Raw genomic sequence first — 56423 nt, forward strand, 5'->3', positions numbered from 1 at the left:
AGCGGCGAAGCTCGAGATCGTGGGCGCGGGTGCCGACGCGAACGTCAAGCTCGAGTACCTCTCCACCGGCAATGCCGAGACGATCCGCGCCGACATCCTGCGGCTGGCCTCCGGGCAGCGGCTCGCCGAGCAGCGGGCCGCCGAGGCCGCGGCCGGCGGGTCGCGCGTCGCCGTCGCCGACACCGTCGCCCGCGGGATCACCGGCCTCATCGAGGGCGACGACGCGGATGCCGCCGAGCCCGAGTCGGTCGTCCGGATTCCACCCGGGCGGCTCATCGGGTCGCAGCTCGCCAGCTGGGGCACCGTCGTGATCCTGGCCGGCGCGACCGCGCTCGCGATCGCCCTGTCGCAGGGCGTGTACTGGGTGCTCTTCGCCTACTTCCCGGCGCTGCTCGGTTTCGGCGCTTATTGGGTGCGCACGATCGTGAAGTCGCTGCGCTACTCCATCGCGCCGACGCGTGACGGCGTCCGCGTGACGTTCGGTCTGCTCACGACCGTGTCGGAGATCCTGCCTCCCGGACGCATCCACGCGGTGGAGATTACGCAATCCATCCTCTGGCGCGGGTTCGGGTGGTGGACGATTCGGATCAACCGCATGACCGGCCGCAGCGCGTCCGACACGACGACCGATCAGTTCACCACGGTCCTTCCCGTCGGGACGCTCGCCGAGGTCGAGCGGGTGCTCGGCCTCATCCTCCCGTCGGTCAGCGAGGAGGAGCGCGCCGCGATCGTGCGAGACGGCGTGCTCGGCGGCTCGTCCGCGGGGGGATACGTCACGACACCGCGGCGGGCACGCATCGTGCGACCGCTGTCGTGGCGGCGGAACGGCCTCGCGATCGAGGGTGACCTGCTGATGCTGCGGCGCGGGCTGATCTGGCGCATGCTCGCGGTGCTTCCCCTCGCCCGGCTGCAGTCCGTCGCGCTGCACCAGGGGCCGGTGTCGCGCGCGCTGCGCGTCGCGACGCTGCGCGCTCATACCGTGTCGGGCCCGGTGCTCACCGCGGTCGCGGGCATCGACCGCGACGACGTGATCGCAGCGTTCGAGCGGGTCGCCCACGTGGCCGTCTCGGCTGCGGCATCCGACCGCTCGCACCGCTGGGCCGAGGTGGCGGATGCCGCTGAGCCGGTGCTTTCCGTCCCGCGCCCGGAGCCGACCCGAGAGAGCGTCCCCGCGACGCCGGTGCCGGTGCCGCCGCCGGCCGGCGCCGCGACTGAGCTTCCGCCCGGCGCCGTGCCCCCGCCGCCGTACGTGCCGCCCCGCCCCGACGGCGCGACGGAGGAGGGCCGATGACCGCGAGCTCGCGCCTGGGCGTCGGCATCATCGGCGCCGGCCGGGTCGGACCCGTCATCGGAGCGGCGCTCGCCGGCGCCGGCCACGCGCTGACCGGAGTCACGGCGGGATCCGATCGGGAACGGGTCGACGCGGTGATCCCGGGGGTGCCGGTGCTCGACGCCGACGAGGTCGTGCGTCGCAGCGAACTGGTCGTGATCGCGGTGCCGCACGACGAGCTCGGCCCGCTGGTCAGCGGTCTCGCCGAGCTCGGCGCCTGGCAGGTCGGGCAGCTCGTGCTGCACACCGACCCCGGGCACGGGCTCGATGTGCTGGCGCCGGCCGCCGCACGAGGAGCCATCCCGCTCGCCGTGCACCCGGCGATCGCGTTCACCGGGTCGACCCTCGACCTCCGCCAGCTCACGGGCGCCTACGCCGCGGTGACCGCGCCGGCAGCCGTCCTGCCGATCGGGCAGGCGCTCGCCGTCGAGCTGGGCTGCGAGCCCGTCGTCGTCGCCGACGCCGACCGGCCGGCCTACGGCGAGGCGATCGAGACCGCGACGCAGTTCGCCGCGTCGATCGTGCAGCAGTCGGCCGCGTTGCTCGAGGACGCCGGAGTGCCGACCCCGGGTCGCTTCCTTTCGACCCTTGTGCACTCGACCGTCGAGCGGGCGCTGACCGAGGCGGGCCGCGGCGCGACCCCCGACGACGAACTGCTGTGAGCGACGTCGAGCTGGCCCGCATCCCGGCCGGAGAGCTGCCCGTCGCGGGCGCGGGCTGTGGCCCGCGGGTCGAGTCCTTCGAGGTCGGCGTGTATCCCGTCACCGAGGAGCAGCTCGGCGAGGTGCTCGGGGTGACCGCCGCGCACCCGCGGCGTCCGGCGGTGCGGCTGTCGTGGCTGAGAGCCGTGCGGTTCTGCAACGCGCTGTCGGAATGGGAGGGGCTCGACCCCGCCTACGCGGTCGACGGCGACGAGGTGCGTTGGTACGACGACTCCGACGGGTACCGGTTGCCGACCGAGCGCGAGTGGGAGTACGCGTGCCGTGCGGGCTCGCGGGCCGCGCAGTACGGACCGCTCGCCGAGATCGCCTGGACCGCCGCCGACAACCTCTCGTCGCCGCAGAACGTGGGCGGGCGGCATCCGAACCTCTTCGGCCTCTTCGACATGCTCGGCAACGTCTCGGAGTGGTGCTGGGACCTCTTCGCCCCCGACGCCGGGTCGCGCGACCGGGTGTTCCGGGGCGGCGGGTTCGCCGATGCCGCGACATCCGTGCGGGCGGGAACGCGCCGCGGGGCGCGCCCCGACAGCGCTCACGACGACATCGGCCTGCGCGTCGCCCGCGGCGCCGTCGCTTAGCGGCCCGATTCGGGGTCGTCGGGTGGCCGGTGGGTGCACACTCGTCGGACCGCCGGTGCTGGCGTATTGCCGCGACGCCGCCGAGGCGACACCAGCACCGGCGGTCCGACGGCTGTATCGTCAAGCGCCCGCGGCACGCTCGGTAGACTGGCACGTCGAATCCCGAGGAGTTCTTCTGCCATGAGCGACGCGCCCGTGCCCCCCGTCGACGACGCCGACGACGTCATCGAACAGAAGGCCGTGCGCCTCGCCAAGCGCGAGCGGCTGCTGAGCGAGCGAGAGGATGCCGCGGGCGGCGCCTATCCCGTCGCCGTGGCCGTCTCCGACACCATCCCGGCGCTGCGCGAGCGCTACGCCGACCTCGAGGCCGGTGCCGAGACCGGTGTGACCGCCTCGGTCGCGGGGCGCGTCGTGTTCAGCCGCAACACCGGCAAGCTCTGCTTCGCGTCGCTGCAGTCGGGCGACGGCAGCCGCATCCAGGCCATGGTCTCGCTCGCCGAGGTCGGCGACGAGTCGCTGCAGGCGTGGAAGGAGCTCGTCGACCTGGGCGACCACGTCTCGGTCACGGGCCAGGTCATCTCCAGCCGCCGCGGTGAGCTGTCGATCATGGTGTCCGCCTGGCAGATCGCGTCGAAGGCGCTGCTGCCGCTGCCGAACCTCCACTCCGAGCTGAGCGAGGAGAGCCGCGTGCGCTCGCGCTTCCTCGACCTCATCGTGCGCGATACCGCACGCGAGACCGTCGTGGCCCGCGCCAAGGTCAACGCTTCGCTTCGCCGCACGTTCGACGAGCACGGCTTCCTCGAGGTCGAGACCCCGATGCTGCAGGTGCAGCACGGTGGTGCCGCCGCGCGCCCGTTCATCACGCACTCGAACGCCTTTGACACCGAGCTGTTCCTGCGCATCGCGCCCGAGCTGTTCCTCAAACGCGCCGTCGTGGGCGGGATCGACCGCGTGTTCGAGATCAACCGGAACTTCCGCAACGAGGGCGCCGACTCGACCCACAGCCCCGAGTTCGCGATGCTCGAGGCCTACCAGGCGTACAGCGACTACAACGGCATCGCCGATCTGACGCAGGAGCTCATCCAGAACGCGGCGATCGCCGTCGCGGGATCGACGACCGTCACGTGGGCCGACGGCACCGAGTTCGATCTCGGCGGCGACTGGGACCGCATCTCGATGTACGACTCGCTCTCGGCCGCCGCGGGGCGCGATATCACGCCCGCCACCTCGCTCGAGGAGCTTCAGACCCTCGCCGCCGAGGTGGGCGTCGTCGTGCCTGAGAAGGTCGCGACGCACGGCAAGCTCGTCGAAGAGCTCTGGGAGCACTTCGTCAAGGGCGGGCTCGAGCGCCCCACCTTCGTCATGGACTTCCCGGTCGACACGTCGCCGCTCGTCCGCGAGCACCGCTCGATCGCGGGCGTCGTGGAGAAGTGGGACCTCTACGTCCGCGGCTTCGAGCTGGCGACCGGCTACTCCGAGCTCGTCGACCCCGTCATCCAGCGCGAGCGTTTCGTCGAGCAGGCCAAGCTCGGCGCGCGCGGCGACGACGAGGCGATGCGCGTCGACGAGGAGTTCCTGCGCGCCCTCGAGCACGGCATGCCGCCCACCGGCGGCATGGGCATGGGCATCGACCGCCTGCTCATGGCGATCACGGGGCTCGGCATCCGCGAGACGATCCTCTTCCCGCTGGTCAAGTAACCGCCGATTCCTGCGAGGGCCAGGGGGGCGTCGGGGTTTCAACATCCCGTCCCACCCGCGCTTCGCACGGCTTCGTCCGGCGCCAGCCTGGTCTGCATGACCACGACTGTTCGCGCCGCGGATGCCGCGCACTTCCTCTCTCTCGTTCCTCATCTGCTCGGCTTCGCTCCGAGCCGCAGCCTCGTTGTGGTGCCCTTCGCGGGGTCACGGAGCCTCGGGGCGATGCGCGTCGACCTGCCGACCGGCGCGCTCGGTGACCTCGACAGCGCCGCCGCGACCATCGTGGGAATGGTGTGTCGCATTCCGGATGCCGATGCCCTGACGGCGATCGCGTACGCTCCGGAGTCCGCGGCTGACGGGCTGCCGGCGGTTGCCGTCCTGGCGGCGGTCAGCCGGGCGGCCGACGTCTGCGGCGTGCGGGTCGTCGATCTGCTGACCGTCGCGACGGACGGCTGGGGATCGCACCTCGACGCGTCGTGCCCGGCGGGCGGGAGGCCGCTCAGCGAGATCGAACAGGCCGCCGCGCGCCACGGCGATCCGGGCCCGGGGCCGGCGATCGATCGCGATCACACGTCGGGCGCCGAGCTGCCGCGGCGCAGCGCCGCAGAGCGCCGCGTGGTGGGCGGTGCGCTCCGCTCGCTCGAGACGGCCCTCGCGGTGCTGTGCGGCATCCCACGGGTGGGCGGCGGCCGGCGGCGAACGCGAGACGCGGGGGCAGAGGGAGGGAGCGGCGTCGACCCCGCCGCGCTCGAGGCGGCTTGCGAACTCGACGACCCGCCGCGACTGTTCGAACGGGTCCTCGACGGCGATCCCGCCGAGCTCGAGCCCTTCGTCGTGGCGCTGCTGGTGTGGTGCCTCTCGCGTCCTTCGCTGCGCGATGTGGCCCTCGTGCAGTGGGCGACCGATGCCGGCCGCGGCGACGATGCCCTCGATGCGCAGCGGCGGTGGGAGGAGGGCGAGGAGTATCCCGAGCGGCTCGGCCGGATCATGTGGGGCGACGGCGACCGGCCCGATCCCGAGCGCCTGCTCGCCGCGCTCGCGGTCGTACGCGAGGTCGCCGCGCTGGCTCCGCGTCGATTGCGGCCCGGACCGCTTGCGCTGTGCGCGTGGCTCGCCTGGGCGCTGGGACGATCCACGCACGCCGCGTCGTACGCCGAGCGCGCCCTCGAGATCGATCCCGATCACGGGCTCGCCGAGATCCTGCTGTCGTTCGCGCAGATCGGTCACCTGCCCGACTGGGCCTTTCATCAGCGGGGACCCGTACGATAGGGGGCATGGACGAATACGTGAGCGCGGTCATCTGGTCGCTGCTGCCGACCCTCGTGGTCTCGGTGCTCTTCGTCTTCGTCCTCCGCGGCATCCTGCGCATGGATCGCACCGAGCGCCGGGCGTACGCGAAGATCGAGGCGGAGGAGCGTGCGGCCCGTGGGCTCGCCGCTCCCACGCCCGACAGCTCGACCCCCTGAACCCGTGGGATGAGCGGTCGCGCCCGATACGCTGATTCCGAGGAGATCGGAGGGGCGGCGTGACGATCGAGTTCACCGCGTTCGAGTTCCCCGGTTGGTGGCTCGTCCTGGTGTTCATCGCCGACCTCATCATCCGCATCACCGCGGTGATCGTCGTCCCGCGCAACCGGAGGCCCACGGCGGCCATGGCCTGGCTGCTCGCGATCTACTTCATCCCGTTCGTCGGTGTGCTGCTGTTCCTCCTCATCGGCAACCCGCGTCTGCCGCGGAAGCGTCGCAGGATGCAGCGGGAGATCAACCAGTACATCCGCGAGACCAGCGAGGGACTCGACTTCGGCACCCTGCGTCCCGATGCCCCCGCGTGGTTCACCTCGGTCGTCACGCTCAACCGCAATCTGGGCGCGATGCCGCTCGCGGGCGACAACGGCGCGGAGATCATCTCCGACTACGAGGAGAGCATCCGCCGGATGGCGGAAGAGGTGCGCGCGGCCGAGCGATATGTGCACGTCGAGTTCTACATCCTCCAGTCCGACAAGACGACCGACGTCTTCTTCGCGGCGCTCGAGGAGGTCGCCGCCCGCGGCGTGACTGTGCGCGTCCTCCTGGACTACTGGGCCAACCGCGGCAAGCCGAACTATCGAGCCACGGTGAAGCGCCTCACGGCGATGGGCGCGGACTGGCACCACATGCTCCCGGTGCAGCCGTTGCGGGGGAAGTACCAGCGCCCCGACCTCCGCAACCACCGCAAGCTCATCGTCGTGGACGGCCGGGTGGCGTTCACCGGGTCGCAGAACATGACCGACTCGACCTACAACCTGAAGAAGAACATCAAGCGCGGCCTGCACTGGGTCGACCTGATGGTGCGGGTGCAGGGTCCCGTGGTGGCGAGCATCGACGCGGTTTTCCTCTCCGACTGGTACAGCGAGACCGGCTCGGCCCCCTCCGAAGACGTGGGCCTGTTCGAGCTCGAGAGCGGGCCGGGCGACCTGGACTGCCAGATCGTCCCGTCCGGACCCGGGTTCGAGTTCCAGAACAACCTCAAGCTCTTCACCGCGCTCCTGTTCGCCGCGCAGAAGCGCGTGATCATCGTCAGCCCGTACTTCGTGCCCGACGAGGGGCTGCTGCTGGCGGTGCAGACGGCCTGCCAGCGCGGACTCCAGGTCGAGCTGTTCGTCTCGGAGGAGGGCGATCAGGCGATGGTCTACCACGCCCAGCGCAGCTACTACGAGGCGCTGCTGCGGGCGGGCGTGAAGATCTGGATGTACCGGAAGCCCTACATCCTGCACACGAAGAGCCTGACGATCGACGACGACGTCGCCATCATCGGCTCGAGCAACATGGACATGCGGTCGTTCGGTCTGAACCTGGAGATCTCGATGCTCGTGCGCGGCGAGGAGTTCATCGCCCAGCTGCGCCAGGTCGAAGACCAGTACCGGTCGCTCTCGCGTGAGCTCACGCTCGAGGAGTGGATGAAGCAGCCCCTCCGGTCGACGGTGCTCGACAACCTCGCGCGCCTGACCTCGGCCCTGCAGTGAACCGTTCTGAGACGATGCGCGGTGACGCGACACTCACGGGATGACGGAAGGATGAGACCATGACGACGACACGCACGACCGCGGCATCCGCACTGCTGCTCATCTCGGCGCTCGCGCTCGCCGGCTGCGCGACGACTCCCGGCGGGACCACACCCGGGAACACGGGGTCGAGCGGGTCGGATGCCGGCTCCGCGGCGCCGTCGCGCGACGCCGACATCGAGGCGGCATGGCTCGACGGCGGCCGTGCTGTCGGCCTCGTGACCTACGGCAGCTCGTCGTGCCAGCCCGACGTCGGCGAGGTGACGGCGTCGGGACAGACGGTCACCGTCGAGCTCACCGACCCCGAGGGCACCGCCTGCACGCGTGACTACGTGCCGCGAGCGTCGTATGTTGGGCTGCCGGCGGGCGTCGACCCCACGCAGGACGTCGACATCGTCGTGACCGGCGGATACACCGGTGACGCGGAGCTCGACGGGGTCGCCGGGCTCAGGGCCACCACGGGCGAGCTGATCGGCGACATGGTGCCGAGCGCCGGCTGGTTCGACGACGCGGGCCTCGTTCTGCTCACCTGGGGCTCGTCGAGCTGCCCGCCCGTGTTCGAGACCGTCGCCCTCGACGGCGACGCGGTGCGCGCCACCGAGGCGACGCCCGCCGCCGACCAGGTCTGCACGATGGACTACGCGCCCCGGCTGAGTGTGCTCACGGTCGAGGGAGCGTCGGACGACGCTCGTCCGGGCGAGATCCTGCTGGTGTCGCCCGCGGGCGACGAGCAGCGGATCTCCATCATCGGCTGACGCCGGCCCCAGCGGCCGTCAGCGCCCGCGTGCCGCTCAGGCCATCGTGTCGAGGATGCCGGTCAGGTCGTCGTACGTCGTCCGCGGGTTGAGGATCGCGAAGCGGGCGTTCGTCCGACCGGCGTGACTGCTCGGGGTGACGAACGCGTGCTGACGCTCGAGCAGATCCGAGGACCAGCGCGCATAGTCGGACCGCTCCCACCCGACGCGCTCGAAGACGACGACGCCGAGCTGCGGGCGGCGCACCAGCGTCAGCTCCGGGCGGCGTTCGATCTCGGCGGCGATGCGCTCGGCGAGCTCGATCGACCGGGTGATGGCGTCGCGGTACACGTCGGTGCCGTAGGTCGCGAGCGAGAACCACAAGGGAAGACCGCGCGGCCGGCGCGTGAGGTGCACGGCGTAGTCCGACGGGCTCCAGTCGGAGGTCTCGGTCAGCGTGTCGAGGTACTCGGCGTGCTGCGTGTGCGCCTGTCGTCCGAGCTCGGGGTCGCGGTAGAGCAGCGCGCAGGCGTCGAACGGCGCGAACAGCCACTTGTGCGGGTCGACGATGACCGAGTCGGCGTTCTCGACACCGGCGAAGTGGTGGCGCGCAACCGGGGAGAGCATCGCCGCGAGACCGTACGCCCCGTCGACGTGGAGCCAGACGCCGTGCTCGCGCGTGACCGCCGACACCGAGGCGATGTCGTCGACGATACCGAAGTTGGTCGACCCGGCGGTCGCGACGACCGCGAACACGCTCTCGCCGTGCTCCGCCAGCGCAGCCCGCACCGCGTCGCCGCGCAGCACGCCGTCATCCGCGACGGGCACCGCCACGACCTCGACATCCATGACCCGAGCGGCCGACGCGATCGACGAATGGGCCTCCGCGCTGCACACCACGCGCCAGCGGTCGGGACGGATGCCGCGCGCGCGAGCGGTCTCGCGAGCGGCGACGAGCGCCGAGAGGTTGCCAAGCGTGCCGCCCTGCACAAAGACACCACCGGCGCTCGCGGGCAGCCCGAACTCGTCGGCGAGCCAGCGAAGCACCTCGTTCTCGGCGTGCACCGCGCCGGCGCCCTCGAGCCACGACCCGCCGTAGAGCGCGCTCGCCGAGACGACGAGATCGAACGCAGCCGCGGCCTTCGACGGGGCACTCGGGATGAAGGAGAGGTAGCGGGGGTCGTCGGTCGAGATGCACGACGGCGCGAGGATGTGCTCGAAGACGCCGATGGCCTTGCGGGCTCCGATGCCGTCCGCGTCGATCGTCCGCCCGGCCAGCCGGCGCAGTTCGGACGGCGGCAGGGGCTTGTCGAGCGGTGTGTCTTCGGCGAGGAGCCGGCCGCGCGAGTACTCGAGCACGAGATCGACGATCGCGCGCGTCTCATCGGTGACGTCGTGCATGCGGGCGGGGAAGCGCTCGGTCATGGGTCCTCCTTGCGTCGAGGGTAGTTCGGGCGGGGCAGGGGCGGGGACCCCAGGCGGGGTCAAGTCAGGTCAGCGGCGGCGTGCGCGGTGGTGCGATCCGGCGAGGAGCGAGTGCCTCGACGGCCGCCCCGAGCCGCAGCAGCGCGCTGTCGTCGTACGCGCGTCCGGCGATCGTCAGGCCGACCGGCATCCCGATGTCGGGCAGGAGTCCCATCGGAACCGTCACGGTCGGGATGCCGAGGTGGCGGATGGCGAGGTTGCCGTTGGCGATCCACGTGCCGTTGCGCCACCCGATGTCGGCCGAAGCGGGATTCACGTCCATGTCAGCGGGAGCGACATCGGCGACGGCGGGGAAGACGACGGCGTCGAGGCCCGCGGCATCCATCCACTCCTCGAGGTCGACGCGCCGGGTCTCCTCGAGACCGCGGAGCCCGGCCTCGAGATGCGGGATGTCGGTGAGCGCGATGCCCGGGTGCGCGCGGACCCAGCCGGGGTACTCGGCGATGTCGTCGTCGAAGCCGTCGTAGCGGTCGGGCAGGGCTCCGTCGGGCTGCGGGAAGATCCGCGCTCCGTCGACGCCTGCGAGACCGGGGAAGGCGGGGTCGCCGTTGGCCCGGAGGAAGTCGTCCCAGGCCCACGCCGACAGGTCGACGATCTCGCGGCGCAGGTACTCGGGGCTCACGCGTCCGTTCGTCGCGACGGACCCCGCGCCGGGCCGGTCGTTCTCGTAGCGCGACACGACGGGGAAGTCGGTCTCGACGATTTCGGCTCCGGCGGCTTCGAGCTCGGCGCGAAGCGACCGCCACAGCGCGATCACGCCCGGCCGCGTCTCGATGCGCTGCCCGGTCGGCCCGCCGATGCCGGGTGAGTCGGCGGTGCCGGCATCCGGATCGGCGCCGATATACATGCGCGGGATGCCGATGCGCCGGCCGGCCAGCACGGCGCGGGCGTCGGCGGGGCCCGTGACCGCGAGGTCGCGGTAGCTCTGCGGGCGGACGGCCGAGGCGGCCGGGATCTCGACCCAGGGCTGCATCCGCCAGAAGTCGCCACGACTGTCGGGATCGTCGGCGACGACGACGTCGAGCACGGCGAGCAGATCGGCCATGGTGCGGGTGTGGGGGACGACGACATCCATCGTCGGCACCAGTGGCCAGTTGCCGCGCACCGAGATCACGCCGCGCGACGGGGTGTAGGCGCAGAGGGCGTTGTGCGAGGCCGGGCCGCGCCCGCTCGACCACGTCTCTTCGCCGAGCCCGAACGCGGCGAAGCTCGCTGCGGTGGCCGTCCCCGAGCCGTTCGACGATCCCGATGCGAACGGGGCGGTCAGATAATCGGCGTTGTACGGGCTCTCGGCCCGCCCGTAGAGACCGCGCTGCATGCCGCCGTTGGCCATCGGGGGCATGTTGGTCAGCCCGAGGCAGATGGCCCCGGCATCCCGCAGCCGCTCGATCGTGAAGGCGTCGCGTCGCGCGACGAGGTCGGCGAACGCGGGGCTTCCGGCGGCCGCGGTGAGGCCGCGCACGAGGTAGCTGTCCTTGGCGGTGTAGGGGATGCCGTCGAGCGGGCCCCGGCTCTCGCCGCGCGCGCGACGCTCATCCGACGCGCGGGCTTCGGCGAGGGCATCGGGGTTTCGGACCACGATCGCGTTCAGTGCGGTGGCGGTATCGGGGCCATCGTAAGCGTCGATGCGCGCGAGGTACGCCTCGACGAGCCCGACCGCCGTGGCCTCGCCACTCGCGAGCGCCGCCCTGAGCTCGCCGATGGAGGCCTCGCAGACCTCGATCACCGCTCTGTCCCCGTCGCGCCCACCGTCGAGTCGCCAGGAAGTGCAGATCCGACGCGGCGGGCATCCGCAGAATGTGGCGAGTCGACGGGGGAGGCGGAAGGGGACGGGAAAGGAGCGGGGGCGGGCTGCTGCTGCGTGATGCAGTGGATGCCGCCGCCGCGGGCGAAGAGCGGCCGGGCGTCGACGGTCACGACGCGTCGGCCGGGGTAGGCGTCGGCGAGGATGCCGCGGGCGCGGTCGTCGGCCACGGGGTCGCCGAAGCCGCACGCGATGACCCCGCCGTTGACGACGAGGTGATTGACGTAGCTGAAGTCGACGAAGCCCTCGGCGTCGCGCAGCTGCGCGGGGCCGGGCAGGTCGACGATCTCGAGGTGCCGGCCCGCGGCATCCGTCGCGGCCTCGAGGGCAGCGCGGATCTCGGGCATCACGGCGTGGTCGGGGTGCGCGGGGTCGGGCTGCGCGTGCAGGAGCACCCGTCCGGGCGCGGCGAAGGTCGCGACGATGTCGACGTGGCCGTTCGTGCCGAACTCGTCGTAGTCGCGCGTGAGCCCGCGCGGCAGCCAGATGGCCGTGTCGGCGCCGATCGTGCGCAGCATCTCGGCCTCGATGCGCGCCCGATCGGCGAAGGGATTGCGTCGCGGATCGAGCTGGACGGTCTCGGTCAGCAGCACCGTGCCCGATCCGTCGACGTGGATGCCGCCGCCCTCGTTGACGAGCAGCGAGCTGACGAGCTCCGCGCCGACATGAGCCGCGACGATACGGGCGTGCTCGGCGGAGAGACGCCAGTCCGCCCAGTCGGGGGCACCCCACCCGTTGAAGATCCAGTCGACCGCGCCGAGAACGCCCGGCCGCTCGTCATCGAGCACGAAGGTCGGCCCGTGGTCGCGCATCCAGAACTCGTCGACCGGCGTCTCGTGCTGCTCGATCCCGCTGCCCAGCAGATCGCGCGCCCGTGCGGTCTCGGTCGGGTCGACCAGCATCGAGACCGGCTCGAACTCGGCGACGGCCCGGGCGACGGCCGTCCAGGCGGCGTATCCGTCGGCCCGGTCGGCATCGGTGTCTCCGAGGGTGAACCCGACGCGCGGGAACGCCATCCAGGTGCGCTCGTGCGGCGCGGTCTCGGCCGGCATCCTCCAGGGCATCGCGTTCCTCCGGATCTAGTTGATCAGTTGATCAATTGCTGGGAAGCGTACAGACTGGCGGGCATGGCGTCAAAGGATTCCGCGGGGCGAGCGCGGCTGAGCGGAGAACAGCGCCGCGCGCAGATCGCCGCCGCCGCCGAGCGCGTCGCCCGTGAGCAGGGACTGAGCGCGGTGACCCTCCGTGCCGTCGCGACGGCCGTCGGCGTCGGGCCAGCGCTCGTCGCGCACCACGCCCCGAGCATGGACGACGTCGTCGCCGCCGCCTTCGAGACGATCGTCGCGGCGGAGCTGTGCGACCTCGAGCACCTGCGGGCGGGCAGTCCCGATGCCGTCGCCCTCGTCCGCGAGCTGCTGCGCACGCTCCTCGACGGCACCCGTTCCGACGTCACCCTCGTGTGGGTGCAGTCGTGGGCGCTCGGTCGCCGGAACGAAGCGCTCGCCGAGCGCGTGCGCGCGCAGATGGATGCCTGGACGGCCTTGCTCGAAGGCATCATCCGCGACGGCGTTCGCACGGGGTCGTTCCGGGTCGACGACCCCGCTGCGGTCGCGGCTCAGGTGCTCGGGATGATCGACGGGCTCAACGCCCACGCTCTCGTCTCGTGGCGCGACGCCGATGCGCGCATCCGCCTCATGTCGACCGCCGTCGAGGCGATGCTCGGACTCCGGCCCGGGGAGCTCACGGCCGCGTGACCACGTCGCTGTCACAGGCGGCGTCCAATCTCAACCCGTCTGCGACGTCTCCGGTGGTCGCCCTACGGTGGGGAGCACACAAGCGAGGGGGACACCGCCATGGCACATCGAGCACTCGTCCTGACCGGATCGGGTCGGTACGCCGATCCGTGGCACCCCTTCGCTGAGGTCGGGGCGCAGGTCGCCGACATCCTTCGCCACCGCGACTGGGATGTCGCCGTCTCGGACGACGTCGACCAGGGCATGGCGAACCTCGACGGATACGACCTCGTCGCGGTCTGCGCGGGCGACCCGTGGCGCAGCGGCACCAGCCTGACGCGGGGTGCGCCGCCGTCGTCCGTGGCCGGATTCGCCGCGGCGCTCGAGCGCGGCATCGGCGTCCTGGCCGTGCACTCGGCGGTCTCATCGCTGCGTGACTACCCGGAGTGGGCGCCGGCGCTCGGCGCGATCTGGCTGCCCGAGCTGTCGTTCCACCCGGAGGCGGGCGAGATGACGGTCCAGGTCGAGCCGGATGCCGTGCCCGCCGAGGTGCCGACCACCTTCCACACCCACGACGAGCGCTACTGCGCGCTGCAGCGGCTCGGGCAGCGCACCGTCGTGGCGTGGCACGAGGGCGACGGCGCGAAGGAGGCCGCGGCGTGGGTGCGGGAGTACGGCGGCGGGCGCATCGCGGTCGACGTGCTCGGCCACGACGCGCAAGCCTTCGAGGCCTCGGGCCATCGCACTCTCGTCGCCGCCCTCGCGGCCTGGGCGGTCGCCGGCAGCTGAATCGCGTGCCAGCGGTACCCGACGCGTCAGCGAAGCGCGGCGCGGTACCTCTCGACGACGACGGCTGCCACCGCCTCGTCGGGCGCGAGGGGGTCGGTCACGTCGTCGGCGCCGGCGCCCGCGATCACGCCCGCGAAGTGCCCGGGCGCGAGGACATAGCTCGCGGCGAAGACGCGTGTCGCTCCGGCGGAGCGCGCGGCCGCGACCGCCGCGTCGATGCGGATGCCGGCGCCCGCGGCGAAACCCACCGACACCGGCATCCCCAGGCGGGCGGCCAGCAGGTCGGCCATCGCCGCGACGTCGACCTCGGCCGCCGGATCGGACGATCCCGCCGCCGCGAGCACGACGGCCTCGGCGCCGGGCGGCGCGTCGGCTGCGCCCAGGCCGGCGGCGCGCAGCCGCTCGGCGAGCAGACCGGCCAGCAGGTCGTGCGGACCGAGCGCGGGAGTCGCGACGCACGGGCCGGGAGCCGCCGCGACCGCGCGTGCGATGTCGACCCGCGTGTGGAAGCCGGTGGAGAGCAGGAGAGGCACCACGACGGATGCCGCCCCCGCGGGCACGCCCGCCACGACGGCGTCGATCTCGGGTTCCTGCACGTCGACGAACGCCTCTTCGACCTGCACTCCGGGGAGCATCTGTCGGACTCGCGTCACGACACCGGCGATCGCGGCGCGCCCCTCGAGGGAGCTCGTGCCGTGGGAGCAGGCGATGAGGACCGGCGTCATGGTGTCGCTCCCGTCGTCGTGAGGTCGAGGCGGTAGCCGCGCTTGACGACCGTCCGGATGAGGCCGGAGCACGCGAGCGCTTCGCGCGTGCGGGCGATCGCGACGTCGAGAGCGTGATCGCCGGCGTTCGAACGCGGAAGCGACCGCTGCAGATCGGCGCGACTCACGACGCCACCCGCCGCGGTGAACAGCGCTTCGAGGATGAGGGCCGAGGTCGGCGAGAGCGGGATGACGCGGCCGTCGAGAACGGCGGCCGAGCTGCGCAGCTCCAGCAGCCCCGCCGGCGTCGGAAGCGAGGGTGCGTGCCCGCCGCCGAAGTGGGTGACCACGGCACGGACGAGCGAGCCCAACCGCCCGCGCTCGGCGATGAGAGGTTCCGCTCCGGCACCGCGGAGCGGAGCCGCCGTGATCGGCCCGACCGCCGCGAGAAGCAGCCGCCGGCCCCGCGCCCGCCGGACGATCTCGTCGATGACACCCTCCCGCCGGGCCGTCGCGATCCATTCCGCTGCGCCCGGAGCGGACGTGAACAGCACCGCGTCGACCTCACCCTGCGCGGTCGCGACGACCGAGCGCGCGACGGCGGCCGGATCCGGCGGCGGCCCCCACCGGTACACGGTGAGGCTGACGACCTCCGCGCCCGCCCCCGTGAACAGTTCGTCGAGGCCATCGGCTCCCGAGCCGTGATGCTGCACCGCGACGCGGCGACCGCGCACGCCTTCGGCGAGCAGGAACTCGCCGAGCTCACCCGAGGTCTCCGACTCGGCGACCCAGTCCGCCAGCAGACCCGCTTGCTGGATCGCGCCGCGCGCCTTGGGCCCGCGGGCGACGATCTGGGCACCCGCGAAGGCGTCGTGCAGATCGTCGAGGAGTCCCGCTTCGTCGGCAGCCTCCATCCAGCCCCGGAATCCCACGCCCGTCGTCACGACGACGACATCCGGCGGATCGGCGATGAGCGAGCGCGTCGCCGAGATGAGTGCCTCGTCGTCGATGTGGGGCACGATGCTCAGCGCCGGGGCATGGCGCACGGTCGCTCCGTGTCTCTCGAGCGCCGTCGCGAGCTCGTTCGATCGCCGATCGACGGCGATGACGATCGTGCAGCCGCCGAGGGCGGCCGAGAGCGCGGGACGGACGGACTGGTTCACCGGATGACGTGCTCCCGCTCCTCAGCCGGCGCGAGCAGCAGGCCCGCTCGGGCGACCTCGCCGATCACGATGACGGCGGGATTCGTGACACCGGCGGCTGCGGCATCCGCGAGCACCGTCGCGAGCGTCGATCGGGTCGTGCGCTGCTGCGGCGTGTGTCCCCGCTCGACGATGGCGACAGGACACTCGAGAGGAGCGCCCGCGGCCCGCGCGGCCTCGACGATGCGCGGCAGCGCGGCGACGCCCATCAGGAAGACGGTCGTGATCGCGTCATCGCCGAGCGCCGCCCGTGTCGACGACGTGATCGGCCCCTGGCCGTTGGCGACGTGGAGGCCGGCGGAGACCCCGCGGTGGGTGACGGGGATGCCGGCGGCCTGCGGCACCGACACGATGCTCGTCAGCCCCGGCACCACTTCGACCGGGATGCCGGCCGCGTGGCAGGCCGCGACCTCCTCGCCGCCCCGCCCGAACACGAACGGGTCGCCACCCTTGAGCCGAACGACGCGGTTGCCGGCACGGGCGTGAGCGACCAGCAGCGCGTTGATCTCGCCTTGCGTGACCGGGTGGTGACCGGGTTGTTTGCCGACGTCGATGACCTCGACGCCGGGTTCGAGCTCGTGCAGGACGTCGGTGGGGCCGAGGCGGTCGGCGATGACGACATCCGCTTCGGCGAGCAGGCGCCGGCCCCGCACGGTCATGAGATCGGCGGGACCCGGCCCGCCGCCCACGAGATCGACCCGGCCCCCGCCGCGGCGACGGCGGCGCAGCGGCAGCGTGCCGGCGCGGAGCGCGGCGGCGATCGCGTCGCGCAGGCGCACGGCCCGCCGCGGGTCGACACCGGCATCGGAGGCGACCCCCACGATGACATCGCCGCTGCGGGTCTCGGCCGTCAGTCGCGCGGTGCCGTGCGCGCCGTCGGACGTGTTGACGCAAAAGACCCGTTCGGATTCGCACCAGGCCGCGACCGCGGCATCCACGCGAGGGATGCCGGTGGCCGTGTGCACGAGCCAGGCGTCGGCGATGTCGTCGCGCCGCACGTCGCGCGGCAGCCAGGTGAGGCCGTGCGCGGTCACGACATCCCGCATGGCGTCGCCGAGGGCGGGGGACACGACCCGGACGTCCGCTCCTTCGTCGAGGAAACGGCCGATCCGCCGCGCGGCGACGGCGCCGCCGCCGACGAAGACGACGCGGCGGCCGGTGAGCGAGAGCCCGAGCATCGTGGTCATGCCGCACCTCCGTCGCGGATGAACACGGTGCCCTCGCCGTCGACGGCCACCGGCCAGACCGGCAGCATCCGTGGGTCCTTGCCCTGGGTGTCGAGGCACGCGCCCGTCCGCAGGTCGAAGACCTGCTTGTACATGGGGGACGCGACGGTGGGTGCGTCGCCGCGAGTGCCGACGATCCCGCGCGACATGACGTGCGCGCCGCTGTACGGGTCGAGGTTGGCCGTCGCGTGGACACGACCGTCGTGCAGGAGGAACAGGGCGATCTGCCGGTCTCCGAGCAGCGCCGCACGGCCGCGCTCGACTTCGAGGTCGTCGAGCCGGCACACCGCCGTCCATGCCGAGCTGCGGCTCCGCGCGCGGGGTGCGCTGCCGGTCTCGCTCACCGTGTCGTCCACCAGGGTCATGACCGCACCTCCAGGGTCGTGCCGGCGATGAGCACGCGGTCGTCCGTGCGTTCGTCGGCGGTCGCGGGCCGCGGCTGACCTCGCTCGACGGTGTACGCCAGCGACGGGTCCGGCGTCGTCGGCGCGTTGACGAACGACGCGAACCGCCGCAGCTTCTCGGGGTCGGCGAGGGTCGCCGCCCACTCGTCCTCGTAGGCGTCGATGTGGCGCGCCATCGCGGCATCCAGATCGGCGCAGATCCCGAGCGCGTCGTCGAAGATGACGGCGCGCAGACCGTCGATCCCGCCCTCGAGGTCTTCGAACCACGGAGCGGTGCGCTGCAGCCGGTCGGCCGTCGAGATGTAGTACATCAGGAAGCGGTCGATCGTCGTCAGGAGGGCGTCGTCGTCGAGGTTCTCGGCCAGCAGCACCGCGTGACGCGGAGTGAACCCGCCGTTTCCGCCGACGTAGACGTTCCACCCGGTCTCGGTCGCGATCACCCCCACGTCCTTCCCGCGGGCCTCGGCGCATTCGCGGGCGCATCCCGAGACCCCGAGCTTGAACTTGTGCGGAGCGCGCAGGCCCCGGTACCGCAGCTCGAGGCGCACCGCCATGCCGACGGAGTCCTGCACCCCGTACCGGCACCAGGTCGACCCCACGCACGACTTCACGGTGCGCAGCGACTTGCCGTACGCGTGACCCGACTCGAAGCCGGCCTCGACGAGTCGCCCCCAGATCGCCGGCAGCTGTTCGAGCCGGGCCCCGAAGAGGTCGATCCGCTGGCCGCCGGTGATCTTCGTGTACAGGTTGAAGTCCTGGGCGACCTGCGCGATCACGAGCAGCTTCGCCGGGGTGATCTCGCCGCCGGGGATGCGCGGGACGACGGAGTAGCTGCCGTCCTTCTGCATGTTCGCCATGACGTGATCGTTCGTGTCCTGCAGCGTCGCGTTCTCGCCGTCGAGCACGTGACGGCCGGTGAGGGTCGACAGGATGCTGGCGAGCGCGGGCTTGCAGATGTCGCATCCGCGCCCCGCGCCGAAGCGCTCGATCACGGCGCTGAACGTCGTCAGGCCCGACACCCGCACCGCGTCGAAGAGCTGCCGGCGCGACAGGTCGAAGTGCTCGCAGAGGGCGTTGCTGACGGTCGCCCCCGACTTCGCGAGCTCGGCGCCGACCAGCTTCTTGATCATGGGGACGCACGAGCCGCACGCGGCTCCGGCCTTCGTGCAGGCCTTGACGGCGGCGACATCCGTGCATCCCTCGTCGTGGACGGCCGAACGGATGCCGCCCGCCGTCACGCTGTTGCACGAGCAGACGAGGGCCGCATCGGGCAGCTCGCCGGTCGGGGCCGCGACGCCGCCGTCCGGCATCAGGTAGGCGACCGGGTCGCCGCCGAGCGCGCCGCCGACGAGCGGGCGGAGCGATCCGTAGGCCGACGCGTCTCCGACGAGGATGCCGCCGAGCAGTGTCTTCGCGTCGTCGGAGAGCACGAGCTTCTTGTAGACCCCGGCCACCGGGTCGGCGTACACGACGTCGAGCGCCCCGGGCGTCTCGGCGAACGCGTCACCGAAGCTCGCGACATCCACGCCCGACAGCTTCAGCTTCGTCGACACGTCGAAGCCGCCGAAGCTGGCCTCGAGCCCGAGCAGGCGCGTCGCGGCGACCTCGGCCATCGCGTAGCCGGGAGCAACGAGACCGACGCACTGCCCGTCGAAGCTGGCGACCTCGCCGATCGCCAGGATTCGGGCATCCGAGGTGTCGCACCCCTCGTCGATCACGACGCCGCCGCGCGGGTCGACAGCGAGGCCCGCTGCGCGCGCGAGCTCATCGCGGGGCCGGACGCCGACGGTGAAGACGACGACGTCGGTGCGCTCCCACGTGCCGTCGCGGAACTCGAGCCCGACCACCTGGCCGGTGCGATCGGCGTCGAGCCGGGTGGTCAGCACCGAGGTGCGCACCGCGATTCCCCGTGCCGTGATCAGGCGGCGCAGGGCATCTCCGGCCGGAAGGTCGAGCTGAGCCGACATCAGCCTGTCGGAGGACTGCACGACCGTGCAGTCGACGTCGAGTCCCTGCAGCGCGCCCGCCGCTTCGAGGCCGAGCAGGCCGCCGCCGATGACGGTTCCGGTGAGCGGCCGGCCGAGCTCGGCCGACCGGCGCTGCACGAACGCCTCGAGGGCTTCGACGTCGTCGAGGGTGCGGTAGACGAAGCAGCCCTCGTGGTCGTATCCGTCCACGGCGAGCCGGGCCGCGTACGAGCCCGTCGCCAGCACGAGCCGGTCGTAAGCGATGCGCTCGCCGGTGTCGACGAGCACCTCGCCGGCGTCGCGGTCGATGCCGGTGACGGTGCGCCCGCGGAGGAACCGCACGCGCTCGTCGTCGAACGGCGACCGGTCGAGCTCGAGGTCTTCGGTGGAGGCGCCGGCGAAGAACGACGTCAGCCCGACCCGGTCGTACGGGTGGCGGGGCTCGTCGCCGACGACCGTCACCCGCCAGGTGTCGTCTGCGCGGCTCAGCAGGCTCTCGACGAAACGGTGGGCGACCATCCCGGCACCCACCACGACGACGTGTCGGGTGGGGCCGGTGGAGCTCATGTCGTGACCGTACGCGGGCGAGGTTGCGGCGCCGTCAGCGGCGTGTTTCCGGCTGTTTACGGTGCGGACCATGGGTCACACCCGGGCGGTCGCGGGCTCGACGGCTACAGGCTCGGCGGTCCCGGTCGCGCGGGTTCGCTTCGGCGCGCGCACGCGGCGCGGCGAAGTCGGCCGGCCGTAGGTGAAGTAGAGCGGGATCGCGACGAAGACGAGGCCGCCGACGAGGTTGCCGAGCACGGTGGGGATCTCGTTCCAGATCAGGTAGTCCATGATCGTGAAGTCGCCGCCGAGGAGGAGTCCCGAGGGGAACAGGAACATGTTCACGATCGAGTGCTCGAATCCCATGAAGAAGAAGAGCATGATCGGCATCCACATCGCGAAGATCTTGCCGATGACATCCTTCGAGATCATCGCCAGCACGACGCCCGTCGCGACCATCCAGTTGCACAGGACGCCGCGGACGAAGAGCGTGAGCATGCCCGCCGCGCCGTGCTCGGCGTAGCCCACCGTGCGGCCCTCGCCGATGTGGCCGATCGCCTGACCCACCTCGTTCGGCGGCGTCGAGAAGCCGTACGTGACGACGATCGCCATCAGCACGGCGACGGTGAAGGCGCCGATGAAGTTGCCGAGGAACACCAGCCCCCAGTTGCGCAGGATGCCGCCGAGCGTCACCCCCGGCCGCCGGTCGAGCCAGGCGAGCGGCGCGAGCACGAAGACGCCGGTCAGCAGGTCGTAGCCGAGCAGGTACAGCATGATGAAGCCGATCGGGAAGAGCACGGCGCCGAGCAGCGGCATCCCCGTCGTCACGGTGATGGTCACGGCGAAGGCGGCGGCGATCGTGAGGACGGCGCCGCCCATGATGGAGCGGATGAGCGTGTCGCGGGTCGAGAGCATGACCTTCGACGCGCCCGCGTCGATGACGGTCTGAACGAGCTCGGTGGGCTTGACGTAGGACATCGCGTCCTCCTTCGGTCGAGAGCCGGTGGGTATGGTGCTCGACGCTAGAGGCGGGGTGTTTCCCCGGCGGTCTCGCTGATCGTCCGTTCCGTTACCTCTTTCTCTCTTCGGGCCGTCGGCGATTGTGAGATCGCGGGCGCGCTGGTGGCGATTCGGGCGGGGTGGTGCAGAGTAGCGGTGTGCCCGTCGTCTCCGCCCTGTACCGCTATCCCGTCAAGGGGTTCACTCCCGAAGCGCGCGACGAGCTCGTCGTCCAGCCCGACGGACGGATCGCCGGCGACCGGGTGCTCGCGTTCCGCTTCGCCGACGCGGTGGAGCCGGAGGACGCCGACGGCCTCGAGTCATGGCCGAAGAGCCGCGGCCTCGCGCTCATGGACTTCCCGGCGCTCGCGCGCGTGGCGCTGGACTTCGACGCCGACGCGCGGCGGCTGCGGCTGAGCGTCGATGGCGCGGTGCTCGCGGACGCGGGGCTCGACGACGCCGGGCGGCGCGAGCTCGAGGACGCGATCACCGCATTCGTGCGGGGCTCGGGCGACGCGCGACGCCTCGACCGCGACGGCGTGCTGCCGCTGCGGCTCGTCGGCGACGGCGCGACCTCGCGCTTCCAGGACCGCGCCCGCGGTTACGTCTCGCTGCACGGTGCCGCCTCGGTCGAGGACGTGGATGCTGCGGTGGCCGCGCCCGTCGACAGCCGCCGGTTCCGCTCGAACATCGTCGTTTCGGGTGTCGGTGCGTGGGACGAACTCGGCTGGAGCGGCCGCGCCCGCATCGGTGAGGTCGCGTTCGACGTGCAGCGCCCCATCGGCCGGTGCGCCGCGATCATGGCCAACCCCGACACGGGCGAGCGCGACGCGCGGCTGCTGCGCGTGCTGACGACCGAGTTCGATCAGGCCGAGCCGACCCTCGGCATCCTGCTCCTCCCCGCCGACGGCGGGGGAGTGGTGCGGGTGGGCGACGAGGTCGTCGTCGAGGGCTGAACCGGGTGGCGGCATCCGGCTGTGCTGGGCCGGGATGCAAGGGATCCGACACGACACCCCGGGACGGATGCCGCTGAGCCGGGGTGTCGGTCGCGGCGCCTTGCAGCGCGGTACGGGGTTGGTGCTCGAGGGCTGAGCCGGGATGTCGGCGGCGGGAGCTTCTACGGCGTCGGCGCGTTCTGCGCCGGGTCGACGGCCCCGCGTCCGCGGACGGCACACGTCCACAGCCCGAGGAGAACCGCAGCGGCGAGAATCAACGAGAAGCCGGACCGGACCGCGTTCGCGCTGAAGCCGAGCCCGCCTCCCGCAGCGAATGCGACGAGTACGGCCACGTACGCCCCTGCGGGGCGGAGGTGCTGTTCACCGTCGTCGGCGATGGGGCGTCCGACCGCGCGTCCCAGCAGGCCGGCGGCCATCTGGATGACCGAGGTGACGGCGATGTTGCCATAGAGCATCCCCGCCTCGCGGTGAAAGGCGTTGCCCTGAACGCCGGCGACGAAGCTGACGGCCCCGGCGATCCACATCGGTTCCGATCCGCGGGTGACGCTCAGCACGGCGAGGACCGTGACGATCACGACCTCGCCGAGAAGGACGGGCGCCGAGTACGACTTCCCCCGGCGAGCGAGCCCGAGGATGAGGATGCTGCACGCGAAGGCTCCGGCCGCGAAGACGAGAACGGAACTGGCCGCAAGGAACGCGCGGTCGACGTCTCCCTCCGCGGTGGCGTAGCCCAGCGAGATGAGATTGCCGGATTGCACGGTCGCGAACGTGCCGACCTGGCCGAACGTCCATGCGTCGAGCAGTCCGGAGACGAACGCGAGAGACGCCGACGCCCACACCGTCTCCAGGAGCGGGTAGCGACGAATCGATGAGGCGTGGGCGAGCGACATGGAACCTCCCTGGGCCTTCCACCCAAGCGAACGAAGCGATCGACGGCGTCCGACGAGTGTCGAATACCTGCTCGTCAGCTATCCCTGTGGCGCATCGTCGGCCATCGCCAGACTCCTGAATACCGTCCGAATCCGTCACGAAGGAGCAAGCCATGGATTCGTCTGAGAACGTCCCCGTCGGGCACGAGGTTCCCACCCTGGGCAACCCCGACTTGCCGCAGGAGGGCGAGGTCAACACCGCCGATCGCCCGCAGAGCAACACGATGACCGGCCCGCAGAATACGGCTATCGCCTCGCAGTTCCCCAACCAGATTCATGCGCCGGCGACCGACATCAGCACCCAGCCGTTCTTCTGGTCCTCGTTCAACATTTCGCCGCGCCGCGTGCAGCGGGGCGGCTGGGCGCGGGAGCTGACGAAGCAGGACTTCCACATCTCCGACGAGATCGCCGGCGTCAACATGTACCTCGAGCCCGGCGGCATCCGTGAGCTGCACTGGCACCAGACTGCCGAGTGGGCCGTCATGACCCGGGGCAAAGCGCGCGTCACGACCCTCAGCCGCTCCGGTCTTCCCGCCGTGGAGGACGTGGAGGAGGGCGATCTGTGGTTCTTCCCCGCCGGTACCCCGCACTCGCTCCAGGGTCTCGGACCCGACGGGGCCGAGTTCGTCCTCGCCTTCGATGACGGCGACCAGTCCGAGTCGAACACGTTGCTCCTCACCGACTGGTTCGCCCACACGCCGCCGGAGGTCCTGGCGAAGAACTTCGGCGTTGCCCAGGAGGTCTTCTCCGACATCCCTCTGCACAACCTGTGGATCTTCCCCGGTGACGAGCCGCCGGCGCTCGAGGCCGACCAGGCCGCGGCCGGCGTCGAGTGGGGCATGGAGCCGGTCATCTTCCGCCTCTCGCGATCGAAACCGCTCTACGAGAACACGGGCGGTTCCATCCAGATCGCCGACTCGACCAACTACACGTACTCGTCAACGGTCGCCGCGGCCCTCGTCACCGTCGAGCCGGGCTCCATGCGAGAGCTGCATTGGCACCCGAATGCCGATGAGTGGCAGTACTACCTTCGCGGCTCTGCCCGCATGACGGTGTTCAACACCGGACCGCATGCGAACACCACGGACTTCCGTGCCGGCGACGTGGGCGTGGTCCGCAAGAACTTCGGCCATTACATCGAGAACACCGGTGACGACGTGCTGCAGTTCCTCGAGGTGTTCCGCACCGACAAGTACGAGGAGATCTCCCTCGCCAACTGGCTGTCCCACGTGCCGCCGCAGCTCGTCTCGGCGCACCTCAACATCGACCCTGCGGTCCTCGCGACCTTCCCGCGCGGCTCGCAGGGCATCACACCGCTGCGATGAGCCGCGACATCGCCTCGGGTTCATGCCCGAGGCGATGAACGGCACGCTCCCCGAGAAAGCTGCACGCGTTGGCCCCCACACACTCACACGTCACACGCCGCACCACGCCGTTCTGGGTGGTCGCGGTCGCGTTCCTCCTGGTGATGGCGTACTCCACCGTCCCCACACCCCTGTACCCGCTCTATCAGCAGCTCGACGGGTTCCCCGTCTCCGTCGTCACCGTCGTGTTCGCGGCATATGCGGCCGGGGTGGTTGCGAGCCTGTTCCTGCTCGGGCACGTCAGCGACTGGATGGGCCGACGACGGATGCTCGTCATCGCCATCCTCATCTCGGCGTTGTCCGCGATGCTGTTCACGGTATTCACCGACGTCCCGGGGCTGCTGATCGCCCGAATCGTCAACGGCGTCAGTATCGGCGTGCTCACGGCGACCGCAACTGCGCACCTCGGCGAGTTGAGGGCTCGGGCGCGACCGGACGAGAACGCCATCGTCGCGGCATCCGTCGCCGGGGGAGCGAACCTCGGCGGTCTCGCCCTCGGCCCGCTCATCGGCGGGCTCTTCGCCGACTTCCTGCCCGACCCGCTGCACCTTCCGCACACCGTGTTCGCCGTGGTCCTCATCCTCCTGGCCATCGCCGTCGCGCTTGTTCCGGAGACCGTCACCGCGGCTCGGCGCACGTATCGTCCGCAGAAGGTCGCGGTCCCCGCGGCGTCCCGCGACCGCTTCGTGGCTGCCGCCTTCGCGGCTTTCGCAGGTTTCGCGCTCTTCGGGCTGTTCACCTCTCTGGCCCCGTCGATCCTCGTCGGCATCTTCGACGAGCACGGCCACCTCGTGGCCGGGATCACGGTCTTCCTCGTCTTCGGGTCCGCCGCCGCCGCTCAGGTGCTTCTGGCCCGTGTCGCGTATCGCACCCAGCTGCTGTTCGCCGCCATCGCCTGTGGAGTCGGTCTGCTCGTGATCGCCGGCGGGGCTCTCGCGCCGTCGCTCGCTCTGTTCCTGTTCGGCGGGATCGTCGGCGGAGCGGGCGTCGGCGCCCTGTTCCGATGTGCGCTGGCCACCGCCTCGGAGATCGCGGAACCGGGTCGCACAGGTGAGACGCTCGCCGCGATGTTCCTCGTCGCGTATTGCGGTCTGGCGCTTCCGGTGCTCGCTATCGGGGGAGCGTTGACCGTGCTGCCCCAGACCACCGTGCTTCTGGCGTTCGTCGTCCTGGTGGGCGTCGTGACGGTGACTGCGGCACTGCGGATGCGTCGCGCCGCGCGCTGAGCAACAGCGAAGGGCCGCCGGGATGCTCCCGGCGGCCCTTCGCTATCGCCATGGCTCACGCAGAGCGACGAATCACATCCGCGAGGGCGTCGGCGAGGCCGTCCGTACCGGAGTCGACGCGATGGCCGTTGAGGAAGAACGTCGGCGTCCCGTTGACGCCGCTGCGGATGCCGCCTTCTTCGTCGGCGCGGATTCGCGACAGGTAGCGTCCCTCGGCCACCGCCGCGCGGAGCTCGTCCATCGGCAGGCCGAGGCGCTCGCAGATCGTCGCATAGAGGTCGGGGCCCAGCTGTCGTTGGTGTTCGAACAGCAGGTCGTGAGCCTCCCAGAACTTGCCGTGTTCGGCCGCGAACTCGGCGACGAACGCTGCATCGACCGCCTCGGGGTGCAGTTCGGCGAGCGGGAAGTTCCGGAAGACGAAACGCACCTGCCCCTCGTATGCGGCGAGCAGCTTCGCGACGACGGGATACGCGGCACCGCAATAGGGGCACTGATAGTCGCCGTACTCGACGAGAACCACCGCCGCGTCGGCGGGACCCGAGCTGTGGTCGTGTGAGGAGACGGGAACGCGAAGTGAGGACATGGTCCTCTCCTTTCAGTTGTGGGTGAGGGTGTCGAGGGCATCGAGTACGCCGTCGACGCCGGGGTTGACGGCGACGGGCGCGAGGTAGCTCCAAGCGATGACGCCGGCGGGGTCGATGACGAAGAGCGCTCGGCGCGCTTCGCCCACGGCGTCGTCGTACGCACCGAAGAGTCGTGCGACCGCCCCCTTCGGCTCGAAATCGCTGAGCAGCGGGAAGTGCAGTGAGTGAGCTGCCGTGAACGCCTCGTGCGACCACACGTTGTCGACGGACACGGCGACCACCTGCGCGCCCCGGGCGCGGATCAGCGGCAGAGCCTCGTTGATGACGGACAGCTGGTCGCCGCAGACGGGACTCCAGTCGGCGGGGTAGAACGCGAGGACAACGGGGCTGCCGAGGAGCTCGTCTGAACTCAGCGACTGGTCGGCGGTCACCCGGAGAGTGAAGTGCGGCGCATGGTTCCCCGGTTGCAGGATGTCTGGCATGATCGGCCCTTTCTGTGTGTACTCTCACTGTGCTCGGGTGGGATGGGGCTCCCGTAGGCCGCGCGTTCGAAGGTCATCCGACATGTGTCGAACCGGTCGTGCTGCGCCGGCGCTCCCCTGTCGCGGCGGCGAGAAGAACGATTCCCGCGATCGCCGCGCCAGCGACCGTGTCGACCACGCGCTCGGCCGCGACCTCGCTGATGGATTGCCCTGCGGCTGAGGCCAGGAGCACCGCCATCGGTGTGACGACGGCGAGAGCCCAGGTCAGGTTCCGTCGAAGCAGGAGCTCGAAGAGGAAGATCAACCCGGCCGCCCAGGCGATGCGCTCCCACCCCCGGGGATCGATGGCTGCCAGGACGATCACGAGGATGATGGCGAGTCCGGTGCCGATGAGGCGCTGCATACCCCGCAGGACTGCTGAATAGACGTCCGCGTCTTTCTGAAGGATGCCGAGGCACGCCAACATGACCCACGCCGCATGATGCAGGCCGAGGGCCGCGCTGACCGGTACGGCGAGCACCGCGGCCGCGGCGATCCGAGCGACGATCAGGCGAGCCGATGCGGGGACTGCGAAGCGCCAGGGCGTTCGCTGCGCGAATATCATCCGGTCGCGGGCTCGGATTGTGGGCGCGAGCAGCGGCAGCACCACGATCAGATACCCCAGGAGCGCACCGCCGGCGAGTGAAGCCACGACCTCGAGACAGCTCATGCCGGCACCGCCGGCAGCCGCGGGGGCCACGAGCTGGCCGGCGGAGCCGGTGATGAGGACGAGGAAGAGCGCCCCGGGCGGACCGACCGCCAGCGCCTGCGCGAGGAACGACCCGCCGACGGCGATGACGGACATGGCCACGAGGCCGGGAATGAGCGCTGTACCCAGCGCCGCACCGACACACGCGGCCACCAGAAGAGCGCCGGCGATGATCGGTAGCGCGACAGCACGTTCTCTGCGCGACCGGTCGGGGAGGTGCAGGACGATGAGAGCGCCGAGGGAACCGACCGACCCCCAACGTGGTTCGCCGATGACGAGTCCGAGCAGCGGGGGAACGGCGACGGCCAGAGCAGCCTGCAGTGCGGCCGGCCACTGGCGCGGAGCCGGTCGGAGGGCGAACAGCTGACGCCAGACGCGCCTGCTCATCCGCTGCCGAGCGCGTCGAGCTCGGCAGCGGATGGGGCGAAGAACACGGTGCCGGTCAGCGCGGTGGAAAAGTCGAGCAGCCGGTCGTGCATCCCCGGAGGATGTCCGATGAACATCCGCTCGATCATCTGCTGAATGACCCAGAGGTTGCGGCTGTACCCGAGGAAGTAGGTGCCGAACTCTCCCGCTCCGGGCCTGCCGAACGGCATGTTGTCGCGGACGATGTCGTGCTCGACACCGTGCTCGTCCTCGATGGTCGCCAGGGACTTGTGTGACTGCTGGCCGCTGGCGGCGTCATCCAGCTCGATCCCATCGACCTTCGTGCGTCCGAGGATCCGCTCCTGTGTCTCGACGGGCAGCGAATCCCACTCGGCCATCGCGTGCACGTACTTCTGCGTCACGACATAGGTGCCTCCGGTGTGTACGGGGTCCTCGTCGGCGACGAGGACGGTGGCATCGATGGCCGGTCCAACCGGATTCGCCGTTCCATCGACGAAACCCAACAGGTCGCGACGATCGAAAGAGCGGAAGCCCACCGTCTCATCGACGACGTGCACCGCCGCACCGAGATCACTCAGCAGGCGCTTCTCGAAGAAGAAGCAGACGTCCGTGCGTTCCGCGCGGATGTGGAACAGCAGATCCCCCGGTGTCGCGGGTGCCGTATGCCTCGCCCCGACGACCGGCGTGAAGGGGCGGAGCTGCGCGGGGGGAGCGCTCTGCATGAGCGACGCCCACACGCGGCTGCCGACTCCCACCGTGCACGTCAACGCCGCCTCCGGAAATCGGAAGGTGATGGCTTTCATCGAATCGGAGAGATCGGCGAGAACGTCGCGCACGATGTCGACGCCGCCTGGCGCGATGGTCACGACCAGGAACACCGCATTCGCGGTGAGAGGTGCTCCTGGTGCCTGTGTCGGTCCTGTCTCGACGTTGTTCATCCGGTGTCCGCTCGCTCTCGCATTCGTCTGACGGCACCACCATCGCGTTATCCGGAGCGATGTGCTTCCGACACGTGACGAGACTGCGTGCGACGAGTGCATCGCCCGGTGATCGGGGTCGCCGATCTGCACGAAGTGTCCTTCGCGGACTGGACGGAAGTCGCACAGCGCTGGTCGCGACCCGCCATACCGTGAGTGCCACCTGACCTGGACGGAGACACCATGGACGCCATCGGCCGCGAGGCACTCACCGGGATCCACCAACTCGAGCGCGAACTCGTCGTGCGCGACTTCATCGCGCTCCTCAACGACCGCGCGCATGCCGAACTGCATCCGTTCCTCGCTGAAAATGTCGTCTATCGTCCGTCTGCGAACAAGCGCGTGTGGGGGCGACCCGCCGTGACACGGATGATCGCCGAGCTGCACGAGGAGTTCGACCAGTGGACCACGCACCTCGAGTCCCTGGCGGTCTGCGGCGACACGGTGCTGACCGAGCAGCGGCTGCGGCTGAGGCTCCCCGGCACGTCGACGGTCGAGGTGATGGGGTTCGCGAGCTTCCGCGTCGCGGGCGCCCAGATCAGCGCATGGAACCAGATTCACGCGTGAGCTGTGACGGGGCGCGCGCCGCGCGCTTTCCGTGCCACTCGCGCAGGTCCTTTCGCGAATTGAGTCCCGACTTCGCGTAGATGTGGCGAATGTGGGACACGACGGTGTGGGGCGACATGAACAGCGCGTCCGCGATCTGCTGCGTCGTCGCGCCGGCGGCGACGCGCTCGAGCACTTGCTGCTCACGCGGTGAGAGCATCTGCGGATCGCCCTGCGCGTGCGCGCGACGGCGAACTCCGCGGTGTCGGAGAGACTGCAGCACACGGTTGACATCGCGATGCGCGCCCGCGGTCTCATAGATGGCGAGCGCCTCGTCGAGCGCCGGGACCGAGCGTTCCGCGTCGGGCGCCACAACGCCCAGGAACTCGAGGACGAGAGCGAGGATGAGCGGGCGATCCGACTGCCGGAGGATCATCGCGGCCTCAGTCAGCGTGTCCGCATCACGTCCGTGGCAGCCCTCCGCGGTCCGCAGAATGGCCCGGCAGTAGGCATTCTCAGGATTGGCGTCGTATCGGATGCGGGCTCGCGTGATGACCTCACGAGCGAGTTCGTCATCCTCGGAGCGGATCGCGACCTCCATGAGCAGAAGGTCGTCGGCGAAGTCCGAGGGTGTCGTCATCGCGGGGATCGGGTCATGGAGTGATTCCCGTGCGAGGACGCTGTGCGCCACAGCGTCATCCACTTTTCCGTCGTTGAGCGCTCGCAGCACGAGCATCCACTGACCCGCTCGGACGACACCGCCGCCGGACGCGAGAGTCTCGACGAGCGGTTCGGTCTGCTTTCGGAGAGCGGTGTCACCGGTGCGAAGAGCGATTCGGAACAATACGATGCCGGCGGTCGCATTCGCGAAATCGCCGAGTCCGAGTTCATCAGCAAGAGCGAGCACCGACTCCGCTTGCAGCCTCGCGTCATCCAGCCGGCCGAGGTCATGCAGAACGCGGGCGCGGACCATCATCCAATACGCCTCGGCGACAGCGGCCCGGGATGCGATCGCCGAGCTCAGCCCCTCGTCCACCAGCTCGAGAGCTCGCGTGACGTCGCCCTTCGAGTTGTGGAGGAATGCGTCCCACAATCCTTCCGGCACCCATCGCGCCGGATCCAGCCCCGCGAGAGCGGCGCGTCTCGACGCGGATTCCATGAGGGCGACCGCGTCGTCGAACCGGTTGCTGTTGAACGCGTACACCGACTCTGTCGCGTCCACGGTGGCGAGCGCCTCGTGGTCCGCATCGGGGTCGGCGACCTCGCGTGCGAGCGCCAGGGTGCGGGTCAGCTCGACGAAGTCCGCCTTGTTCGCACAGTTCAGGGCGCGTACGGCGAGCAGGTCCGCTCGCGTCGCGCGTTCGATGCCTGCGAGCGCGAGCGCCTGATCACAGGTGGCGATGGCGCGATCGAAGGAGGATTCGGTCTGGCGACGGGCGGCACCGAGGAGGACACGTGCCCGCGACTCCGGTGAGAGATAGGGCGCGAGTGCCTGGGTCGCGTTGTCCGCCTCGGTGTCGCGCCCGTCGGCCCAGAGGTACGGAAGGAGCTCGGTACTGGCCTCCGCCAGAGCCGGAACGTTGTTCGCGAGGCGCAGTGCCGCTGCGGCGAGGTCCGCGGCCTGCGATGTGTCGGACGCAGCCAACTGCTGCGCGGCGTCGCGGATCAGTGCGAACGATTGCTGATCGCCGGGTTCGGCAGCCTCCACGAGTGCCGCGGCGACGGCGGAGGCTGGTTCGCCGGAGGCGAGGCGCAGCTGTGCGACTTCGCGCAGCATCGCCTTACGGACGGATGCCGGGATCGACGCTTCCACCGCTTCCCGGATCGTGTCGTGGACGAAGGCGAGGGTTGCCCCGTCCTCGATCAGGAAATCGGCACCGAGGAGCTCGCGCACCGCGGTCATCGAGGCCACCGCGGTGCCGCCGGTCGTGGTCAAGACGTCGGAGAGGCGGAACCGCCTGCCGAACAAGCTCGCAACCTGTGCGAAGGTCAGTGCGTCGTCGGAGAGGTGCGCCACCCGCTGTCGCGATGCCGCCCCGAATCTGGCGGGAACGGCAGAGCCGATGGCGTCGAAGACGCCACCATGGGCCGCCAGGAGCGCTTCTTCCTGCAGCCCGCGCACGAGTTCGACGATGAGCAGCGGGATGTGCGAGGTCTGCTCGAGGGCCGCCTCGAGCTTGGGTCCGAGGGTGGCGCCGGTGAGGTCTGCCGCGATCTCGAGCGCAGCACCGGCCGCGACGGGCTCGAGATCGAGGACCGTGCCGATGCGCTCGATATACTCGGCGACTCGAGCGTGCGCCGCCCGGAACTGTCCGGAACGGCTGGCAAGCACCCAGGCGACAGGCTGATCCGCCAGGGCGGTCGCCGACCGTAACAAGATCCCGACGGACGCGGCGTCCAACCACTGCAGGTCGTCGACGACGACGATGGCATCGCCCGCCGTTGCAGCCGTCGACTCCAATCTGTCGGTCAGGAGGCGCGCGGTCCAGTACTGCGGTTCTCCCGCGCCCAGGGCCGGCCGCAGCTCCTCCTCCGTCACCAGGCGCGGTGCACCGCGCAGCATCGCTTCGGTCAATGCCCCCAAGGGGACTGCTCCGGAGTCGACGTCCGGGGTGATGGTGAGGGTGGGCCAGCCCCGTTGCTCGGCGACGGCGAGAACCTCCGCGAGCAGGCGGGTCTTCCCCATGCCCGCGCGCCCGCGGATGAGCGCAGGCGTGGGCTCGCCCGAGAGAGAGCGTTCGATGGACGCGGTGAGGGACGAGATGATGTCGCCGCGCCCGCGCAGGGGGGTGCTGGCAGCGGTGGAAGACCCGGCCAGGAAGGCGCGGTCTGACGCAACGGCGAAGCCGGAGTGCCGGTCGTGCATCCCCTCATTATTCCGCGGCGACGTATGCCGCGGAGGTCGCCGCCGCCTGAGTAGTACAAGTTGGGCCTCCTCGCCCGGGAGGGCCGTTCTTACGCTCAAGCCGAGGGCGCGGGTGCGGCCGAGAAGGGAGCGGACGGGGATGAACCTGCAGACACTCGTGGATGACCTCGCGGAAGACCTCGGCCGTTCCGTCGTCATCAACGACGCCCAGTACCGCCCCATCGTTTCCAGCGCACAGGGCGAGGAGATCGATGAGCTCCGCGCCCGTGGACTGTTGGGACGCGCGACACCTCCGCGGGAGCGCGCGTATCTGGAGAGCATCCACCTGTCCTCCGCCAAACGACCGCAGACCGTGAACCTCGATCAATTCGGCGCACGGGAACGCCTGGCGGTGCCGATCCGCTCCCGTGACGCATTGCTCGGGGTCCTGTGGCTGATCACGGGCGGGCTCCCCCCGCTGACGTCATCGCAGTTTCGTGCAGTCGACGCCGCGGTGGAGATCGCACGCGAGTATCTCGCCGCCGCGCAGGACGAGATACCGGGCCGATCGACGCGCGACATGGTCCTCCGAGGACTCCTCGCCCCGGATCCGATCGTCAGACGGGATGCGCTGAGCACTGCTGTCCGCGCCTACGGCGTGTCTCGCAGCTCGGCGACCGTCGTTCGCGCCGTGGCCGTCGGGCACGACACCTCCGTGGTCCAGCGCGCTTCGCTCGGTCGGGCTGTGGAGAGCCTGGCCACAGCGACGTTCACGTTCATGGGCGAGATCGGAGCTGCCTTGCTGTTCCTGGAGCGTTCACATGAGAACACGCGAACGGATGACCTCATCGCGGCCACGGCGGCGCGCGCGGGTGTGCCGCTGCGCGCAATCGGGTCCGCCTATCTCACCGGAACCGACATCGACGTGCGGCCGGTCGCCGAGCGAGCTGTCGCGACGGCAGCGGTCGCGGAGCTCTTGCCGGATCTGGGCACGAGCCTGCGCGCCGAAGACGTCGGCCCGTGGTTGCTCATCGCCGACGTCGTCTCGGATCCGAACCGACTGCAGTGGTACTCACCCGCCGCATACGCCCTGATCCACGATGCGGACCCGCTGCGCCGCCAGACCATCGAGACCCTCCTCGACCATGCCCACCAGATCAAAGTCGTATGCGAAGAACTGCACATTCACCGCACGACGCTGTACTACCGATTGGAAAACATGCCACAGGTGGTCAAAGACGCGATGGATGACGGGATGAAGCGCAGTGCACTGCACCTCGGTTTGAAACTCGCCTCGTACTGGGAGAACGCGGGACACATCCAATGAGGGCGCGAAGCCGGCAGGTCCAGACCAGCGACGGCGTAACCCTCGAGGTGTACGACACGGGCGGGAACGGCGCCCCGGTCCTGATGCTCCATGGGTGGTCGCAATCGCAGGAGATGTTCCGGCACCAGCGTGACGGACTCGGAGAACGCCGTGTCATCACGTACGACATGCGTGGACATGGCAGGTCGGAGAAGCCCGGGCGGGGCTACCGCATCGCTCGTCTCGCAGCCGACGTCCGCGACATCCTGGTTGATCTCGACATCCGGGATGTCCATCTCCTCGGCTGGTCGATGGGGGTCTCGGTCATCTGGTCCTATCTCGAACTCTTCGGCGACAGGAGAGTGCGAAGCCTCGTGCTGGTGGACCAGCCCGCCGCGGTCGCCGCGCAGCTGTGGATGAGTGCGATCGAGCAGCAGTCCGCAGGCTGCATCCTGCCCGCGGATGGGCTCGGTACCCTCGCGAACGCCATCGCCGACGATGCCGGCGGAGACGCCACGGTGCGCGCCTTCGTGCGGAGCATGTTCACCGGGCCCGTCGACGACGGCCTCTGGTCGTTCGTGTCATCGGAGGTCGCTCAGACACCGCGCCGTGTCGCCGCGCCATTGCTGTTCGACCACGGCGCGCAGGACTGGCGGGAACTCCTGCCGACCATCGCCAAGCCCACCCTCGTGCTGGGGTGCGACGGCAGCCATGTGTCGGCCGAGTCGCAACGCTACGTCGCCTCGCGCATCCCCGGAGCGCTCGTGCACATCTTCCCGCGCGATGTCGCCAGCTCGCATTTCCCGTTCCTGGAGAATCCGGAGGCGTTCAACGAGGTCGTCCGAGTGTTCCTCGATGCGAACGCGGTTTCCGACATCCGTCCAGTCAGGTAGCGACAACCTTCGGAGGGAGGGCGCGGACACTGCTCCTACCGTGAGACGTGGCCGGGTCATCTCCGGGAACGAGGGAGTGGGATATGCGCGAGACGCCGACCGTTGTGATGGTGCACGGCGCGTTCTCTGATGGAGCGAGCTGGTCACCGGTGGCGATGCGCGTGATGGGTGCGGGTATCGAGGTGCGCGTTCCCGCCATCTCCAATCGAAGTCTCGCGGAGGATGTCGCGTATGTGCGATCGTTCGTCGAGAACATCGACGGACCGGTGCTCCTGGTCGGCCACTCCTATGGAGCCACCGTGGCCTCCGGTGCAGGAACGGCGCAGAACGTTCGCGGGCTCGTCTTCGTGGCGGGATTCGTGCTCGACGTGGACGAGAGTGCAGACGACCTGAGTCAGCGCTTCCCCGCATCCGACGCCGCCGACTACTTCGACTACCGGCGATACGCCACCGCCGACGGCGCGACCCGGCAGGAGGTATCCGTCGCCATCGACGAATTCCCGTTCCTCGCCGCCCTGGGGATTCCCTCCGACGAGGCGGCCGTCATCGCCGTCACCCAGCGCCCGCTGGACGCCGCGGTGCTCAGCGACCGAGCCACGCACGCAGCGTGGCATACCCGCCCGACCTGGGGAATCGTCGCCACGGCGGATCAGATCGTGAACCCGGACGCCGTCCGTTTCGGTCTCGAGCGAGCCTCGGCCCGCATGGTGCTCGAGCTGCCGGGCCCGCACCTCGTCCTGCACACGCACCCCGGCGACATCGCACGTTTCATCGTCGACGCTGCCAACGCCGTGCCGCTGACCGCATGAGCGGCTTCGCGTCGTCCGCGCACCGCATCGCGGTGGCCGGCGGTTCCATCGGCGGGCTGTTCGCGGCGGCCATGCTGCACCGGCTGGGGCATGACGTCACGGTGTACGAGAAGTCGGTGCACGGTCTCCGAGCGCGCGGCGCCGGCTTGGTCGCCCAGGACGAGGTCTTCGCCGCACTCGATGTCGCCGGAGTCCCGGCGGGCGCTGCCCCCGGGGTGACATCCGTCGAGCGGATCGCGCTCGACCTGCGAGGTGCCGTTCGCTACCGAGAGCGGGCCGAGCAGACGCAGTTGTCGTGGGACCGCCTGTACGACGGTCTCCGCGATGCGATCCCCGACTCTCGATATGTCGTGAACAGTCCGGTCACCGATGTCGACGCGCGAGCCGGCGTCCTCTCCTTCACTGCGGGCGAGGAACGAGAGGAGGCTTCGCTCCTCGTGGGAGCGGATGGAGCCCACTCGCACGTGCGCCGCTTCGTCGCACCCGACGGCGGCGAACCCGGCTACGCCGGTTACGCCATCTGGCGCGGCCTCATCCCCGAAGACCTCGTCCCCGGGGCATCCGCCGACACCCTGTTTCGTCGGATGACCTTCTTCACGGGACCGGGGGAGCACGCGCTCGGCTATCTCGTCCCCGGGGCGAACGGACAGACCCAGCCGGGGCGTCGGCGATACAACTGGGTCTGGTACCGGTCGATGAGCTCCGGCGACCTGTCGGCGCTGATGACCGCCGCGGGACGCCTCCCCCTGTCGACGTCCCTCGCGCCCGGGCAGACGCCGGAGGACGTCAGGACGCACCTGATCGAGGCGGCCCAGCATCGCCTCCCGCCCCCGTTCGCCGACGTGATCGCGATGGAGCCTCGGCCATTCCTCCAGGGTGTGCTCGACTACGTCGCCCCTCGGCTCACCCGGACGCGCGCACTGCTCCTCGGGGATGCGGCAGCGGTGGTCCGTCCGCACACCGCGATGGGGGCCGCGAAAGCGGCGGGCGACGCGCTCGCTCTCGCCCGCCTCCTGCGTTCGTCGACCGTGGACGCAGCCCTCGCCTCGTACGACGAGCAGCGGCTCCCGGTGGCGACGAGCATCGCGCGTTACGGGGTGAGGCTCGGCGAGCAGTTGCCGCTATGACCCGATGCGGGCGAGCCGCTCTTGGACGAAACGCTGGAGGACCACGGCATGATTCACCGCCGGGTCGTGCGCCGCGTAGATCAAGGTGACCGTGCCCTGCGCGTGGGCGACCTCGAGCAGGTGCTGAACGGCCGTGGGATTCGCTTCCAATTCCGCCTCGTACCGATGGGTGAATTCCGTCATTCGCGCGGAGTCATGGTCCCACCAGGTGCGCAGATCGGGCGAGGGCGCGATGTCCTTCAACCACTCGTCGACAGCAGCGCGTTCTTTCGACACGCCCCGTGGCCAGAGGCGGTCCACGAGGATCCGGTAACCGTCGTCTGCGGCAGCTGCGTCATATGCGCGCTTGATGCGGATGCTCGGCATGGGCGGCCTTTCGTTCGAGGGCTCAGGCGAAGCTCGTTTCGCGGCTGACGGGGGTGTCGGCGAGAGCGGTGAACCCGGGTTTCGGGGACTGGGTCGTCAACGTGTGGAACGGCAGGGAGGGGACCTCGAAATTATGTACCCGCATCTGGATCTCGCCGATCCCGTCCAACAGCAGGTGAGAGTCGAAGTCCGACGGGCGAGCGACTTCGTGCAGCTCCCACAGCCTCACGAAGCCCTGATCCCTGGACAATTCACGGACGATCTCGTCGTACCGCGTGGACATTCGATCGCCGAGGAACCGCAGGGTCGCGACACCGCGTGCCGCCAGTTCCTCCCAGTTCACGATCTGGCGCTTGTTCCCGGCCGCGAAGTGCGCGACGAGGGCGTTGGCGCCGGGGCGGATGGTGCCGGAGCTCAGGGAATGCATGAGTTCGTTGACCGCGACGATGTCGAGGTTGCCATTGGTGATGTATGCCGGAATGTGCGCCCACGTGTCGAGCAGTTCGCGCATGATGTAGCTCTTCTCGGGCGGGATCATGCGTCGCTGCGCGTCGACTCTTCCGGTGAGACGGTTGACGTACTCGACGCTCACGTCGTCCAGATTCAGGGCGCGCGCGAGAGCGCGGACCACCGTGGTGGAGGGGTCGGCTCCCCGTCCCTGCTCGAGCCGGGTGTAGTACTCGATGCTGATGCCTGCGAGCATCGCGACTTCGTCGCGCTTCAGCCCGGAGACCCGTCTGCCGTCAGTCGGACGGAGGCCGACGTCCGTCGGGCGGACGCGCGAGCGCCGCGCACGCAGAAAGCTCCCGAGAACACTCTTGTTATCGCTCACCGAGCTCCCTGACTGTCACGAACCGTCCTCCCGACTCGTGCCGAGCCGGGGGAGAGACTTCACCGTAAGGAGAACGAGGGTGTGCTCACATCACCTCTCCGGGGGATCCGTATCCCCTCTTCGCGGCGACGTACCCGGCTTGGATAGACGTAGCAACGGGAGTCGGCAATTGTCGGAGGCGTCGCGCAGACCCGGAAGTTACCGTGATTCCCGTCGCCACATCGTCGAGGCGCGCACCATTCACCCGTCGGTCGGGCCCACTCGTTCGACGACATGACAAAGGACTCATCATGGGATACATCACCACTGAAGACGGCGCCGAGATCTACTTCAAGGACTGGGGTGACGAGGACGCCCAGCCCATCGTGTTCCACCACGGATGGCCGCTGTCGTCCGACGACTGGGACGCGCAGATGCTGTATTTCCTCGCCAAGGGCTTTCGTGTCGTCGCCAGCGACCGGCGCGGCCACGGTCGCTCCTCGCAGATCAGCACCGGCCACGACATGGACCACTACGCCAGCGACGTGAACGCGGTCGTCGAGCACCTCGACCTGAAGAACGCGATCCACATCGGCCACTCCACCGGCGGTGGCCAGGTCGCCCGCTACGTCGCTCGGTACGGTCAGCCGCAGGGGCGCGTCGCGAAGGCCGTCCTGGTCTCGTCGGTTCCGCCGATCATGCTCAAGTCCGACAGCAACCCCGAGGGAACGCCCATCGAGGTCTTCGACGGCTTCCGCTCCGCTCTCGCCGCCAACCGCGCCGAGTTCTTCCAGGCGGTCGCCTCGGGGCCGTTCTACGGCTTCAACCGTGACGGTGTCGAGGTGTCCGAGCCGGTCGTCGCCAACTGGTGGCGTCAGGGCATGACGGGCAGCGCCCTCGCCCACTACGAGGGCATCAAGGCGTTCTCTGAGACCGACCAGACCGAGGACCTCAAGGCCATCACGGTTCCCGTCCTCGTCATGCAGGGCGACGACGACCAGGTCGTCCCCTACAAGGCCGCCGCGTTGCTGCAGCACGAGCTGCTGCAGAACTCCGAGCTGAAGATCTACGCCGGCTACCCGCACGGCATGCTGACCACTCACGCGGACGTCATCAACCCCGACCTGCTGGCCTTCATCCAGGAGTAATCGCGGCATCAGCTCAGAGGCGCACCCGGATGACGGGTGCGCCTCTTCTGCGCAGCCTCGGGCGGCGTGGACCGGGATGCAAGGGATCCGACACGACACCCCGGGCCGGATGCCGCTGAGCGGGGTGTCGGGCCAGAACCCTTGCATCGCGGCGCGGGCGGGGCGGGGTGATTCCGACGGCAACATCGGGAAAGCCCCGCCGCGCGGCCGGTGGCCGCCCGTCGGGGCTGTGGAGGGGCTGACGGGAATCGAACCCGCGCTATCTGCTTGGGAAGCAGATGTTCTGCCATTGAACTACAGCCCCACGCACCCGCAGGTGCTCGGTCAGCTTACCCCACGGGGCCCGGACCGCCCGAGGCCGGACCGCCCGGTGCACCAGGAGCAGCCGGCCCACCGTGGGTGCCCGGCCCGCCCGGCCCGCCCGGCCCGTGCCCGCCCGGCGCGGGCGGAGCCTGCGGGTACGGCGGCGCCGCCGGACGCGGACCGGCACCATAACCACCGACACCCCCACCCGGGAACTGCCCGCCGCTCTCGCGCATCGCGAGCAGCATCCCGTTCTTCACCGCCGTGCGCATCAGCAGGTAGCTCACCCAGAGGACGAGTGCGATCGTCCCGAGGTAGATCGCGATACCGAGGACGACGAAGCCGATGCCGAAGGCCGCCGCGGGCCCTGCGTAGTCGTTGTACATGGCCCGCACACTATCGCTCGCGCCCTCCGCGCACGACCCCCGATCACCGCTCGATCGAGACCTCTACGATCCGCCGGTCGGATGCCCTGATGCGGTGCACGTCGCCGACGATCTCGGTCGCCGCCTCGGTCTCGCGCTCCGCGCACGAGGGTCCGACCCACAGCTCGATGTCGCCGGGCTCGACGATGCGCACCCCCTCGCGCCCGGTGAAGGCCAGCCGCGCGGTCGGCACGTCGAACGAGACGGTCGCCTCGGCTCCGGCATCCAGCTGCACGCGGGCGAAGCCGAGCAGCTGCGCGACGGGGCGGGTGACGCTCGCGTGCACGTCGCGGGCGTAGAGCTGCACGAGATCGGTGCCGGCGCGCTCGCCGGTGTTCCGCACCCGCACGCTCGCCGTGAAGGAGCCGCCCGTCGCCACCGACGCGGTCACCGACAGGCCGGAGCGCTCGAACGACGTGTAGCTGAGCCCGTGCCCGAAAGGCAGCGCGGGGGTGCTGTCGGCACTCGTGATCTCGTTCGGTCCGCCGAGAATCGGATGCAGGTAGCTGTAGGGCTGCGAGCCCGACGACCGGGGGAGCGAGACGGGCAGGTGGCCCGACGGCGAGACCTCGCCGCACAGAACCGCCGCGATCGCCGGTCCGCCCTCTTCGCCCGGGAAGAACGTCTGCAGCGCTGCCGCGACGGCCCCCTCGCCCGAGAGCGCCCAGTCGATCGCGTACGGTCGCCCCGACAGGACGACGAGCACGACCGGCGTCCCCGTCGCAACGAGACGCTCGACGAGCTCGCGCTGCACCCCCGGCAGCTCGAGCGAGTCGGCGTCGTTCCCCTCGCCGACGGTGCCCCGGCCGAACAGGCCGGCCCGGTCGCCGACGGCGACGATCGCGACGTCGGCCGCGCGTGCGGCATCCTCCGCCTCGGCGAAGCCCGACCGGTCGTCGCCCTCCGCCTCGCAGCCGCGCACGACGGTGACCTCGGCGTCAGGCATGGCGTCGACGAGGGATGCCGCGAGCGTCGGGATCTCGAATCCCATCGGCACGCCCGGGTGGTGGGCGAGCACGTGGTTGGCGAACGAGTAGCAGCCCATGAGGGCTTCCGAGCTGTCACCGTTCGGTCCGATCACGGCGACGCGGCGGGGCGATGCGAGCGGCAGCACGCCGTCGTTGGTCAGCAGCACGACCGATTCCTCGGCCAGGCGCCGGGCGACCGCGCGGTGCGCGGGCGAGTCGAGGTCGATGCTCGTCGGCGGCTCCTCGAAGGTCTCGTCGAGGAGCCCCAGCTCCTCCTTCTGGATCAGCACGCGGCGCACGGCGCGGTCGATGAGCGCCTCGTCGACCTGTCCCGCGCGCACGCGCTCGGCGAGCGGCCCGACGTAGGCGTCGCCCGTGGGCAGCTCGACGTCGATGCCCGCCTCGAGGGCGAGCTGCGCGGCCTCGCCGCGGTCGCGGGCGACGGCGTGCATCGTGTGGAGGAAGGCGACGGCGAAGTAGTCCGACACGACGGTGCCGTCGAACCCCCACGTCTCGCGCAGCAGGTCGGTGAGGTAGGCGGGGGTCGCCGCGACCGGCATCCCGTCGATCTCGGCGTACGAGTTCATCACCGACCGCACGCCGCCGTCGCGGACGGCCATCTCGAACGGCGGCAGGAACACGTCGGCGATCTCGCGCGGTCCCGCGTGGACCGGCGCGTGGTTGCGGCCCGCCTGCGAGCCCGAGTACCCGACGAAGTGCTTCAGTGTCGCGTGGACACCCGTGCTCTGCAGGCCCCGCACATACGCGGTGCCGATGACGCCCACGACGTACGGGTCCTCGGCGATGCACTCGTCGACGCGTCCCCAGCGGGGGTCGCGGATGACGTCGAGCACCGGCGCGAGCCCCTGGTGGATGCCGAGCTCGCGCATCGACTCGCCGATCAGCGCACCCATCTCCGCGACGAGCTCCGGGTCGAACGCCGCGCCCCACGCGAGGGGAGTGGGGAAGGTCGCCGCCTGCCACGCCGCCAGGCCGGTCAGGCACTCCTCGTGCACGAGGGCGGGGATGCCCAGGCGCGTCTCGCGGATGAGTCGGCGCTGCTCCTCCCACAGCCATGCCGCCCGCTCGATCGGGTCGACGGGCCGCGTGCCGTAGACGCGGGTCAGCTGCCCCAGGCCGTGGACGGTCGCATCGGCGTACGCGGTCGACGACGCCATCTCGCCGGCCATCGGCGCGACGACCTCATCGCCCTGGTCGACCCAGAAGCCGACCAGCTGGGCGAGCTTCTCGTCGAGGGTCATGCGCGCGATCAGGTCGGAGACGCGCGTCGAGACGGAGATATCGGTGAGGGTCACAGTTCGTGCTTTCTCTACGGGGGATCAGCCCTTGACGGCGCCGGTCAGACCGCCGACGATGCGGCGCTCGAACAGGCTGAAGAACGCCAGGGCGGGAAGCATCGACAGGGATGTGAAGGCGAGCACCTTCGCCGTGTCGACCGAGTACTGCGACGAGAACGCCTGCACGCCGAGCGGCAGGGTGAAGGTCGCCTCGTTGTTGAGGATGAACAGCGGAAGCAGGTAGCTGTTCCAGCTGCCGATGAAGGCCAGGATGCCGACCGTGATGACGCCGGGCACCGACAGGGGCAGCACCATCCGCCAGAAGAACGACAGGCGCCCGCATCCGTCGATGAACGCCGCCTCCTGGATCTCGTCGGGGATCGCCCGCAGGAATGGCACCAGGATGATGATCGTCATCGGCAGCGCGAAGGCGATCTGCGGCAGGATGATGCCCGCGAGCGAGTTCATCAGGCCGAGGTCGCGGATGACGATGTACAGCGGTGTGATCGCAACGGTGATGGGGAACATCAGGCCCGAGGCGAAGACGGCGTACAGCACCCCGCGGCCGCGGAACCGATACCGGGCGAGGATGTAGCTCGCCATGAGGCCCAGCAGCACGGCGCCGATCGTCGTCGCGCCGGCGGCGATGGTGGAGTTGAGCACCTGCTGCCAGAACTGCGAGCCGGTGAGCACCGCCAGGTAGTTCTCGATGTTCCACGGCGACGGCCAGCCGGCCGGGTCCACGGTGATCTGGGCGTTGCTGCGGAAGCCTCCGATGATGATGTACAGCACCGGTGCGAGCATCAGCGCGATCACCACGAGGGCGACGAAATACACGACGGGGCTGCCCCAGGGCAGGCGCTCCTTGCGGCGGCCGCGACGACCGGTGGGTGCCGGCGCGACGATCGCACGAGTTGCGGGGGAGGTGAGGGCGGTCATCGCTCCTGCTTCCCTTCGGTGATGGCCCCCGCGGTGTCGCGGCGCAGCACGTAGCGCTGGTAGACGATCGCGACGACGAGGGAGATGAGGAAGATCACGACGGCGACGGCGTTTCCAAAGCCGTAGCTGCCGGCGTTGCGGCCGTTGACGACCATGTAGGTGGCCATCGTCGAGGTGCCCGCTGTCGATGCGACGTACTGGCCCCAGATGATGTAGACGAGGTCGAACAGCTGCAGTGCGCCGATGATCGACAGGAACGCCCAGATGCGCAGGGTGGGGGCGAGCAGCGGCAGGGTGATCCGCCAGTGCATCTGCCAGTAGCCCGCGCCGTCGAGGGCGGCGGCCTCGTAGAGCTCGTCGGGGATTCCCTGGAGGCCCGCGAGAAAGAGGATGACGGCGAAGCCGACGTACTTCCAGGTCAGGATGGCCATGAGCGTCCAGATCGCGATCGAGGGATCGGCGATCCAGTCGCGCGTGAGCGCGCCCAGCCCGAGCTGCTCGAGGGCCCCGTTGAGGGCGCCCTGCGTCTGCAGCATGAGCCCGAAGCCCGTGCCGACGACGACCTCGGCGATGACGTAGGGCACGAAGATCAGCACGCGGATGACCGACTGTCCCCGCATGCGGCGGTTGAGCAGCAGAGCCAGGAGAACCGCGACCGGCCCCTGGAGGACGAGGGATGCCACGACGATGATCGCGTTGTGGCTGAGGGCCTCGACGAACGTCGGATCGGTGAGGATCGTGATGTAGTTCTGCAGGCCGACGAACTCGGTGGGCGGCCCGTAGCCCTGCCACCGGAAGAAGCCGTAATAGGCCGCCATCACGACGGGGAAGATGACGAACCCGACGAACATCACCAGGGCGGGGCCGACGAGCACCGCGATCTCGAGGCGACCCGACCAGCCCAGGCCTCGGCGGCGCCGGGAGGGCGAGGGCGTCGTGGTGACGCCCTCGCCCCGGGCCGCGAGATCCACGCCGCCGGCGGAGTCCGCCACGGCTGTCTCGCTGAGCGACATGATGCGGATCAGCCCTTCTTCGCTGCGTCGGAGACCGACTTGATCATCTGCTCGGGCGTGCTCTTGCCCGCCAGCAGATCGACGACGGCGACGTTCAGCGCGTTGCCGACGTTCTGTCCGAGGACGGTGTCGAGCCACTGCGAGACGAAGGGCGCCTTGTTGTATGCGGCGAGAACCTCCTGGAGGTACTCCTCCTCGACCGCCTCCTGCGCGACCGAGTTCACCGGCGGCGCGTTGAAGGCCTTGTAGTAGGCCTCCTGCTGCTCGGCGCTGGCGAGGAAGTTCAGGAAGTCGGCGCACTCCTTCGGGGCCTTCGCCGAGCAGGAGTATCCGTCGACGCCGCCCATGATCGAGCCGGGCTCACCCTCGCCACCCGACAACTCGGGGAAGGGGAACCACGCCAGGTCGGGGAGAGGCTGCTCGTCCGGCGTGAGCGAGGCGATGACGCCCGGGTTCCACGCGCCCATGAGCTCCATGCCGGCCTGGTGGTTCGCGATGAGGCCTGCGCTGCTGCCCGCGCCCTGCTGCGCGGAGGTCGTGAGGTAGCCCTCGTTGAACGGCTGCAGCTCGGCGAAGTCGGCGAGGTCCTCGGCGGACTTCAGCCAGCACTCATCGCTGAAATCCTTCGAGTCGCCGGTCTTCTCGATCGTCTCCGGGCTGCACTCGCGCAGGGCGAAGTTGTAGAACCAGTGCGCGGCGGGCCAGGCGTCCTTCGCGCCGAGCGCGATGGGCGCGATGCCGGCGGCCTTGAGCTGGTCGACGACGCCCTCGAGATCCTCGACCGTCGCGGGGGCCTCGGTGATGCCGGCCTGGGTGAACAGGTCGGAGCTGTACCAGAACCCGCTGGGGAGCACCGCGAGCGGCATCGCCCACACCTTGTCCTGATAGGTCTCGGCCTTGAACGAGCCCTCGGAGATCTCTTCCTTGGCGGTGTCGCCGATGAGGTCGGTGAGGTCCATCAGCTGCCCGGCCTGCACCATGGCGGCCATCTTGCCGCCACCGCGCTGCAGGAATATGTCCGGCGGGTCGCCCGCGTTGAGCGCCGTCTGGAGCTTGCCGTCCATGTCTTCGTTCTGCACGGACTGCATCGAGATCTTCACGTTCTCGTTCTCGGCCTCGAACGCGGCGATCGCGTCCTTCCAGAACTCCTGGCCGGGGCCGGTCGTCGAGTTCTGCCACAGGGTCATCTCGACGGTGCCGTCGGCGCTGCCTCCGTCGCCGTTGCCGCTGCAGGAGGTGAGCGCGAGCGCCCCCACCGCCAGGACGGCAGCCGTGACGGCAGCCTTGCGGCGAGCCGTGATGGTGCGTGCCATGTGATTCCTTCTCTCTTCGTTGAGTGGACATCTGCCGAGCGCGCCGCTTCGGGCCCGGGCTGGGCTGCTCGAACCGCCGAGCGGCGATGCTCGGAGTCGTCGGACATTCGCTGGTGCTGTCGGACACCGAAAGTTTGCGCGGGCAACAAAGAGGTGTCAAACGTTTTCGAAAACGGTTTCCATTTCGGGCTAGCATGCGGTCATGGACCGACGACGACCCACCATCCACGACGTCGCGGAGCGTGCCGGCGTCTCCGTGTCGACCGTGTCGAAGGCCGTCAACGGGCGTTACGGCGTCGCTACGGCGACCGTGGATGCCGTCATGGCGGCCGTCGCCGAGCTCGGCTACGAGTCGAGTCTCATCGCCAGCAGCATGCGTTCGCGCTCGACGGGTGTCATCGGTGTGCTCGTCGCCGACTTCGAGCCGTTCAGCGCCGAGATCCTGAAGGGCGTGGGGGAGGCGTTGCGTGACACCAGCTACGACCTGCTCGCGTACTCGGGCTCGCGCGGTGACGAAGAGGGGTGGGAGCGCCGATCGCTCTCCCGGCTGAGCGGAACGCTCATCGACGGCGCCATCATGGTCACCCCGACCGTCGTCAGGGCGAGCGCCGACGTACCGCTCGTCGCGATCGACCCGCACACGGGGCCGGCCGACGTGCCGATCGTCGAGAGCGACAGCTACGGCGGCGCCCGCGAGGCGACGGCCTATCTCATCGGCATGGGCCACACGCGCATCGGCTACATCGCGGGGCGCGCCGACCTGCGATCGTCGATCGCGCGGGACGCCGGATACCGCCGAGCGCTCGCCGACGCCGGCATCCCGTTCGATGCGACCTACGTCGGTGCCGGCCGGTATCGCGAGGCGACGGTGCGCGAGGTCGCGATCGAGATGCTCTCGGCTGACAATCGCCCCACCGCGGTGTTCGCGGCGAACGACGTGTCGGCCATCGCGATCCTGCAGGTCGCCGCCGAGCTCGGGCTCGAGGTGCCGCGCGATCTGTCGATCGTCGGGTTCGACGACATCCCCGAGGCGACGCGGCTCCCGGTCCCCCTCACGACGGTGCGCCAGCCGATGGGGCGGTTGGGGGCGGCCGCGGTCCAGATGCTGCTGGCCCTCATGCGCGGCGAGACGCCGCCGGCCACGCACCTGCGGCTTCCGACGAAGCTGGTCGCCCGGCAGACCACGGCACCGCCCGCGGGGCGTCGGGCCGGATGACGCTGTCGCGCGGATGCCGGCAGCGGCGGCGTCGCGCTCTAGGCTGTGTCCGTGCTGCTGAGTGATCGCGACATCCGTGCCGGAATCGATCAGGGCCGCATCGGCCTCGACCCCTGGGATGCCTCGATGGTGCAGCCCTCGAGCGTCGACGTGCGCCTCGACCGGTACTTCCGGCTGTTCGACAACCACAAGTACCCCTTCATCGACCCCGCTCAGGATCAGCCCGAACTGACCCGTCTGATCGAGGTTGAGCCGGATCAGCCGTTCATCCTGCATCCCGGCGAGTTCGCGCTCGGGTCGACCTTCGAGCAGGTACGCCTCGGCGACGACGTCGCGGCGCGGCTGGAGGGCAAGTCCTCGCTCGGACGTCTCGGCCTGATCACCCACTCGACGGCCGGCTTCATCGACCCGGGGTTCTCGGGTCACGTGACGCTCGAACTCGCCAATGTGGCGACTCTGCCCATCAAGCTGTGGCCGGGCATGAAGATCGGGCAGCTCTGCTTCTTCCAGCTCAGCTCGCCGAGCGAGAACTCCTACGGGTCGGGTCCCTACGGCAATCGCTACCAGGGGCAGCGCGGGCCGACGGCATCCCGCTCCTTCCAGAACTTCCACCGCACCGACGTCGGCACCATCGACGCCGGGTCGCGCGGCGCCTGACGTCCGTTTCGCGACGCACGACGGCCCCGAGGCTCAGAACCTCGGGGCCGTCGTTCGGGGTGTCGCGGGTCAGGCGGCGTCGCGTCCGGCCGCGAAGCCGGCGGTGAAGCCGCGCTCGAAGGCGCGCTCGCCGCGGTGCGGGTGCTCGCCGTGGCGCGGGTGCTCGCCGAAGCGAGGGCCGCAACCGTGACCGTGGCCGAAGCCGCGCCCGAGGCCGTGTCGGCCGCGGGGGCCGAATCGGCGCGGTGAGCTCTCGTGCCAGCCGAGCTCGCGGGCGATCGCCTCGAGAGAGGCGACGGTCGTCGCGAAGTCCTCGTCCGTCACGGCGCCGCGCGTGCGATCGCGGACTCCCCTCACGAGCTCATGAATGCGGTCGCGCTCGCGACGACCCTCGTCGGTGATCGTCCAGGCACCGTCTCGCTCGGCGGCCCAGCCGCGAGCCGCCAAGGACCGGACGCGCTTGCCGCCACGCTGCACGCGCTCGACGAGACCGGGGATGTCGCGTTCGCCTGCGAGGACATCGAGCACGGCCCAGTCCCGGCGGTCGAGCCCTTCGGCGGCCAGCGTCCGATTCATCTCGGCGGCCAGTGCCGTTCCGGCCGCGCGCATCCAGAAGCCGAGCGATCGTGTGCGGGTGTCCGGCGTCTCGGGGGTGTTGTCGTGATTGTTCATGGTGTTCCCTTCGTGGGCCGGCGTATCCGGCCTCTGGTGCATGTCATCTGTCATGTGTATGCACTATGACATGCACCACGAGTGCATGTCAAGTCGCATGTATTCTCGAAGCATGACGGCCGACGACGACCCGCGGATCGATGCCATCGCGGACGCCCTGGGGCGCCTGCGCGGACTGCGGCGGCCCGCGCCGGGCGTCGAGCGCGGACCGCAGGCGCGCGGACCGTTCGGCGGGCACGGCGTTCACGGCGGGCACGGCCCGCACGGCCATCACGGCGGCCCGTTCGCCGAGGGACGCGGCAGGATGGCGGGGCTCGCCCGCCTGCGCATGCTCGAGGCGCTCGCCGCGGCATCCCATCCGCTCAGCGTCAGCGAGATCGGCGAGGCGATCGGTGTCGATCAGCCGCGCGCCTCGCGGCTGGTGCAGCAGGCGGTCGAGCTCGACCTGGCGCGTCGGGAGGCCGACCCCGACGACGCCCGCCGCACGCGCATCGCGCTGACCGACGAGGGGCGCAGCTTCGCACAGAGCGTGCGGGGCGAGCGTCGGGCGGCCCTCGGCAGCGCGCTGGACGGGTTCACCGTCGACGAGCGGGCCGAGCTGGCTCGGCTGCTCACCAAACTCGCCGACGCCTGGCCGCGCGGCTGAGCTATACCCGGTGTCATCGCGGCAGGCAACAACCCTTCCCCGCTTTGCGTTGCGCCGGTAGCCTGCGACCCTGGTTCGGTGAGCACCGAGAATCAGCCCTCTCCCGCAGAACGCATAGCCGCGGTGTCCACCCCGGGCACGATCGCCCGCTGGGTGTTCTGGCCGGCCGCGGTCGTCATCGTCGGGTTCAGCGCCTTCGCGATCATCTTCCCCACCACAGCCGAGTCGTTCTTCGGCGCCATCCAGACGTCGATCGTCGACTCGTTCAACTGGTACTACGTCCTCATCGCCGCCTTCTTCGTCGGCTTCGCGATCTTCGTCGGCTTCAGCCGCTTCGGCGACATCAAGCTCGGACGCGACGACGACGAGCCCGAGTTCTCGACGGGATCGTGGTTCTCCCTGCTCTTCGCAGCGGGCATGGGCATCGGTCTCGTCTTCTACGGCGTGAGCGAGCCGCTTAGCCACTTCGTGGACCCGCGTCCCGGTGTCACCGGCACCGAGCAGCAGCTGGCGCAGAGCGCTCTGACCCAGACCTACCTGCACTGGGGCGTGCACGCCTGGGCGATGTACGTCGTCGTCGGCCTTGCCCTCGCCTACGCGATCCATCGCCGCCGCCGCCCGATCTCGATCCGTTGGGCGCTCGAGCCGCTGCTGGGGAATCGGGTTCGCGGTGCTGCGGGCAACGTCATCGACGCGGTCGCCCTCGTCGGCACCCTGTTCGGCGTCGCGACCTCGCTCGGGCTCGGTGTCATGCAGATGGGATCCGGGCTCGAGTTCATCGGCCTCCCGCCCATGAACGACGCGATGCTCATCGGGCTCATCGCGATCGTCTCCGTCTTCGTGCTGTTCTCCGTGCTGTCGGGAGTGACGAAGGGCATGAAGTGGCTGTCCAACTTCAACCTCATCGTCGCCGGCTTGCTGCTGCTGTTCCTGCTCTTCGTCGGCCCGACGCAGTTCCTGCTGCGCGAGTGGGTGCAGTCGATCGGCGCATACATCCAGGACTTCGTCGGGCTGTCCTTCACCGTCAGCGCCCTGCAGGGCACGGCGGGCGAGGCGTGGCAGGCGCAGTGGACCTCGTTCTACTGGGGCTGGTGGATCTCGTGGGCGCCCTTCGTCGGCATCTTCATCGCTCGCGTGAGCAAGGGACGCACGGTGCGTCAGTTCGTCGCCGGCGTGCTGCTGGTGCCGACGCTGATCGGCATCCTGTGGTTCGCCGTCCTCGGTGGCTCGGCGCTCTACCGTGAGCTCGAGCAGCCGGGCTCGATGCTCGCCGCCGATGGGTCGGTGAATCTGCAGGGCGCCCTGTTCCAGCTGCTCGAGGGGCTGCCGGCGGGCGGCGTGCTGACGATCGGTGCCATCGTCCTGATCGCCGTGTTCTTCATCACCTCGGCCGACTCGGGCGCGCTCGTGATGGGCATGATCGCGACGGGCGGAAACCCCGAGCCGCCGCGCTGGGTGCGCACCTTCTTCGTCGTCATCACCGCCGCCCTCGCGAGCGCGCTCCTGCTGGCCGGAGGCCTGCAGGCGCTGCAGACGGCGGCGATCCTCATCGCCCTGCCGTTCTCGATCGTGATGCTGCTGATGTGCTGGTCGACGGTTCTGGCCTTCCAGCGCGAACGTCGTGCGTACGCCCGCGCGGAGCGGGCGCAGTTCATCGAGCGGATCGGCGACCACTACGGGCTCGAGGTCGAAGAGCCGAACGAACGGGGAGTGCGCTTCCCCTGGATCGGCGGCAAGCGCGGCTGACGCGCGGGAAGCGACCCACCTCGAAGGCGCCGGGCCGACCGCTCGGCGCCTTCGTCGTACGCTGGGCGGATGCCTCCGGTGTCTTCCGCCCGTCTGACCGATGTCTCCGCCGAGACGCTCTACCGCCTCCTCTGGCTGCGCGTGAGCGTCTTCGTCGTCGAGCAGGCCGCGGCCTACCCCGAGCTCGACGGCCGCGACCTCGAGCCCGACACCGAACTCTTCTGGATCGAAGACGGCGGACGCGTGCTCGCGACGCTCCGGCTGCTTCGCGACGTCTCGGGAAACGCCCGCATCGGCCGAGTGGCGACCGCGGCCGACGCGCGAGGCCGCGGTCTGTCTGCCCAGCTCATGCGTGCGGCGGTCGAGCGCGCCGGCGAGCGGTGGCCCGGCGCCGCGATCGACCTCGACGCGCAGAAGCACCTGGCCGACTGGTACGGCCGGTTCGGCTTCGCGATCAGCGGGCCCGAGTTTTCCGAGGACGACATCCCGCACGTCCCCATGCGCCGCTCCGCCTGAGCCCGGTCAGCGGATGCCGGCCTGCTTCGGCAGTCGAACGAAGAGCAGCAGCACCAGCCCGAAGAGCAACACGACGGCGATGCCCAGCACGCCCCAGATGATGCTGCCGAACCAGGCGATGAACAACGACCACATGGCGGGCGAGAGGAAGCTCGCGACGCGTCCCGTCGTGGCGTAGAGGCCGAAGATCTCGCCCTGCATCCCCGGGGGCGTCACCCGGGCGAGCAGCGAGCGGCTCGCGGCCTGAGCCGGCCCCACGCAGCCCGAGAGGATGAGCCCGGCGATCCAGAAGACGATCGAGCCGGCGTCTCGCAGGACGAACAGCAGCACCGCGACGGCGATGAGACCCGACAGGGTGGCCACAATCACGGAGCGCGCGCCGAAGCGATCATCGAATCGCCCCGCGACGATCGTCGAGGCACCGGCCACGAGGTTCGCGGCGATGCCGAAGATCATGACCTCGGTCGCCGAGAACCCGAAGGCGCGTGCGGCGAGCACCCCGCCGAACGCGAAGACGCCCGCGAGCCCGTCGCGGTAGACGGCGCTCGCGAGCAAGAACCAGAACGTCGGGCGTTCGGTGCGATAGAGGCGGACGATGTCCGTGACGAGGTGGGCGTAGGCGGCGAAGAAGCCGATCTTCTCGGTGTCGTGCGGCGCCGTTCGTTCGGGCACGTTCAGCAGCAGGGGGATGGCGAAGACGATGGTCCACACGCCGCAGCCCACGGCGATGAGCCGGTAGGCGAGGCCGTTGCTCGTGTCCATCCCGAACCAGTCGGCGAAGGTGAGCACGACCACCAGCGCGAGCGCGATGATGCCGCCGATGTATCCGAGCCCCCAGCCCAGGCCGCTGACCCGGCCGATCGTGCGAGGTGTCGAGACCTCCACGAGCATGGCGTTGTAGTTGACGCCCGCGATCTCGGAGACGACGGCGCCGAGCGAGAGGACGATCGCGCCGTACCAGAAGAAGGCCGGGTCGGCGAAGGTGAAGAACAGCGCGAACTGCAGCAGTGCGAGCACCACGGTGAAGACCCCGAGCCAGCGCTTCTTCCGTCCCGACCGGTCGGCGGTCTGGCCGAGCACCGGGGCGAGGAGCAGGATGAGGATGCCGGCGGCCGTCGAGGCGACGCCGTACCCGCTCGCCAGTTCGGCGAGTGCCGCCTCCTTGACCGGGTCGGTGTCGGGCAGTGCCGCGATGTCGGCGGGAAGGAACGAGTCCGACACGAGGAACAGCGACGCGAACACGAACGTGAGGATGACGGAGTTGAACGGCTGCGTCGCCCAGTCCCACAGCGCCCACGAGACGACGGCCTTCCGGGGGACCGGCTGCTCGTCGACATCGCGACCCTGCATGGCGGCGATGCGTCCGAGCGCCTGCGTGTCGGCTGCGGTCGGCGGCGCGGGCACGCCGCGCGCGGAAGACATCGGGGAGCTGGGCCCACGGGGCGGATCGGTCTCGGGTGACATGCCGGGCACGCTAGAACCTCTCCGTGAACACTCGGTGCCGCCGGCCGGCGGCGTCACGTCGCGTCATCGCGACGGGGCCAGCGTATCCGTCGGGAAGGGGGTCGACGCCCTTTTCAGTCGCGACGCGCGAACCGATAGCCGATGCCGCGCACCGTCTCGATCCAGCGGCCGGTCCGGCCGTCGTCGCCGAGCTTGCGGCGCAGGTTCATCAGGTGGACCTCGACCGCGTGAAGGTCGTGGGGGCTGACGTGCTCGCCGTGCGCGCCGCTCTGCCGTCGGAGCATGAGCGCGATCCACGCTTTCTCGACGACGTCACCGGGACGCTGCATCAGGGCCTGCAGGACATCGAACTCGGAACGCGTCAGATCGAGGGAGCGTCCGTCGAGCTCGACGCGGCGCGAGCCGGGGCTCAGTCGCAGGCCGCCGGCTTCGAGCCATGCGCCCGGTGCCGCCTCGTTCGCCTGGAGCGTCCGCGGGCGTCGCATGAGGGCGTCGATGCGGGCCCGGAGCTCGTAGGGGCGCCAGGGCTTGATGACGTAGTCGTCGGCGCCGCTGCGGAATCCCTCGACGGTCGCCGTCTCGTCGTCGACGGCACTGATGATCAGCACGTATCCGTCGTAGAAGGCGCGGATGCGGCGGACCGCCTCGAACCCGTCGATGCCGTCGAGCTTGACGTCGACGGTGGTCAGGTCTGGACGCACGGCGCGCACCGCGTTGACGCCGGCATGCCCGTCTGCGAAAGCGTGTACGGCGAAGCCGTGCTGCTCGAGGGTCTGGGTGAGCAGGCTACGGAGGTCGTCGTCATCCTCGATCACGACAGCGGTGCGGGTCATGGTCGTCTCCGGGCGCGACGCAACGCTCGACGACCGCCCATTGCGGGTCCGAGGTCGACGAGAGGCGAGTTCGGGATCACGCTTCTTGTCATGGGTGGACTCAACATATAGCGCGCCCCTGGGAGGAACCGATGATCGCGCCTCAGTCTTTCTCAGGTTTGGCTCAGGCGCACGAAATCGTGCAGCGAGGCGCGACACGCAACTTGATACGCCTTGACTCAAGTTCGCTTGACACCATTTTGGGCCGGGAGTACAGTTGAGTCATCGCGGCTCAGGTTGGGCCGCCGCAGACTTCAGATCCATCAGAACCGCAAGTAAGGAGACAACTCATGGCACGTGCAGTGGGTATCGACCTGGGCACGACGAACTCCGTCGTGGCCGTCCTCGAGGGCGGCGAGCCCAAGGTCATCGCCAACGCCGAAGGGCTCCGTACGACCCCCTCGGTCGTCGCGTTCACCAAGGACGGCGAGGTACTCGTCGGTGAGACCGCCAAGCGGCAGGCCGTCACCAACGTCGACCGCACGCTGACCTCGGTCAAGCGTCACATGGGCACCGACTGGAAGACCCAGGCGATCGACGGCAAGGCGTATACGCCGCAGGAGATCTCGGCCCGTATCCTCCAGAAGCTCAAGCGCGACGCCGAGCAGTACCTCGGCGACACGGTGACCGACGCCGTCATCACGGTCCCCGCGTACTTCAACGACGCCGAGCGTCAGGCGACGAAGGAGGCCGGCGAGATCGCGGGCCTGAACGTCCTGCGCATCATCAACGAGCCCACTGCGGCCGCCCTGGCCTACGGGCTCGACAAGGGCAAGGAGGACGAGCTCATCCTCGTCTTCGACCTCGGTGGCGGAACCTTCGACGTCTCGCTCCTCGAAGTGGGCAAGGACGACGACTTCTCGACCATCCAGGTGCGCGCCACCGCCGGTGACAACCGCCTCGGCGGTGACGACTGGGACCAGCGCATCGTCGAGTACCTGATCAAGCAGTTCAAGGACACGACCGGTGTCGACGTCTCCGGCGACAAGATCGCCCTGCAGCGCCTCAAGGAGGCTGCGGAGCAGGCGAAGAAGGAGCTCTCGAGCTCGCAGTCGACGTCGATCAACCTGCCGTACCTCTCGCTGACCGACTCGGGCCCCGTCTCGCTGTCCGAGACGCTCTCGCGTGCCAAGTTCGAGGACCTCACCAAGGACCTGCTCGACCGCACGAAGAAGCCCTTCGAGGACGTTATCCGTGAGGCCGGCATCAAGGTCGGCGACATCGACCACGTCGTGCTCGTGGGTGGTTCCACCCGCATGCCCGCCGTCTCGGAGCTCGTGAAGAAGGAAGCCGGCAAGGAGCCCAACAAGGGCGTGAACCCGGACGAGGTCGTCGCCGTCGGCGCCGCCCTGCAGGCCGGTGTCCTCAAGGGCGAGCGCAAGGATGTCCTCCTCATCGACGTCACCCCCCTGAGCCTCGGCATCGAGACCAAGGGCGGCATCATGACGAAGCTCATCGAGCGCAACACCGCCATCCCGACCAAGCGCAGCGAGACCTTCACGACCGCCGACGACAACCAGCCGTCGGTCGCGATCCAGGTCTTCCAGGGTGAGCGCGACTTCACGCGCGACAACAAGCCGCTCGGCACGTTCGAGCTCACCGGCATCGCACCGGCGCCCCGCGGCATCCCGCAGGTCGAGGTCACCTTCGACATCGACGCGAACGGCATCGTGCACGTCTCGGCGAAGGACAAGGGCACCGGCAAGGAGCAGTCGATGACGATCACCGGCGGCTCGTCGCTGCCCAAGGACGACATCGAGCGCATGGTGCGCGAGGCCGAGGAGCACGCGGCCGAGGACAAGAAGCGCCGCGAGGCCGCCGAGGTCCGCAACCAGGCCGAGACCCTCTCGTACTCGATCGAGAAGCTGATCGCCGACAACGCCGACAAGCTCCCGGAGGACGTCAAGTCCGAGGTCCAGGGCGATGTCGACGCGCTGAAGACCGCACTCGCGGGCGACGACGACGACGCGGTGAAGACCGCGTTCGACAAGCTCAACGCATCGCAGGGCAAGCTCGGCGAGGCCATCTACGCGCAGGGTCAGGCCGACCAGGCGCAGGGCGCCCCGGCCGACGCTCCGACCGGCGACGCCGGCGCGACGGCATCCGATGAGGACGTCGTCGACGCCGAGGTCGTCGAAGACGAGGAAGACAAGAAGTAATCATGACCGACAAGGACTTCGAAGAGCCGCACGGCGATGACGAGGTCCTCGGCGAGGAGGGGTCGGACGCCCAGGCGTCCGGCCCCGACGCGCACGGGGCCCCCGGAGCATCGGATGCCGCGGCTGCGGACGACGAACTGACCATCGACGACATCCTCGGCGCGACCCAGTCCGACGAGGCCGCCGTCGCGGAAGCACCCGCCGAAGAGCACGACCTGCTGCTCGACCTCAAGCGGGTGCAGGCCGAGTACGCCAACTACCGTCGGCGTACCGAGGACCAGCGCGAGGCTGAGATCGAGCGCGCCAAGGGCTCGGTCGCGAAGGGCCTGCTGCCCGTGCTCGACGACCTTGACCGTGCCGACAAGCACGGCGACCTCGTCGAGGGATCGCCGCTCGCGGTGATCGCGGACAAGCTCCGCGGGGTGGTGGCGCGACTGGGCGTCGAGTCCTACGGCGCCGCCGGCGACGCGTTCGACCCGCAGCAGCACGAGGCGATCTTCCAGGCGCCCACCCCGGGCACGGCCGAGCCGACGATCCTCGAGGTCGTCGAGGTCGGCTACCGCCTCGGCAGCATCGAGCTGCGTCCGGCGAAGGTCGTCGTCGCCGTGCCGGCCGAATAGGAGGCAACGACATGGCCAGTCAGGACTGGTTCGACAAGGACTTCTACAAGGTGCTGGGCGTCTCCAAAGACGTCTCCGACACCGACCTGAAGAAGACCTACCGCAAGCTCGCGCGCAAGTACCACCCCGACTCGACGCAGGGAGACCCCGCGGCCGAGGCGAAGTTCAAGGAGATCAGCGAGGCGTACTCCGTGCTCTCCGACAAGGAGCAGCGCGCGGAGTACGACCAGATCCGGGCGATGGGGTCGGGCAGTGCCCGCTTCACCGCGGGTGGCCAGGGCGCCGGTGGCTTCGAGGACGTCTTCAGCGCCTTCAACCAGGGTGCGCGAGGCGGTGCCGGAGCCCGCGGCGCGGACTTCGACGACATCTTCGCGATGTTCAACCAGCAGACGGGGCGGTCGAGCCGCTTCGGGTCGGGCGGCTTCGGCCGCTCGACCGGGGGCTTCCAGGGCTTCGGCGGCCCGCAGCGCGGTGCGGACGTCACCGCACGGACGACGCTCGACTTCGCCACCGCGGTCCGCGGTGACACCGTCACGCTCCAGGGCGAGGACGGCAAGCCGTTCAAGGTGAAGATTCCGGCGGGCGTGAAGGACGGGCAGAAGATCCGGCTCCGCGGTCGCGGGCGTCCGTCGCCGGACGGCGGTGAATCGGGTGACATCGTCGTGAGCGTCACGGTCCGGCCGCACCCGGTCTTCACGCGAGACGGACTCAACCTGCGCGTGGTGGTCCCGGTGACCTTCACCGAGGCCGCCCTCGGCGCCACGATCGAGGTGCCGACGCTGGGCGGCGACCCCGTCAAGCTCCGGGTCGCGCCCGGCACCCCGTCGGGCCGCGTCCTGCGGGTCAAGGGGCGCGGCGTGAGCACGTCGAAGGGCACGGGCGATCTGCTGGCCGAGGTCCAGGTCGCCGTTCCCGCGCACCTCGACGAGGAGGCCCGAGCGGCCCTCGAACGATTCGCGGAGGTCGAGCCCCGCGAGAATCCCCGCGCCGACCTGATGAACAAGGCGCGCGGCTGACACACCCGTGTCGACCCGCCGCATCCGGCCTTCTACGGGCGGACGCGGCGGGTCGCGGGGTGACACTCACGACGCCCAGGAGGTGACCAACCATGGCCGAAGACGACATCGACGAGGA

Annotated in this window: 53 protein-coding genes and 1 tRNA gene (2 of these 54 running past the window's edge); 28 read left to right on the top strand and 26 right to left on the bottom strand. The window is 70.0% G+C overall.

Annotation, left to right across the window (positions count from 1 at the left end):
• From O1W71_RS06105 to O1W71_RS06140, 8 genes are all read left to right on the top strand, one after another.
• Nucleotides 1-1291 carry the 3' portion of a PH domain-containing protein gene (locus O1W71_RS06105; RefSeq protein WP_269266987.1) on the top strand. It extends 500 nt beyond the left edge of the window, so the window shows 1291 of its 1791 coding nt (coding positions 501-1791); its start codon lies off the left edge, out of view; the stop codon is at nt 1289-1291.
• Entirely contained in the window at nt 1288-1992 is a 705-nt protein-coding gene (locus O1W71_RS06110; protein WP_269266988.1) for a DUF2520 domain-containing protein, read from the top strand. Before O1W71_RS06105 ends, O1W71_RS06110 begins: the two co-directional genes overlap by 4 nt.
• The gene (locus tag O1W71_RS06115; RefSeq protein WP_269266989.1) at nt 1989-2627 is read left to right on the top strand and encodes a formylglycine-generating enzyme family protein; all 639 of its coding nucleotides are present in this window, start codon (nt 1989-1991) and stop codon (nt 2625-2627) included. The genes O1W71_RS06110 and O1W71_RS06115 overlap by 4 nt, the downstream gene beginning before the upstream one ends.
• A gap of 180 nt (nt 2628-2807) precedes the next feature.
• Nucleotides 2808-4325, top strand: coding sequence for a lysine--tRNA ligase (lysS, locus tag O1W71_RS06120; protein ID WP_269266990.1), 1518 nt, complete (start codon nt 2808-2810; stop codon nt 4323-4325).
• Nucleotides 4326-4421: 96 nt separating this feature from the next.
• A complete protein-coding gene (locus O1W71_RS06125; RefSeq protein WP_269266991.1) occupies nt 4422-5594 on the top strand; it encodes a DUF4192 family protein in 1173 nt (390 codons plus the stop codon).
• 5 nt (nt 5595-5599) lie between these two features.
• Nucleotides 5600-5791, top strand: coding sequence for a hypothetical protein (locus O1W71_RS06130; protein ID WP_269266992.1), 192 nt, complete (start codon nt 5600-5602; stop codon nt 5789-5791).
• A 65-nt stretch (nt 5792-5856) separates the two neighbouring features.
• Nucleotides 5857-7326, top strand: coding sequence for a cardiolipin synthase (cls, locus tag O1W71_RS06135; protein WP_269267521.1), 1470 nt, complete (start codon nt 5857-5859; stop codon nt 7324-7326).
• A 59-nt stretch (nt 7327-7385) separates the two neighbouring features.
• A complete protein-coding gene (locus O1W71_RS06140) occupies nt 7386-8120 on the top strand; it encodes a hypothetical protein (protein ID WP_269266993.1) in 735 nt (244 codons plus the stop codon).
• Nucleotides 8121-8156: 36 nt separating this feature from the next.
• Here the strand turns inward: O1W71_RS06140 and O1W71_RS06145 are convergent, their stop codons facing one another.
• The 3 genes from O1W71_RS06145 to O1W71_RS06155 form a co-directional block, all read right to left on the bottom strand.
• Complete coding sequence (locus O1W71_RS06145) at nt 8157-9524, bottom strand: pyridoxal phosphate-dependent decarboxylase family protein (protein WP_269266994.1); 1368 nt, start codon at nt 9522-9524, stop codon at nt 8157-8159.
• 64 nt (nt 9525-9588) lie between these two features.
• On the bottom strand, nt 9589-11310 hold the full coding sequence (locus tag O1W71_RS06150; RefSeq protein WP_269266995.1) for an amidase: 1722 nt from the start codon (nt 11308-11310) through the stop codon (nt 9589-9591).
• Nucleotides 11307-12452, bottom strand: a complete 1146-nt coding sequence (locus O1W71_RS06155; RefSeq protein ID WP_269266996.1) for an agmatine deiminase family protein — start codon at nt 12450-12452, stop codon at nt 11307-11309. The genes O1W71_RS06150 and O1W71_RS06155 overlap by 4 nt, the downstream gene beginning before the upstream one ends.
• Nucleotides 12453-12515: 63 nt before the next feature.
• Between O1W71_RS06155 and O1W71_RS06160 the strand changes: the two genes are divergently transcribed.
• Both O1W71_RS06160 and O1W71_RS06165 read left to right on the top strand, forming a co-directional pair.
• Nucleotides 12516-13142 carry a TetR/AcrR family transcriptional regulator gene (locus tag O1W71_RS06160; RefSeq protein ID WP_269266997.1) on the top strand — a complete coding sequence of 209 codons (627 nt, stop codon included), beginning with the start codon at nt 12516-12518 and terminating at the stop codon, nt 13140-13142.
• 99 nt (nt 13143-13241) lie between these two features.
• Nucleotides 13242-13910, top strand: coding sequence for a ThuA domain-containing protein (locus tag O1W71_RS06165; RefSeq protein ID WP_112616041.1), 669 nt, complete (start codon nt 13242-13244; stop codon nt 13908-13910).
• A 26-nt stretch (nt 13911-13936) separates the two neighbouring features.
• On the opposite strand, the gene O1W71_RS06170 is transcribed toward O1W71_RS06165, so the two are convergent.
• The 6 genes from O1W71_RS06170 to O1W71_RS06195 form a co-directional block, all read right to left on the bottom strand.
• On the bottom strand, nt 13937-14635 hold the full coding sequence (locus O1W71_RS06170) for a sirohydrochlorin chelatase (RefSeq protein WP_269266998.1): 699 nt from the start codon (nt 14633-14635) through the stop codon (nt 13937-13939).
• The gene (locus O1W71_RS06175) at nt 14632-15777 is read right to left on the bottom strand and encodes a uroporphyrinogen-III synthase (RefSeq protein WP_269267000.1); all 1146 of its coding nucleotides are present in this window, start codon (nt 15775-15777) and stop codon (nt 14632-14634) included. The genes O1W71_RS06170 and O1W71_RS06175 overlap by 4 nt, the downstream gene beginning before the upstream one ends.
• Entirely contained in the window at nt 15774-17003 is a 1230-nt protein-coding gene (cobA, locus tag O1W71_RS06180; protein ID WP_269267001.1) for a uroporphyrinogen-III C-methyltransferase, read from the bottom strand. The genes O1W71_RS06175 and cobA overlap by 4 nt, the downstream gene beginning before the upstream one ends.
• Nucleotides 17000-17407 (bottom strand): nitrite reductase small subunit NirD, encoded by a 408-nt coding sequence (nirD, locus tag O1W71_RS06185; protein ID WP_269267002.1) that lies wholly within the window; start codon nt 17405-17407, stop codon nt 17000-17002. The genes cobA and nirD overlap by 4 nt, the downstream gene beginning before the upstream one ends.
• A complete protein-coding gene (nirB, locus tag O1W71_RS06190) occupies nt 17404-19980 on the bottom strand; it encodes a nitrite reductase large subunit NirB (protein ID WP_269267003.1) in 2577 nt (858 codons plus the stop codon). The genes nirD and nirB overlap by 4 nt, the downstream gene beginning before the upstream one ends.
• 75 nt (nt 19981-20055) lie before the next feature.
• Complete coding sequence (locus tag O1W71_RS06195; protein WP_269267004.1) at nt 20056-20937, bottom strand: formate/nitrite transporter family protein; 882 nt, start codon at nt 20935-20937, stop codon at nt 20056-20058.
• A 179-nt stretch (nt 20938-21116) separates the two neighbouring features.
• Here O1W71_RS06195 and O1W71_RS06200 point away from each other — a divergent pair, with 179 nt between their 5' ends.
• Nucleotides 21117-21914: an MOSC domain-containing protein gene (locus tag O1W71_RS06200; protein ID WP_269267005.1), complete on the top strand. Its 798-nt coding sequence runs from the start codon at nt 21117-21119 to the stop codon at nt 21912-21914.
• Nucleotides 21915-22075: 161 nt separating this feature from the next.
• Here the strand turns inward: O1W71_RS06200 and O1W71_RS06205 are convergent, their stop codons facing one another.
• Nucleotides 22076-22804, bottom strand: a complete 729-nt coding sequence (locus O1W71_RS06205) for a YoaK family protein (protein ID WP_269267006.1) — start codon at nt 22802-22804, stop codon at nt 22076-22078.
• Nucleotides 22805-22956: 152 nt separating this feature from the next.
• Here O1W71_RS06205 and O1W71_RS06210 point away from each other — a divergent pair, with 152 nt between their 5' ends.
• Both O1W71_RS06210 and O1W71_RS06215 read left to right on the top strand, forming a co-directional pair.
• Nucleotides 22957-24168, top strand: coding sequence for a cupin domain-containing protein (locus tag O1W71_RS06210; protein WP_269267007.1), 1212 nt, complete (start codon nt 22957-22959; stop codon nt 24166-24168).
• Nucleotides 24169-24236: 68 nt separating this feature from the next.
• A complete protein-coding gene (locus tag O1W71_RS06215; RefSeq protein ID WP_269267008.1) occupies nt 24237-25433 on the top strand; it encodes an MFS transporter in 1197 nt (398 codons plus the stop codon).
• A 55-nt stretch (nt 25434-25488) separates the two neighbouring features.
• Here the strand turns inward: O1W71_RS06215 and O1W71_RS06220 are convergent, their stop codons facing one another.
• The 4 genes from O1W71_RS06220 to O1W71_RS06235 form a co-directional block, all read right to left on the bottom strand.
• Nucleotides 25489-26016, bottom strand: coding sequence for a DsbA family protein (locus tag O1W71_RS06220; RefSeq protein WP_269267009.1), 528 nt, complete (start codon nt 26014-26016; stop codon nt 25489-25491).
• Between the two features lie 12 nt (nt 26017-26028).
• On the bottom strand, nt 26029-26499 hold the full coding sequence (locus tag O1W71_RS06225; protein WP_269267010.1) for a redoxin domain-containing protein: 471 nt from the start codon (nt 26497-26499) through the stop codon (nt 26029-26031).
• Nucleotides 26500-26572: 73 nt separating this feature from the next.
• On the bottom strand, nt 26573-27634 hold the full coding sequence (locus tag O1W71_RS06230; protein WP_269267011.1) for an FUSC family protein: 1062 nt from the start codon (nt 27632-27634) through the stop codon (nt 26573-26575).
• On the bottom strand, nt 27631-28572 hold the full coding sequence (locus O1W71_RS06235) for a Dyp-type peroxidase (protein WP_269267012.1): 942 nt from the start codon (nt 28570-28572) through the stop codon (nt 27631-27633). Before O1W71_RS06235 ends, O1W71_RS06230 begins: the two co-directional genes overlap by 4 nt.
• A 222-nt stretch (nt 28573-28794) precedes the next feature.
• Between O1W71_RS06235 and O1W71_RS06240 the strand changes: the two genes are divergently transcribed.
• Nucleotides 28795-29178, top strand: coding sequence for a nuclear transport factor 2 family protein (locus tag O1W71_RS06240; protein WP_269267014.1), 384 nt, complete (start codon nt 28795-28797; stop codon nt 29176-29178).
• On the opposite strand, the gene O1W71_RS06245 is transcribed toward O1W71_RS06240, so the two are convergent.
• Nucleotides 29150-32023 (bottom strand): helix-turn-helix transcriptional regulator, encoded by a 2874-nt coding sequence (locus O1W71_RS06245; RefSeq protein WP_269267015.1) that lies wholly within the window; start codon nt 32021-32023, stop codon nt 29150-29152. The genes O1W71_RS06240 and O1W71_RS06245 overlap by 29 nt on opposite strands.
• A gap of 139 nt (nt 32024-32162) precedes the next feature.
• Between O1W71_RS06245 and O1W71_RS06250 the strand changes: the two genes are divergently transcribed.
• The 4 genes from O1W71_RS06250 to O1W71_RS06265 all read left to right on the top strand — a co-directional run bounded on the left by O1W71_RS06250 (nt 32163) and on the right by O1W71_RS06265 (nt 36137).
• On the top strand, nt 32163-33329 hold the full coding sequence (locus O1W71_RS06250; protein WP_269267016.1) for a helix-turn-helix domain-containing protein: 1167 nt from the start codon (nt 32163-32165) through the stop codon (nt 33327-33329).
• Entirely contained in the window at nt 33326-34201 is an 876-nt protein-coding gene (locus O1W71_RS06255) for an alpha/beta fold hydrolase (protein WP_269267017.1), read from the top strand. The genes O1W71_RS06250 and O1W71_RS06255 overlap by 4 nt, the downstream gene beginning before the upstream one ends.
• 83 nt (nt 34202-34284) lie before the next feature.
• Nucleotides 34285-35010, top strand: coding sequence for an alpha/beta fold hydrolase (locus O1W71_RS06260; RefSeq protein ID WP_269267018.1), 726 nt, complete (start codon nt 34285-34287; stop codon nt 35008-35010).
• Nucleotides 35007-36137 (top strand): FAD binding domain-containing protein, encoded by a 1131-nt coding sequence (locus O1W71_RS06265; protein ID WP_269267019.1) that lies wholly within the window; start codon nt 35007-35009, stop codon nt 36135-36137. Before O1W71_RS06260 ends, O1W71_RS06265 begins: the two co-directional genes overlap by 4 nt.
• Here O1W71_RS06265 and O1W71_RS06270 read toward each other — a convergent pair.
• Together O1W71_RS06270 and O1W71_RS06275 are read right to left on the bottom strand one after the other, a co-directional pair.
• Nucleotides 36132-36503 (bottom strand): DUF488 domain-containing protein, encoded by a 372-nt coding sequence (locus tag O1W71_RS06270; RefSeq protein WP_269267020.1) that lies wholly within the window; start codon nt 36501-36503, stop codon nt 36132-36134. The genes O1W71_RS06265 and O1W71_RS06270 overlap by 6 nt on opposite strands.
• A gap of 22 nt (nt 36504-36525) precedes the next feature.
• On the bottom strand, nt 36526-37335 hold the full coding sequence (locus O1W71_RS06275; RefSeq protein WP_269267021.1) for a helix-turn-helix transcriptional regulator: 810 nt from the start codon (nt 37333-37335) through the stop codon (nt 36526-36528).
• A 290-nt stretch (nt 37336-37625) separates the two neighbouring features.
• On the opposite strand from O1W71_RS06275, the gene O1W71_RS06280 reads away from it, so the two are divergent.
• Nucleotides 37626-38462, top strand: coding sequence for an alpha/beta fold hydrolase (locus tag O1W71_RS06280; RefSeq protein WP_269267022.1), 837 nt, complete (start codon nt 37626-37628; stop codon nt 38460-38462).
• A gap of 230 nt (nt 38463-38692) precedes the next feature.
• On the opposite strand, the gene O1W71_RS06285 is transcribed toward O1W71_RS06280, so the two are convergent.
• The 6 genes from O1W71_RS06285 to O1W71_RS06310 all read right to left on the bottom strand — a co-directional run bounded on the left by O1W71_RS06285 (nt 38693) and on the right by O1W71_RS06310 (nt 44721).
• Nucleotides 38693-38766: transfer RNA gene (locus O1W71_RS06285), tRNA-Gly, on the bottom strand.
• A 25-nt stretch (nt 38767-38791) separates the two neighbouring features.
• On the bottom strand, nt 38792-39151 hold the full coding sequence (locus O1W71_RS06290; RefSeq protein WP_269267023.1) for a hypothetical protein: 360 nt from the start codon (nt 39149-39151) through the stop codon (nt 38792-38794).
• A gap of 43 nt (nt 39152-39194) precedes the next feature.
• A complete protein-coding gene (locus tag O1W71_RS06295) occupies nt 39195-41420 on the bottom strand; it encodes a beta-glucosidase family protein (RefSeq protein ID WP_269267522.1) in 2226 nt (741 codons plus the stop codon).
• Nucleotides 41421-41498: 78 nt separating this feature from the next.
• Complete coding sequence (locus tag O1W71_RS06300; protein WP_094261028.1) at nt 41499-42395, bottom strand: carbohydrate ABC transporter permease; 897 nt, start codon at nt 42393-42395, stop codon at nt 41499-41501.
• Nucleotides 42392-43408, bottom strand: a complete 1017-nt coding sequence (locus O1W71_RS06305) for a carbohydrate ABC transporter permease (protein ID WP_112616061.1) — start codon at nt 43406-43408, stop codon at nt 42392-42394. The genes O1W71_RS06300 and O1W71_RS06305 overlap by 4 nt, the downstream gene beginning before the upstream one ends.
• 8 nt (nt 43409-43416) lie before the next feature.
• On the bottom strand, nt 43417-44721 hold the full coding sequence (locus O1W71_RS06310) for an ABC transporter substrate-binding protein (RefSeq protein ID WP_269267025.1): 1305 nt from the start codon (nt 44719-44721) through the stop codon (nt 43417-43419).
• 202 nt (nt 44722-44923) lie between these two features.
• Here O1W71_RS06310 and O1W71_RS06315 point away from each other — a divergent pair, with 202 nt between their 5' ends.
• Complete coding sequence (locus O1W71_RS06315; protein ID WP_112616065.1) at nt 44924-45937, top strand: LacI family DNA-binding transcriptional regulator; 1014 nt, start codon at nt 44924-44926, stop codon at nt 45935-45937.
• Between the two features lie 51 nt (nt 45938-45988).
• On the top strand, nt 45989-46594 hold the full coding sequence (gene dcd / locus O1W71_RS06320; RefSeq protein WP_023952839.1) for a dCTP deaminase: 606 nt from the start codon (nt 45989-45991) through the stop codon (nt 46592-46594).
• Between the two features lie 69 nt (nt 46595-46663).
• Here the strand turns inward: dcd and O1W71_RS06325 are convergent, their stop codons facing one another.
• Nucleotides 46664-47266, bottom strand: coding sequence for a MarR family winged helix-turn-helix transcriptional regulator (locus O1W71_RS06325; protein ID WP_269267027.1), 603 nt, complete (start codon nt 47264-47266; stop codon nt 46664-46666).
• 112 nt (nt 47267-47378) lie between these two features.
• Here O1W71_RS06325 and O1W71_RS06330 point away from each other — a divergent pair, with 112 nt between their 5' ends.
• The 3 genes from O1W71_RS06330 to O1W71_RS06340 all read left to right on the top strand — a co-directional run bounded on the left by O1W71_RS06330 (nt 47379) and on the right by O1W71_RS06340 (nt 50174).
• A complete protein-coding gene (locus tag O1W71_RS06330; protein WP_269267028.1) occupies nt 47379-47912 on the top strand; it encodes a MarR family winged helix-turn-helix transcriptional regulator in 534 nt (177 codons plus the stop codon).
• A 78-nt stretch (nt 47913-47990) separates the two neighbouring features.
• Nucleotides 47991-49658, top strand: a complete 1668-nt coding sequence (locus tag O1W71_RS06335; protein ID WP_442923928.1) for a BCCT family transporter — start codon at nt 47991-47993, stop codon at nt 49656-49658.
• 69 nt (nt 49659-49727) lie between these two features.
• Nucleotides 49728-50174, top strand: a complete 447-nt coding sequence (locus O1W71_RS06340; protein WP_269267029.1) for a GNAT family N-acetyltransferase — start codon at nt 49728-49730, stop codon at nt 50172-50174.
• A 6-nt stretch (nt 50175-50180) separates the two neighbouring features.
• On the opposite strand, the gene O1W71_RS06345 is transcribed toward O1W71_RS06340, so the two are convergent.
• Nucleotides 50181-51638 carry an MFS transporter gene (locus O1W71_RS06345; RefSeq protein WP_269267030.1) on the bottom strand — a complete coding sequence of 486 codons (1458 nt, stop codon included), beginning with the start codon at nt 51636-51638 and terminating at the stop codon, nt 50181-50183.
• A 113-nt stretch (nt 51639-51751) separates the two neighbouring features.
• Nucleotides 51752-52471, bottom strand: a complete 720-nt coding sequence (locus O1W71_RS06350; RefSeq protein ID WP_114589032.1) for a response regulator transcription factor — start codon at nt 52469-52471, stop codon at nt 51752-51754.
• 329 nt (nt 52472-52800) lie between these two features.
• Here O1W71_RS06350 and dnaK point away from each other — a divergent pair, with 329 nt between their 5' ends.
• The 4 genes from dnaK to O1W71_RS06370 all read left to right on the top strand — a co-directional run.
• A complete protein-coding gene (gene dnaK / locus O1W71_RS06355; RefSeq protein WP_269267032.1) occupies nt 52801-54669 on the top strand; it encodes a molecular chaperone DnaK in 1869 nt (622 codons plus the stop codon).
• A 2-nt stretch (nt 54670-54671) separates the two neighbouring features.
• Entirely contained in the window at nt 54672-55289 is a 618-nt protein-coding gene (locus tag O1W71_RS06360; RefSeq protein WP_269267033.1) for a nucleotide exchange factor GrpE, read from the top strand.
• Nucleotides 55290-55300: 11 nt separating this feature from the next.
• Nucleotides 55301-56305 carry a DnaJ C-terminal domain-containing protein gene (locus O1W71_RS06365; RefSeq protein ID WP_112616079.1) on the top strand — a complete coding sequence of 335 codons (1005 nt, stop codon included), beginning with the start codon at nt 55301-55303 and terminating at the stop codon, nt 56303-56305.
• A gap of 92 nt (nt 56306-56397) precedes the next feature.
• Nucleotides 56398-56423 carry the beginning of a heat shock protein transcriptional repressor HspR gene (locus tag O1W71_RS06370; RefSeq protein WP_269267034.1) on the top strand. The gene runs 424 nt beyond the window's last position, so the window shows 26 of its 450 coding nt (coding positions 1-26); it begins with the start codon at nt 56398-56400; its stop codon lies off the right edge, out of view.

The sequence above is a fragment of the Microbacterium sp. H37-C3 genome (genome assembly GCF_027157935.1).
In the GTDB taxonomy this organism is placed as follows: Bacteria; Actinomycetota; Actinomycetes; order Actinomycetales; family Microbacteriaceae; genus Microbacterium; species Microbacterium plantarum.

Bases quoted from the DNA above. Each gene is read 5' to 3' on its own strand.
- cobA (WP_269267001.1), bottom strand. From the start codon at position 17,003: ATGACCACGATGCTCGGGCTCTCGCTCACCGGCCGCCGCGTCGTCTTC.
- O1W71_RS06360 (WP_269267033.1), top strand. From the start codon at position 54,672: ATGACCGACAAGGACTTCGAAGAGCCGCACGGCGATGACGAGGTCCTC.
- O1W71_RS06265 (WP_269267019.1), top strand. From the start codon at position 35,007: ATGAGCGGCTTCGCGTCGTCCGCGCACCGCATCGCGGTGGCCGGCGGT.
- O1W71_RS06305 (WP_112616061.1), bottom strand. From the start codon at position 43,408: ATGTCGCTCAGCGAGACAGCCGTGGCGGACTCCGCCGGCGGCGTGGAT.
- O1W71_RS06310 (WP_269267025.1), bottom strand. From the start codon at position 44,721: ATGGCACGCACCATCACGGCTCGCCGCAAGGCTGCCGTCACGGCTGCC.
- O1W71_RS06170 (WP_269266998.1), bottom strand. From the start codon at position 14,635: ATGACGCCGGTCCTCATCGCCTGCTCCCACGGCACGAGCTCCCTCGAG.
- O1W71_RS06210 (WP_269267007.1), top strand. From the start codon at position 22,957: ATGGATTCGTCTGAGAACGTCCCCGTCGGGCACGAGGTTCCCACCCTG.
- O1W71_RS06220 (WP_269267009.1), bottom strand. From the start codon at position 26,016: ATGTCCTCACTTCGCGTTCCCGTCTCCTCACACGACCACAGCTCGGGT.
- O1W71_RS06165 (WP_112616041.1), top strand. From the start codon at position 13,242: ATGGCACATCGAGCACTCGTCCTGACCGGATCGGGTCGGTACGCCGAT.
- O1W71_RS06225 (WP_269267010.1), bottom strand. From the start codon at position 26,499: ATGCCAGACATCCTGCAACCGGGGAACCATGCGCCGCACTTCACTCTC.
- O1W71_RS06230 (WP_269267011.1), bottom strand. From the start codon at position 27,634: ATGAGCAGGCGCGTCTGGCGTCAGCTGTTCGCCCTCCGACCGGCTCCG.
- O1W71_RS06365 (WP_112616079.1), top strand. From the start codon at position 55,301: ATGGCCAGTCAGGACTGGTTCGACAAGGACTTCTACAAGGTGCTGGGC.
- O1W71_RS06140 (WP_269266993.1), top strand. From the start codon at position 7,386: ATGACGACGACACGCACGACCGCGGCATCCGCACTGCTGCTCATCTCG.
- lysS (WP_269266990.1), top strand. From the start codon at position 2,808: ATGAGCGACGCGCCCGTGCCCCCCGTCGACGACGCCGACGACGTCATC.
- O1W71_RS06110 (WP_269266988.1), top strand. From the start codon at position 1,288: ATGACCGCGAGCTCGCGCCTGGGCGTCGGCATCATCGGCGCCGGCCGG.
- O1W71_RS06125 (WP_269266991.1), top strand. From the start codon at position 4,422: ATGACCACGACTGTTCGCGCCGCGGATGCCGCGCACTTCCTCTCTCTC.
- O1W71_RS06350 (WP_114589032.1), bottom strand. From the start codon at position 52,471: ATGACCCGCACCGCTGTCGTGATCGAGGATGACGACGACCTCCGTAGC.
- nirB (WP_269267003.1), bottom strand. From the start codon at position 19,980: ATGAGCTCCACCGGCCCCACCCGACACGTCGTCGTGGTGGGTGCCGGG.
- dnaK (WP_269267032.1), top strand. From the start codon at position 52,801: ATGGCACGTGCAGTGGGTATCGACCTGGGCACGACGAACTCCGTCGTG.
- O1W71_RS06315 (WP_112616065.1), top strand. From the start codon at position 44,924: ATGGACCGACGACGACCCACCATCCACGACGTCGCGGAGCGTGCCGGC.
- O1W71_RS06300 (WP_094261028.1), bottom strand. From the start codon at position 42,395: ATGACCGCCCTCACCTCCCCCGCAACTCGTGCGATCGTCGCGCCGGCA.
- nirD (WP_269267002.1), bottom strand. From the start codon at position 17,407: ATGACCCTGGTGGACGACACGGTGAGCGAGACCGGCAGCGCACCCCGC.
- O1W71_RS06160 (WP_269266997.1), top strand. From the start codon at position 12,516: ATGGCGTCAAAGGATTCCGCGGGGCGAGCGCGGCTGAGCGGAGAACAG.
- O1W71_RS06325 (WP_269267027.1), bottom strand. From the start codon at position 47,266: ATGAACAATCACGACAACACCCCCGAGACGCCGGACACCCGCACACGA.
- O1W71_RS06195 (WP_269267004.1), bottom strand. From the start codon at position 20,937: ATGTCCTACGTCAAGCCCACCGAGCTCGTTCAGACCGTCATCGACGCG.
- O1W71_RS06260 (WP_269267018.1), top strand. From the start codon at position 34,285: ATGCGCGAGACGCCGACCGTTGTGATGGTGCACGGCGCGTTCTCTGAT.
- O1W71_RS06255 (WP_269267017.1), top strand. From the start codon at position 33,326: ATGAGGGCGCGAAGCCGGCAGGTCCAGACCAGCGACGGCGTAACCCTC.
- O1W71_RS06245 (WP_269267015.1), bottom strand. From the start codon at position 32,023: ATGCACGACCGGCACTCCGGCTTCGCCGTTGCGTCAGACCGCGCCTTC.
- O1W71_RS06330 (WP_269267028.1), top strand. From the start codon at position 47,379: ATGACGGCCGACGACGACCCGCGGATCGATGCCATCGCGGACGCCCTG.
- O1W71_RS06280 (WP_269267022.1), top strand. From the start codon at position 37,626: ATGGGATACATCACCACTGAAGACGGCGCCGAGATCTACTTCAAGGAC.
- O1W71_RS06205 (WP_269267006.1), bottom strand. From the start codon at position 22,804: ATGTCGCTCGCCCACGCCTCATCGATTCGTCGCTACCCGCTCCTGGAG.
- O1W71_RS06155 (WP_269266996.1), bottom strand. From the start codon at position 12,452: ATGCCCTGGAGGATGCCGGCCGAGACCGCGCCGCACGAGCGCACCTGG.
- O1W71_RS06340 (WP_269267029.1), top strand. From the start codon at position 49,728: ATGCCTCCGGTGTCTTCCGCCCGTCTGACCGATGTCTCCGCCGAGACG.
- O1W71_RS06235 (WP_269267012.1), bottom strand. From the start codon at position 28,572: ATGAACAACGTCGAGACAGGACCGACACAGGCACCAGGAGCACCTCTC.
- O1W71_RS06270 (WP_269267020.1), bottom strand. From the start codon at position 36,503: ATGCCGAGCATCCGCATCAAGCGCGCATATGACGCAGCTGCCGCAGAC.
- O1W71_RS06130 (WP_269266992.1), top strand. From the start codon at position 5,600: ATGGACGAATACGTGAGCGCGGTCATCTGGTCGCTGCTGCCGACCCTC.
- O1W71_RS06145 (WP_269266994.1), bottom strand. From the start codon at position 9,524: ATGACCGAGCGCTTCCCCGCCCGCATGCACGACGTCACCGATGAGACG.
- O1W71_RS06290 (WP_269267023.1), bottom strand. From the start codon at position 39,151: ATGTACAACGACTACGCAGGGCCCGCGGCGGCCTTCGGCATCGGCTTC.
- O1W71_RS06345 (WP_269267030.1), bottom strand. From the start codon at position 51,638: ATGTCACCCGAGACCGATCCGCCCCGTGGGCCCAGCTCCCCGATGTCT.
- O1W71_RS06295 (WP_269267522.1), bottom strand. From the start codon at position 41,420: ATGACCCTCGACGAGAAGCTCGCCCAGCTGGTCGGCTTCTGGGTCGAC.
- O1W71_RS06240 (WP_269267014.1), top strand. From the start codon at position 28,795: ATGGACGCCATCGGCCGCGAGGCACTCACCGGGATCCACCAACTCGAG.
- O1W71_RS06250 (WP_269267016.1), top strand. From the start codon at position 32,163: ATGAACCTGCAGACACTCGTGGATGACCTCGCGGAAGACCTCGGCCGT.